Origin of the sequence: Photorhabdus khanii NC19, assembly GCF_000517265.1 — a bacterium.
GTDB lineage: Bacteria > Pseudomonadota > Gammaproteobacteria > Enterobacterales > Enterobacteriaceae > Photorhabdus > Photorhabdus khanii.
The window spans coordinates 34581-92251 of record NZ_AYSJ01000009.1 but is presented as its reverse complement, the minus strand read 5'-3'; the positions used below and the strand labels follow the sequence as shown (position 1 = coordinate 92251).

General features: G+C 42.8%; 50 protein-coding genes and 5 pseudogenes. 19 read left to right on the top strand and 36 right to left on the bottom strand.

Translation table 11 applies throughout. From position 1 onward, the window contains the following. The first annotated feature begins 106 nt into the window (after nt 1-106). On the top strand, nt 107-991 hold the full coding sequence (locus tag PTE_RS09275) for an IS982 family transposase (RefSeq protein ID WP_036845426.1): 885 nt from the start codon (nt 107-109) through the stop codon (nt 989-991). Between the two features lie 6 nt (nt 992-997). On the opposite strand, the gene PTE_RS25450 is transcribed toward PTE_RS09275, so the two are convergent. Further along, nucleotides 998-1336 carry a hypothetical protein gene (locus PTE_RS25450; RefSeq protein ID WP_131601471.1) on the bottom strand — a complete coding sequence of 113 codons (339 nt, stop codon included), beginning with the start codon at nt 1334-1336 and terminating at the stop codon, nt 998-1000. After that, the gene (locus PTE_RS09270; protein WP_036845423.1) at nt 1320-2486 is read right to left on the bottom strand and encodes an MFS transporter; all 1167 of its coding nucleotides are present in this window, start codon (nt 2484-2486) and stop codon (nt 1320-1322) included. The genes PTE_RS25450 and PTE_RS09270 overlap by 17 nt, the downstream gene beginning before the upstream one ends. A gap of 111 nt (nt 2487-2597) precedes the next feature. Here PTE_RS09270 and PTE_RS09265 point away from each other — a divergent pair, with 111 nt between their 5' ends. From PTE_RS09265 to PTE_RS09235, 6 genes and pseudogenes are all read left to right on the top strand, one after another. Further along, nucleotides 2598-3365: an AraC family transcriptional regulator gene (locus PTE_RS09265; RefSeq protein WP_036845420.1), complete on the top strand. Its 768-nt coding sequence runs from the start codon at nt 2598-2600 to the stop codon at nt 3363-3365. Nucleotides 3366-3585: 220 nt separating this feature from the next. Continuing rightward, a pseudogene (locus tag PTE_RS09260) lies at nt 3586-4018 on the top strand (hypothetical protein); the annotation flags it as partial. A 73-nt stretch (nt 4019-4091) separates the two neighbouring features. Next, nucleotides 4092-4488: pseudogene (locus PTE_RS23630) on the top strand (reverse transcriptase/maturase family protein); the annotation flags it as partial. 342 nt (nt 4489-4830) lie between these two features. Further along, a complete protein-coding gene (gene abiEi, locus PTE_RS09245) occupies nt 4831-5367 on the top strand; it encodes a type IV toxin-antitoxin system AbiEi family antitoxin (protein ID WP_036845408.1) in 537 nt (178 codons plus the stop codon). Continuing rightward, nucleotides 5357-6277, top strand: coding sequence for a nucleotidyl transferase AbiEii/AbiGii toxin family protein (locus PTE_RS09240; RefSeq protein ID WP_036845405.1), 921 nt, complete (start codon nt 5357-5359; stop codon nt 6275-6277). The genes abiEi and PTE_RS09240 overlap by 11 nt, the downstream gene beginning before the upstream one ends. A gap of 374 nt (nt 6278-6651) precedes the next feature. Further along, complete coding sequence (locus PTE_RS09235) at nt 6652-8121, top strand: DNA translocase FtsK (protein WP_051477319.1); 1470 nt, start codon at nt 6652-6654, stop codon at nt 8119-8121. A 220-nt stretch (nt 8122-8341) separates the two neighbouring features. Here PTE_RS09235 and PTE_RS09230 read toward each other — a convergent pair whose 3' ends face one another. Further along, nucleotides 8342-9757, bottom strand: coding sequence for an MFS transporter (locus tag PTE_RS09230; protein WP_036845655.1), 1416 nt, complete (start codon nt 9755-9757; stop codon nt 8342-8344). Between the two features lie 94 nt (nt 9758-9851). Here PTE_RS09230 and PTE_RS09225 point away from each other — a divergent pair, with 94 nt between their 5' ends. Beyond that, nucleotides 9852-10517 (top strand): helix-turn-helix transcriptional regulator, encoded by a 666-nt coding sequence (locus PTE_RS09225; protein WP_036845402.1) that lies wholly within the window; start codon nt 9852-9854, stop codon nt 10515-10517. Here PTE_RS09225 and PTE_RS26460 read toward each other — a convergent pair. The 8 genes from PTE_RS26460 to fdhE all read right to left on the bottom strand — a co-directional run bounded on the left by PTE_RS26460 (nt 10462) and on the right by fdhE (nt 19964). Continuing rightward, nucleotides 10462-10770: a virulence RhuM family protein gene (locus tag PTE_RS26460; protein ID WP_036845399.1), complete on the bottom strand. Its 309-nt coding sequence runs from the start codon at nt 10768-10770 to the stop codon at nt 10462-10464. The genes PTE_RS09225 and PTE_RS26460 overlap by 56 nt on opposite strands. 76 nt (nt 10771-10846) lie before the next feature. Next, entirely contained in the window at nt 10847-12064 is a 1218-nt protein-coding gene (locus tag PTE_RS09215) for an MFS transporter (protein WP_036845396.1), read from the bottom strand. Nucleotides 12065-12110: 46 nt separating this feature from the next. Continuing rightward, entirely contained in the window at nt 12111-13031 is a 921-nt protein-coding gene (locus PTE_RS09210; RefSeq protein ID WP_036845394.1) for a carbohydrate kinase family protein, read from the bottom strand. An 89-nt stretch (nt 13032-13120) separates the two neighbouring features. Beyond that, on the bottom strand, nt 13121-13378 hold the full coding sequence (locus PTE_RS09205) for an ADP-ribosylglycohydrolase family protein (protein ID WP_036845391.1): 258 nt from the start codon (nt 13376-13378) through the stop codon (nt 13121-13123). A gap of 570 nt (nt 13379-13948) precedes the next feature. After that, a complete protein-coding gene (locus PTE_RS09200; RefSeq protein WP_036845388.1) occupies nt 13949-15598 on the bottom strand; it encodes an LTA synthase family protein in 1650 nt (549 codons plus the stop codon). Nucleotides 15599-15727: 129 nt separating this feature from the next. Beyond that, complete coding sequence (selB, locus tag PTE_RS09195) at nt 15728-17587, bottom strand: selenocysteine-specific translation elongation factor (protein ID WP_036845385.1); 1860 nt, start codon at nt 17585-17587, stop codon at nt 15728-15730. Nucleotides 17588-17621: 34 nt separating this feature from the next. Beyond that, nucleotides 17622-19013 carry an L-seryl-tRNA(Sec) selenium transferase gene (gene selA, locus PTE_RS09190; protein WP_036845382.1) on the bottom strand — a complete coding sequence of 464 codons (1392 nt, stop codon included), beginning with the start codon at nt 19011-19013 and terminating at the stop codon, nt 17622-17624. A 21-nt stretch (nt 19014-19034) separates the two neighbouring features. Next, on the bottom strand, nt 19035-19964 hold the full coding sequence (gene fdhE / locus PTE_RS09185) for a formate dehydrogenase accessory protein FdhE (RefSeq protein WP_036845379.1): 930 nt from the start codon (nt 19962-19964) through the stop codon (nt 19035-19037). 683 nt (nt 19965-20647) lie between these two features. On the opposite strand from fdhE, the gene PTE_RS09180 reads away from it, so the two are divergent. From PTE_RS09180 to PTE_RS09170, 3 genes are all read left to right on the top strand, one after another. Next, complete coding sequence (locus PTE_RS09180) at nt 20648-21601, top strand: methyltransferase (protein ID WP_036845376.1); 954 nt, start codon at nt 20648-20650, stop codon at nt 21599-21601. Between the two features lie 416 nt (nt 21602-22017). Continuing rightward, nucleotides 22018-22971, top strand: coding sequence for a methyltransferase (locus tag PTE_RS09175; RefSeq protein ID WP_036845373.1), 954 nt, complete (start codon nt 22018-22020; stop codon nt 22969-22971). A gap of 47 nt (nt 22972-23018) precedes the next feature. Then, nucleotides 23019-23972, top strand: a complete 954-nt coding sequence (locus PTE_RS09170; protein WP_036845370.1) for a methyltransferase — start codon at nt 23019-23021, stop codon at nt 23970-23972. A 181-nt stretch (nt 23973-24153) separates the two neighbouring features. Here PTE_RS09170 and fdoI read toward each other — a convergent pair whose 3' ends face one another. From fdoI to fdnG, 3 genes are read right to left on the bottom strand one after another with little or no spacing between them, the layout of a single operon-like run. Next, nucleotides 24154-24795 carry a formate dehydrogenase cytochrome b556 subunit gene (fdoI, locus tag PTE_RS09165; RefSeq protein ID WP_036845367.1) on the bottom strand — a complete coding sequence of 214 codons (642 nt, stop codon included), beginning with the start codon at nt 24793-24795 and terminating at the stop codon, nt 24154-24156. Further along, on the bottom strand, nt 24792-25721 hold the full coding sequence (gene fdxH / locus PTE_RS09160; protein WP_036845364.1) for a formate dehydrogenase subunit beta: 930 nt from the start codon (nt 25719-25721) through the stop codon (nt 24792-24794). Before fdxH ends, fdoI begins: the two co-directional genes overlap by 4 nt. A gap of 11 nt (nt 25722-25732) precedes the next feature. Then, nucleotides 25733-28780, bottom strand: coding sequence for a formate dehydrogenase-N subunit alpha (fdnG, locus tag PTE_RS09155; protein ID WP_083335201.1), 3048 nt, complete (start codon nt 28778-28780; stop codon nt 25733-25735). A 184-nt stretch (nt 28781-28964) separates the two neighbouring features. Between fdnG and fdhD the strand changes: the two genes are divergently transcribed. Further along, nucleotides 28965-29795 (top strand): formate dehydrogenase accessory sulfurtransferase FdhD, encoded by an 831-nt coding sequence (gene fdhD, locus PTE_RS09145; RefSeq protein ID WP_036845652.1) that lies wholly within the window; start codon nt 28965-28967, stop codon nt 29793-29795. 254 nt (nt 29796-30049) lie between these two features. Beyond that, nucleotides 30050-30568 (top strand): hypothetical protein, encoded by a 519-nt coding sequence (locus PTE_RS22790; RefSeq protein WP_051477317.1) that lies wholly within the window; start codon nt 30050-30052, stop codon nt 30566-30568. A gap of 87 nt (nt 30569-30655) precedes the next feature. Here the strand turns inward: PTE_RS22790 and PTE_RS09135 are convergent, their stop codons facing one another. From PTE_RS09135 to rpmH, 7 genes are all read right to left on the bottom strand, one after another. After that, nucleotides 30656-31975 (bottom strand): type II toxin-antitoxin system HipA family toxin, encoded by a 1320-nt coding sequence (locus PTE_RS09135; protein ID WP_036845357.1) that lies wholly within the window; start codon nt 31973-31975, stop codon nt 30656-30658. Then, nucleotides 31975-32256 carry a helix-turn-helix domain-containing protein gene (locus PTE_RS09130; protein WP_036845356.1) on the bottom strand — a complete coding sequence of 94 codons (282 nt, stop codon included), beginning with the start codon at nt 32254-32256 and terminating at the stop codon, nt 31975-31977. The genes PTE_RS09135 and PTE_RS09130 overlap by 1 nt, the downstream gene beginning before the upstream one ends. Nucleotides 32257-32355: 99 nt before the next feature. Further along, entirely contained in the window at nt 32356-33720 is a 1365-nt protein-coding gene (gene mnmE / locus PTE_RS09125; RefSeq protein WP_036845354.1) for a tRNA uridine-5-carboxymethylaminomethyl(34) synthesis GTPase MnmE, read from the bottom strand. 99 nt (nt 33721-33819) lie between these two features. Then, nucleotides 33820-35460 carry a membrane protein insertase YidC gene (gene yidC / locus PTE_RS09120; RefSeq protein WP_036845353.1) on the bottom strand — a complete coding sequence of 547 codons (1641 nt, stop codon included), beginning with the start codon at nt 35458-35460 and terminating at the stop codon, nt 33820-33822. Nucleotides 35461-35462: 2 nt separating this feature from the next. Continuing rightward, nucleotides 35463-35723 (bottom strand): membrane protein insertion efficiency factor YidD, encoded by a 261-nt coding sequence (gene yidD / locus PTE_RS09115; protein WP_036845351.1) that lies wholly within the window; start codon nt 35721-35723, stop codon nt 35463-35465. After that, on the bottom strand, nt 35687-36046 hold the full coding sequence (gene rnpA / locus PTE_RS09110; protein ID WP_071992963.1) for a ribonuclease P protein component: 360 nt from the start codon (nt 36044-36046) through the stop codon (nt 35687-35689). The genes yidD and rnpA overlap by 37 nt, the downstream gene beginning before the upstream one ends. A gap of 16 nt (nt 36047-36062) precedes the next feature. After that, complete coding sequence (rpmH, locus tag PTE_RS09105) at nt 36063-36203, bottom strand: 50S ribosomal protein L34 (RefSeq protein WP_036845347.1); 141 nt, start codon at nt 36201-36203, stop codon at nt 36063-36065. Nucleotides 36204-36894: 691 nt separating this feature from the next. Between rpmH and dnaA the strand changes: the two genes are divergently transcribed. The 6 genes and pseudogenes from dnaA (at nt 36895) to PTE_RS23615 (ending at nt 45068) form a co-directional block, all read left to right on the top strand. After that, nucleotides 36895-38283 (top strand): chromosomal replication initiator protein DnaA, encoded by a 1389-nt coding sequence (gene dnaA, locus PTE_RS09100; RefSeq protein ID WP_036845344.1) that lies wholly within the window; start codon nt 36895-36897, stop codon nt 38281-38283. A gap of 4 nt (nt 38284-38287) precedes the next feature. Then, the gene (dnaN, locus tag PTE_RS09095) at nt 38288-39388 is read left to right on the top strand and encodes a DNA polymerase III subunit beta (protein ID WP_036845341.1); all 1101 of its coding nucleotides are present in this window, start codon (nt 38288-38290) and stop codon (nt 39386-39388) included. Nucleotides 39389-39409: 21 nt separating this feature from the next. After that, nucleotides 39410-40501 carry a DNA replication/repair protein RecF gene (gene recF / locus PTE_RS09090; protein WP_036845338.1) on the top strand — a complete coding sequence of 364 codons (1092 nt, stop codon included), beginning with the start codon at nt 39410-39412 and terminating at the stop codon, nt 40499-40501. 19 nt (nt 40502-40520) lie between these two features. Continuing rightward, a complete protein-coding gene (gene gyrB / locus PTE_RS09085) occupies nt 40521-42935 on the top strand; it encodes a DNA topoisomerase (ATP-hydrolyzing) subunit B (protein WP_036845337.1) in 2415 nt (804 codons plus the stop codon). A gap of 138 nt (nt 42936-43073) precedes the next feature. After that, a pseudogene (locus PTE_RS09080) lies at nt 43074-43553 on the top strand (Hcp family type VI secretion system effector). Between the two features lie 545 nt (nt 43554-44098). Beyond that, a pseudogene (locus tag PTE_RS23615) lies at nt 44099-45068 on the top strand (IS30 family transposase). A 147-nt stretch (nt 45069-45215) separates the two neighbouring features. Here the strand turns inward: PTE_RS23615 and PTE_RS09065 are convergent. The 15 genes and pseudogenes from PTE_RS09065 to PTE_RS08995 all read right to left on the bottom strand — a co-directional run bounded on the left by PTE_RS09065 (nt 45216) and on the right by PTE_RS08995 (nt 57635). After that, on the bottom strand, nt 45216-45527 hold the full coding sequence (locus PTE_RS09065) for a hypothetical protein (protein WP_036845329.1): 312 nt from the start codon (nt 45525-45527) through the stop codon (nt 45216-45218). Beyond that, complete coding sequence (locus PTE_RS09060) at nt 45527-46285, bottom strand: DUF4225 domain-containing protein (RefSeq protein ID WP_036845327.1); 759 nt, start codon at nt 46283-46285, stop codon at nt 45527-45529. Before PTE_RS09060 ends, PTE_RS09065 begins: the two co-directional genes overlap by 1 nt. Before the next feature lie 175 nt (nt 46286-46460). Continuing rightward, the gene (gene asd, locus PTE_RS09055; RefSeq protein WP_036845324.1) at nt 46461-47567 is read right to left on the bottom strand and encodes an aspartate-semialdehyde dehydrogenase; all 1107 of its coding nucleotides are present in this window, start codon (nt 47565-47567) and stop codon (nt 46461-46463) included. Between the two features lie 290 nt (nt 47568-47857). Next, complete coding sequence (locus PTE_RS09050) at nt 47858-48079, bottom strand: ogr/Delta-like zinc finger family protein (protein ID WP_036845321.1); 222 nt, start codon at nt 48077-48079, stop codon at nt 47858-47860. Nucleotides 48080-48153: 74 nt separating this feature from the next. Continuing rightward, on the bottom strand, nt 48154-49239 hold the full coding sequence (locus PTE_RS09045; protein ID WP_036845319.1) for a phage late control D family protein: 1086 nt from the start codon (nt 49237-49239) through the stop codon (nt 48154-48156). After that, nucleotides 49236-49700: a phage tail protein gene (locus tag PTE_RS09040; protein WP_036845316.1), complete on the bottom strand. Its 465-nt coding sequence runs from the start codon at nt 49698-49700 to the stop codon at nt 49236-49238. Before PTE_RS09040 ends, PTE_RS09045 begins: the two co-directional genes overlap by 4 nt. Nucleotides 49701-49702: 2 nt before the next feature. Then, a complete protein-coding gene (locus PTE_RS09035) occupies nt 49703-52123 on the bottom strand; it encodes a phage tail tape measure protein (protein WP_241826184.1) in 2421 nt (806 codons plus the stop codon). Beyond that, nucleotides 52116-52235, bottom strand: coding sequence for a GpE family phage tail protein (locus PTE_RS23610; RefSeq protein ID WP_021325003.1), 120 nt, complete (start codon nt 52233-52235; stop codon nt 52116-52118). The genes PTE_RS09035 and PTE_RS23610 overlap by 8 nt, the downstream gene beginning before the upstream one ends. Nucleotides 52236-52249: 14 nt before the next feature. Then, the gene (locus PTE_RS09030) at nt 52250-52567 is read right to left on the bottom strand and encodes a phage tail assembly protein (RefSeq protein WP_036845311.1); all 318 of its coding nucleotides are present in this window, start codon (nt 52565-52567) and stop codon (nt 52250-52252) included. Between the two features lie 26 nt (nt 52568-52593). Then, the gene (locus tag PTE_RS09025) at nt 52594-53109 is read right to left on the bottom strand and encodes a phage major tail tube protein (protein WP_036845309.1); all 516 of its coding nucleotides are present in this window, start codon (nt 53107-53109) and stop codon (nt 52594-52596) included. A 10-nt stretch (nt 53110-53119) separates the two neighbouring features. Continuing rightward, nucleotides 53120-54295, bottom strand: coding sequence for a phage tail sheath protein (locus PTE_RS09020; RefSeq protein WP_036845307.1), 1176 nt, complete (start codon nt 54293-54295; stop codon nt 53120-53122). A 547-nt stretch (nt 54296-54842) separates the two neighbouring features. Continuing rightward, nucleotides 54843-55442 (bottom strand): tail fiber assembly protein, encoded by a 600-nt coding sequence (locus PTE_RS09010; RefSeq protein ID WP_036845303.1) that lies wholly within the window; start codon nt 55440-55442, stop codon nt 54843-54845. Between the two features lie 208 nt (nt 55443-55650). Continuing rightward, nucleotides 55651-55861 (bottom strand): annotated as a pseudogene (locus PTE_RS27235) (phage tail protein); the annotation flags it as partial. Nucleotides 55862-55884: 23 nt separating this feature from the next. Further along, nucleotides 55885-57024, bottom strand: a complete 1140-nt coding sequence (locus PTE_RS09000; RefSeq protein WP_036845301.1) for a phage tail protein — start codon at nt 57022-57024, stop codon at nt 55885-55887. Further along, on the bottom strand, nt 57021-57635 hold the full coding sequence (locus tag PTE_RS08995) for a phage tail protein I (RefSeq protein ID WP_036845299.1): 615 nt from the start codon (nt 57633-57635) through the stop codon (nt 57021-57023). The genes PTE_RS09000 and PTE_RS08995 overlap by 4 nt, the downstream gene beginning before the upstream one ends. Nucleotides 57636-57671 lie beyond the last annotated feature (36 nt).

Genomic DNA, 57671 nt, shown 5'->3' with positions numbered 1-57671 from the left:
ATTTAACCTGAACTCTGCTTAAGAAAGGAAAGAAAAAAGGAACTAAGAGCCCGAGGCACGATCAAAGTTTTTGTATAGAAAACAAAATCGTGGAGATCCTCAGGCTATGATGACTTTAGAAGAACTTGACTGCTGCGTCGATGATTTTTGCCAAAAATTTATTCCGCTTTGGGAACAACAGCTCATCGAGAATAACCTGCTTAAACGCCATCGCGCCGCTTCCCTGTCACTGAGTGAAATCATGACGCTCCTCATTTTATTTCACATGAGCCACTATCGTCATTTCAAAGCGTTTTATATTGAGCATGTGCAACAGTATCTTAAGGCTGATTTCCCCCATCTGGTCAGTGACAACCGAATAATAACCTTGAAGAAAAGCGCGATTATCCCGTTGTGCGCTTTTCTTTCTTCACGCAAAGAAAAATCACAAGGCATGGCTTTTATCGACTCCACCAAAATCGCCGTTTGCCATAATCTTCGTATTCCCCGAAATAAGGTTTTTGAGGGGGTAGCACAACGGGGGAAAACCAGTATGGGGGGGTTTTATGGTTTTAAACTTCATTTAGTCATTAATGAGTGTGGGGAGCGTTTGTCTGTCAAATTAACGCGGGGAAATACAGATGCTCGCCATCCGGTTAAGGAATGGGTAAAAGGATTAACAGGACATCTGTATGGCGACAAAGGGTATTTATCACAAGCTTTAAGTGATGAACTGGAGGCAGAAGGGATAACACTTATCACAAGTGTTCGTTGCAATAGGAAAGCCAAGTTTTTATCGATTTGGGATAAGATTATGTTAAGAAAGCGTTTTTTGATAGAGACCGTGAATGACCAATTGAAAAATATTTCTCAGATAGAACATTCACGACATCGGAGTATAGTCGGCTTTTTGTTGGAGGTAGTATCGGGCTTAATTGCATATCCATTCCAACCGAAAAAACCGAGCTTAAATTTACGTGATTCTGAAATCGCTATCCTTAAGCAAAGCTGAGGTTAGTTAATGGAGGTATAAGCGACACGCTGCGTAACGAGAGTGTATTACTCGATTTTTACCTACCGATAATCCGCGCAGATTTGTTACTTTCAGCCCAATTGCTATTTCCACAAAGCACCAGCTATCAGGCACCGTTGGCTGTTTTTCAGGGGAACCGTGATAACTGGATTGATGAGCAAGATTTAGCTGATTAGCGCCAGATCGCAAGCGGAGAGTTTCAACAACATAGTTTTGACGTTGGACATATGTATCTGGCAGAGGAATATGACTCCGTAGTCGCAAGGCTCCATCGGTTGTTGGCCGGTCATTTAGCACCGACCAACGTTTAACGTTCGTTTTCACCTTCTGGCAAGACGAGTTTCCGTTCGCTACGTACGATACTCCCTGCCAGCATCAGTGCACAAATGCTGCTGATTGTCAGTACCATGCCAAGGTGTTGCGCCAACCCTGCCAGAACTAGGCCGCCCCCTAACATCAGGTAATACATCAAACCAAGGATCGCCCCCGCCGTTCCCATACAATCTTTATAATGCCGCAGGGCACGCGCTAGAATATTGGGAATGGCAATACCATATGCCATCACAACCAGCATCATTGGCAAGACAAACCATACCGTTTCTTCCAGCAAAAACACCAAGATACCGCCAGAAAGCAGCAAAACACACGCTAGTATCAGCAACGCAGTAAATAACCAGTGCTTGGCGATCAAAAGCTTGTTAATGGCTGCGCCAAGACCCACACCGGCTGCCAACACCAGTCCTGTATAGCCAAACCATTGCGCAGGAAGACCCAGTGTTTCAAAACGGAACGGTGCTAACTGGTAATAACTGAACATACAGATATTGAATAAAGCGACCAACAATGCACTGTGCCAAATGTCACCATCTTTAGTCATACGGCTCAAAGTACCGAAAAAGGAGCTTTTTACGACCTCTTGTGGGCGCGTTTCTGGCAGTTGCCATGCAGCATAAGCCAACAACACCGCCGCTAATATCGCCAGGCCGCTAAAGACGCCCTGATAGCCCCAATAATGGGTCAGTAACGTACCGCTCAGCACACCAATCGCCGGACTAACCGCTATAGCTATCCCCATCACCGAAAACACCCGCGCCAATTCGTAGTCACTGAACTGATCACGAATGGCGGTCTGAGTACCCACTGATCCCACCGCCGCACCAAAGGCTGCCAACACCCTCGCCACCAATAATATGGTAAAACTATCGCAGAAGACAGCTAAGATCGATGCCAACATATATAACGCTAGTCCGGCAAGGATAGTAGGACGCCGTCCAATAACATCACACATTCGTCCCCATACCACAACGCCGAGAGCAAAAGCAAAGAAATAACAGGACAACGTTTGCGCGGCCATTTCCGCGCTGACATGAAACCCTTCAGCAATATGAGTAAGCGCTGGGCTGTAGATCGTTTCCACCACTTGGGGAAACATCATCATAGATGTTGCCAGTGTAAGGGTAAGTTTGCGTTGCATAGCAAGTCCTGTGTCTAAAGATAAAATTAGGGATATCAAGGTATCATCTTCACTCTATCGTCTGTTACAATATAAAAGACAAATAATTTACATAATCGGACAGCACAGTATATGACATGGCTTAACGCTCAGGATACCTTTGATCCAGATTCGCTCGGCAACAGCGTATTGGGCATCGCAGCCGAATTGGCTCAGCATGACTCTGGTCCACACTGGCATAGGATGGGGCAACTACTGTTTAGTCAGCGAGGTTGCATGCGAATTACGCTCAATGAGAGCATCTGCATGCTCCCGCCGGGTCGTATCGCTTGGATTCCACCACAGCTAGAGCATCGGGTGCAAGTTAGCGGTGTGGCAGGTTATCGATCGGTGTATCTCGATCGCTCCCATTACCCTAGTCTGCCTGAATGCTTAGAAGTTCTGACAGCTTCACCTTTGCTACGCGAAGTGCTGGAACGCATTGCCATCGCCGAGTTCGATACCAACTGGCAGCACGGTGCGACCGCTAATATTCTAGCGGTATGCCTAGATGAGATACAACTGGCACCACGCGAATTAACCCTGTTGCCCCTGCCCAGTGACCGCCGCCTGAGAAATTTAGCCGATATGATCACAGTTCCGCCTCTGTACGAGCTGGCTAGTTATATCGGCGCATCAGAAAAAACCATTAGCCGCATTTTTCAGCGTGAAACTGGGCTGAACTATCAACAGTGGCGGCAACAATGGCGGCTAATCAAAGCAATTGAGCTATTAGCAGAGGGATACGCTCAATCTGACGTCGCCAGCCAACTGGCTTTTTCCAGCGATAGCGCTTTTGCCACCTTTTTTAAAAATATGGTAGGCTGCCCTCCAAGGACATATATGGCAATGCGCAGATAAGCTTGCCGTTTAGGTAACCAATCCGACAAGCTGGGTGCTCCGTAGTTAAAACGGAACGTGCATCGCTCACAGAATCGCTTTGAGTAATCATCAGTTACGCTCGTCTATCACTCTAATTGATAGTAAAAAAAGAACTTACCGGGCTAACCGATATTGAAACAGAGCTCAGTAATCAGTATGATCGATTGGTTGCCAACGTTATCACCGCTATAACTCGGCCATCTCCTCACATCACCTGAATTTTGAGAAAAAAGTCGTACCGCACTGGGATGATATTCTGCGACTGATAGCCTCACTCAAACTGGAACGTCTGAACATCCTGTCGATCATGAAAACCTTACAAACAGCTTAATCGTGGAGAAGGACGACACGCGGTAGCCAGAAATGTGTTTCATGGAAAACGAGGTGAACCGAGACAGGCATATCGCGAAGGCCAGGAAGATCAGTTGGGTTCATTAGGTTTAGTGTTAAATATGATCGTTCTGTGGAATACGATTTACATGGATGCCGCAGTGCAACAACTCAGGCGAGAAGGATATCCGGTGCATGACGAAGATGTAAAGAGGTTGTCTCCATTGCTATGCGGGCATATTAACATGCAGGGGCGCTACACCTTTACGGTTCCGGAAGCTGTCAGCAGAGGGGAATTGAGAGCATTCAATGAAGATAGTTAACATATTGATTTATATTTAAATGGCTATTTAAAATGACTGCTTAACAACGTTTACTGTTCCGTTGCTCCCTAAACCCCAGGATCGGGCCATGCAGGCTTTTTATCTGCTGGCGCTGGATCCTTCTCGGAAACCACTGCCGATCACAACAGTTACGGATTTCGCCCGGCAAGAAGCACTGCTGACACGATGGAGCAGGTATTTAACTGTCTCTGCCGAAAAACAGCACCAGTGTGGATACTGGAAGGGGATATCAAAGGATGTTTCGACAATATCAGTCATGACTGGCTGCTTGAAAATATTCCGATAGACAGGCAGATACTCAGAAAATGGCTGAAGGCCGGATATATAGAAAAGGGGCCTTCAACACCACCAGAGCCAGGACGCCCCAAGGCGGTATTATCTCTCCGGTACTTGCTAACATGTATCTTGACAGACTGGAGCGTAAACTTAACGAACAGGCTGCAATCAAGAAAACCACAGTTGAGGGCAGGAAAAACAGACCCTGTAAGTAATTCTGTGTAATTAACCGAAAAACAGATTAAATAAAAACCAATAAAATCAAGAGAAATAAGTCATTACTCAAAATTCAGCTTCATCAGCCGCTGAACAGCCCACCTCCACTTTCGCCTCACCAACAGTTAAATTCCTCTCTGTACAGTAGGTAAACAGGATTGCACACATACAAGTAGACATATAGAACACTTTAATGTATATTTCACGTCTACTTATTATGATGCTATTATATAGACACAAGAATCACTTATTAGTGACATTAGAGTCTACTTAATACGATGAACCAAACCACTGCTATTCAACGCTTGAGCCAGTTTGATCAACAAGGTCGTTACGTCTTTACCAACAAAGATTTGTCCAAGTTGTTTCCAGAAGACAGTAAGCGAGCCTTTCAGGCTGGATTGAATCGCCTCGTTAAACAATGTGTACTAACTCGAGCCAGTAAAGGGGTTTACGTGTTTGCTTTGTCACGACACAAAGGTTCCAATACCTTGGAACTGATTGCCAAAACAATGCGGCGCGGTGAATACAACTATGTAAGCCTGGAATCTGCCCTATCCGAGTATGGTGTTATCTCACAGATCCCTATTGACCGATTGACGGTCATGACCACTGGCCGCAAAGGTGAATACAAAACCCCCTTCGGCACCATTGAGTTTACCCACACCAAGCGATCAGTAGCAGACATTGTTAACCATATCCAAAACGTCGGTAGGCCACTTCGCTTAGTTAATAAGCAAACCGCTTATCGAGATCTAAAACGCGTGGGTAGAAACACACATTTAGTTGAAGAGGAAACCGTATATGAAGATTAATCCCGAGGATTTTGAGCTGCTAGTTGAGCGGGCCATGCAGAATAGCCAGGTTGGACATATGCGCCCAGTCATCGAAAAAGAACTGCTCCACTATGACATCCTGTTTTGTCTTGATCAGGCCGGACTACTCGATAATCTTGTTTTCCAAGGGGGTACCTCTCTACGATTATGCTATGGTGGTAACCGTTTTAGTGAAGACTTGGATTTTGCAGGTGGTAAAGACTTTTCTTCAAAGCAACTGGCTACAATGAAGCAATGTATTGAAGATTACATCGGTGCACGATATAGCTTGGAAGTGACAGTGAAAGAACCTGAATCGCTCAAACAAGAACCTAAATATGCAGAACTAAATATTGATAAATGGCAAATTTCCATCGTAACTACGTTAGATAGAAAGGACGTTCCCAAACAACGCATCAAAATTGAAATCGCTAATATCCCAGCCTATACCAGAAATGCCCTGCCCCTGCGCAACAATTACGATTTTCTGCCCGATGGTTATGACGACACTTTAATCTACACAGAAACCCTTGATGAAGTGATGGCGGATAAGATGGTTTCGTTACCTGCCACACAGAAGTACGTCCGCCACCGCGATATCTGGGATCTAGCTTGGTTACAACAGCAAGGCGCAAAACCAGATGTTGACTTAATTAGACAAAAAGTTGCTGATTACAAACTTGCTGACTTTGCAAACTTGCTAGAACAACGCATTCAATCCTTACCAAATGTGATTGCCAGTAATGCGTTCATGAACGAAATGAAACGCTTTTTACCAAGCAATGTATTTGAACGCACCTTAGCAAAAGAAAAGTTCAGTAGCTACCTAGTCGCTACATTAGAAAGCCAACTCAAAGAGCTCCGGCTTGCTCTCACCAAGAATGAAGTTCAGCCCAAATTCAAACTTTAAAAAATGGGTAAAATGCCCCTAACGCAGGAAAAACACACGCCACGAAAACGGCGCTAGACCGTGCCCGCACTGGAGTGAAGCCCAAGAACCTATTTTGCACTCAGTGCAACAAATTGTAATATCATATTATGGTAACAATACTATCAAGCTGGACACATCAAATTTATAGCACCCCATACTGCCCTGTTTTACATGTAATTAAAAAAATAGATCACGAAAAAATACATAAAATTAAAGGCAATAAACCATCACCCAATATTCAGATTCGATCATCTTGACGAAATAGCTATACTAAGGGGTTTTTAGATAACACAGAATTCTGAACACGCTCTGGATTACAGTAAAACTTTCTAGATATCAAAGCCGAGGAATTTATGTCTAACACTATGATAAATAGTCTTCCAGCATTTGATTTATTAATCTCTCCTCCTATAAATGCAGCTCAGGCAGGCAGTTTAGAACTGGCTAAAATGGCTGAATCAATAGAATCATGCTTGGCTGCTTATGGCATTGCGGCCAATGTGGAGCATATATCTCTAGGGCCAATGTATATTCATTTTGATCTGCTTCCAGCATCCGGCATTAAAGTTTCCCAGATTGCTAATTTATCTCACGATATAACACGCTCTCTTTCTGCATCTTCTATACAAGTTGTGCCAATCATACCGGGTACACCATATATCGGCCTGGATGTACTTAAAAATAGTCGTGATACCGTTTACCTACGTACAGTTCTGGATTGCGCTCAGTTTAGAGAAGTTGATTCTCATCTAGCAATAGCTTTGGGCAAAGATATTTCTGGAAAACCCATCATCACAACTTTGACTAATATGCAGCACTTGCTAATCGGGGGAATTACAGGATCTGGTAAGTCTACGTTTATTCACTCCATGATTCTTAGCATACTATATAAAGCCACACCGGTAGACGTTCGCTTTATCATGATTGATACGAACATGCTGGAACTTTCTGTTTACAAAAAACTACCTCATTTACTGACAAGAATCATTCACAATACAGAAGGGACTGTTCATACGCTACATTGGTGCATCAGTGAGATGGAACGGCGTTATAAACTACTGTCAGCACTTGGCGTTCGTAGTCTGGTTGAATATAACCGACGTGTACAGCAAGCAGTAGATCTGAGACACCCTATCCCTAATCCTTTCTGGGGCCCTGCTGATGGGGAAAATATGACCATGTTGATGCAATTACCCAATATTGTTGTTGTAATTGATGAGTTTTCCGATTTGATACTTAAAGCAGGTAAAGAGGTAGAAACATTACTAATATCTCTTGTTCAGCAAGCTCACATTACTGGTATTCATCTAATACTTGCTACTCGATATATCTCAGTTGATATCATTACCAATCTGATTAAAAGTAATATCCCTACAAGAATTGCTTTTTCAGTATTCGATAAAACTGATTCACGTATTATCTCAGGCCAAAATGGCGCTGAATTACTGCCCATAGGAGATATGCTTTACATGGCTCCTAACTTGGTTGAACCGCTTCGTTTACACGGTGCATTAGTCCATGAACAAGAAATGTACGCAGTAATACAATATTGGCAAGCATATGGTCAACCTCAATATATTGAAATTATTCCTGAAAATGATTATGAAACACTAACGTTTGAATATGAAGAGCTTGATCCATTGTTTGATCAGGCTGTCATTTTCGTCGTAGAAAAACAACGGGTATCAATATCTGGAGTCCAACGCCAATTTCGAATCGGCTATAATAGGGCTGCGCGTATTATTGAACAAATGGAAACCTCTGGTATCATCAGTATGCCTGATAATAATGGCAACCGGAGAGTATTAGCTCGACCATCATAAAAAATGAAGAGCAAGTTACTTCTGCAAATCACATACAACTTTTTTCTCGTTGTATGCCGTTAGCGATATGTCGATGATGTTGACATATAAAAATCATGGGTCGAAAAAACAAGAAAATATCGACGAGTCATCAACAAGCGCCTATATCATGCTCTACCCTCTGGATATTTCACCTGCTATTAAATCGTCAGGTACTTTACTGTTACCACTATAAATAGGATTACGACACCACCGCCCTAATCTTCGCCGATCTCCACGCAGTAAACAGTGCCAATAACGGTGCGATAGCAAATAGCAGGAACAACCAGTGTGCGGCTGAAGCGGCACCTGCCACACCTCCGGGTTCATTCAATCCGGAAAGGTTCACTACCATACCCGCCAATGCTGATCCAAAAGCAGTGGCAAATAACTGTACCGTTGTAATTGAGGCACCTACGATATCTTTATCGGCATCCGACGATACCTGTAAGATACGAGTTAGCAAATGTGGCCAGCCAAAACCAATACCAAATCCCACCAAAGTCAATGCAATCACAATGGGAATCATCACTTGCCAATGTCCAGCCGAGGGCTGTGATAATATCGATGACAGAATCAGCATACCTATCAGTGCCAATATCGGCCCACTGACAATTGCCCGGCGCATACCCGCCCCACGCCAACCCGCACTGATTATCTCCGCAACTGTCCAGCCTGCTGCCATTGCCGCAGCCATATAACCGGAAACCAGCGGTGACTGACCATGCAACATTTGCAGGAAATACGGGATAAACACTTCACTAGTCATGCCAATCACCAATAATGAAATAGTAGCAAACAACACAGCATGAGGTGAGCCCAAATGTAATGCACCATGAGGCAACAAACGTATCACTGCCCGACGTTCATAGCAAACTAGTAATATTATTAATACTAATGCCAGCATAATCCCTGCAAAATTCAGCTCCACGTTGTCAGATACACTGCCAGCAGAAACTATCAATACTGCTCCCGCTAATAAAACTAACTGCACCAATGGCAACGCTGCTTTATTCTTATCCTGAGGTTTACCTTTTGGCAAAATTAAGTAAGTGAAAACTGCATACAACAGCATTATTGGCAGCATGATACCAAAGGCATAACGCCATGCATTTATCTCAGCAAAAATCCCCCCCACAGCAGGGCCAACCAACGTCGCAATCCCCCACATACCGGATATCAGTGCCATTGCCCGTGGCCAAAGCGCCTGTTCAAATACCAAGTTGATCATGGCATAGGAAAGTGCAAACAGTAACCCACCACCGAAACCCTGAACTGTCCGTCCGATAAGCATCATTTCCATCGTTGGAGCAGACGCGCATAACAAACTGCCAAAGAAGAAGAATATTGCTGCAACCAGATAAGCATTACGTGCCCCCTGTGAGCTAAGCAGACGTGCAGACAGTACCGAACCAATAATAGAAGCGACCACAAACAGCGTTGTATTCCAGGCATAAAGGTTCAAGCCGCCAATGTCCTGCACAACCGAAGGTAAGATAGTGGTAGCAATTAAGATATTAATCGCATGTAACGCAACTCCCAGCGATAAAGCCAGAGCACTGGCCGCATTTTTACCGGAGAACAAATCGCTCCAGTGGCTTTCATCGGTTGTTATCACAGTCATTATCCTGAATTAGCATTGAGTTAATATGAGTCTTACGTTAAATTAAACAAGAATTAGCTTGGAATAAATTAAGGCGAGGTGAAGGAATATGTCAAGGAAAAGCGTTAAAAATAGCACAACTGCCACACAATCCGTGGGTGAGAAGTTACTGATGCTATTGAAAACCCGTGGCCCTCAGCAAGCTTCTGACGCCGGAAAAATACTGGGAACAACAGGAGAAGCCGCCCGGCAACAGTTTGTGAAGTTAGCTAAAGAAGGATTGGTAGAAGCTGTCGCGGAAGCACGAGGCGTTGGTCGTCCAATACAACTTTGGCATCTGACAGCCGCAGGTCATGCTCATTTCCCGGATGCTCATGCTGAACTGACAGCACAATTACTAAACACTATTCGTAAGCAATTAGGTGAGAAAGCGATAGATTTGTTGATTGATACCCGCGAACAGGAAACCCGTATCAATTACAAGCAGGCAATGAATGGAACAACCAATCTGCAAGAACGCGTCGAACGTCTGGTTGCCATAAGATGCCGTGAAGGTTACATGGCTCAATGGTCACATACAGAAGATGGCGCCATTTTGCTGATAGAAAACCATTGCCCAATTTGCGCTGCCGCTACTGTCTGCCAAGGTTTTTGCCGCGCTGAATTAAACGTATTTCAAGATATACTTCAAGCTCAGGTAGAACGGGTGGAGTATATGCTCACCGATTCACGGCGCTGTGCTTATCGCATAACAGACAATATTCACCCAGAATAAAAATAAAAAATGAATATTCACTCAATCCAAACTTCCGCAAATGACGAGTTATAGGGTTGCCCATTGGCGAAAACGTGTTGCAATATGGCTCTGTACCCGATAACCAACTGAGATGCTTACTGGTCTGAAACAACTCCGCCATCAATGCTTGTGTCAGCCAAACTGTTTCATCCTGAAAACGAACGTCCAATCGGGTTTCCCCATCTTCGGTTTGATAGATAATAAACTGCGAATGATTATCTGTGTTTTCCATTTTTTTCTCTTCAAACAAGCACTGGTATCGCACAAAGCAAACAATGAACGCGATGTCTTTGGCAATACCAGCTTTATTAAACTGCTCTGCTACTTTCTCTGTTCTCTTCTCCGTTAAACATAAAAAATATCCCGCCAGTCAGTAATATCAATACACCAGATATCATTAAAAGGAGTTGAATATTAATATAGTCAGCAACTGGACCAAATATCACCATGCCTAATGGCAGAGAGCAGGACATAGCAATTTGAACTAAACTAAATACTCTCCCCATCATTTCCGGTTCAACTTTTTCCTGTATAATAGAAATTATTGGTGCGTTAAAACAAGGCGTTATAGCGCCCAAAGAGACATTTAATGCCAGATACAGCGGAAACCAATATGCATTGCCAAGTGCAATCATAAATACACCAAACAGTGTGCAAGCTATTCCTGTTATACGCAGTTTATTTTTATATTCACTCCAAAAAGAAATCAGCAATCCACCTAACAATGCTCCGGCACTAAAGGTCATTTCGTTAACGGCTAAAAACCATGAATCTTCACCAAATGTCCTGTTAACCAATAGAGGTGTCAAAAAAGCAGCTGGACTGATCAGGAAGCAAACACAAATCAGAAAAATCAAAATATTTCTGATTAGCTTATTCTCTTGCAGATAGCGAAAACCCGCTAACATCGCCTGAAATTTATTATCCGGTATAGAATCAGAAGCGATTTTGGCAATAGGAATAAATGCAACAATACTGATACCAATAACAGCAGTAACAACATCCACTAAAAGAATATTCTCAATCGAAGTCTGAGAATACAAAAAACCACTAATGGCTGGAGAAGCCAGCATCGTCAGTGAATTCAGAGAAGTATTAAGACCATTAACCCGCAACAGTTTCTCTTTCGGGACCAGTTGTGGAATGATAGCACTAGCCGCCGGAGCCTGAATGCCAGTACCAAACGAGCGGATAATCAGTGCCACAAATAGCAGCTCAATACTCTTAAACCCAAACATAAAAGAGATCGCCAGACCAAGAGTCACTAATGCAATCAGCGCATCAGAAGCAATACAAAGTAACTTACGGTTGTAAGTATCAGCCCAAACACCGGCAAATAAAGAGATTAATACCTGTGGAAGAAATGCACAGAGCACCGCGATAGCTAGCATTTCTCCTGATGAAGTATTTAAGGTGATATACCAGACGATCGAGAACTGGACAATGGAAGAACCCAGCAGAGAAATTGTCTCAGCTAATAAAAAAAGAGTCGTTTTTCGTTTCCAACCTGTATGTAATGCATTCATTTTAATCACACCTTAGAAACCTGAATCCCTTGTGTTTGATTGATAATTATTCAAACACAAATTCCTTTAGTTCTTTTATGGTTGGCGCACCCGCAGCACCAGAACGACTGACAACAATGGCAGCAACGCGATTGCCAAGTTCAACCGCATCTTTCAGCGACATTCCCTGTGATAAACCAGCAAGCATGCCACTACTATGAGCATCACCAGCACCGATGGTATCCACCACTTTCACTTTATAGGCAGCAACATGTTCTGGGTCACGATCAGGCAAACATATCCATGTACCCTGTAAACCTAACCGACAGATAATAGTGATTTTTCTTTTGCTGGAATAATTACTGGCCTGAGCGACAGGATCACCTGTTCCACACAATATCGTCATTTCATCACGGTTCAGTGTCAAAATGGTTCGGCCAACAGGCAACGCATCAATGAAAGCGGGATCTATATTGGGTAAACGAGGTCCAAAATCCAGCAATAATGTCTGCCCAGGTGGTGACGCCAATAACCAGTCACACAAAATCGCCGTTGTTTTACTCGCCATGACATAACCACTAGAGTAGATATATCCCCTTTCCGGCAAAGTAATAGCTGAGAGCATTGCCGAACTCCAGTCAACTTCACAACCACTAATAGAGACAAAACTTCGCTCACCATCCGGTTCAACCATTGCCAGACACCAGCCATTATCAAGCGATGAGTTGGTTAATGTGACCTCAAGCCCAAGAGCCTGCATCTCTTTAGTTATCCGCTTACCCCAGTACCCGTTACCAACGGGTATACCATTAACTACAGGAATTTGCAGGCGAACCAAAGCCCGGGCAACATTAAAACCTGAACCACCGACCTGTTGATCAATCTCTTTGGCTTCCTGGTCTTCACCACTGCGAGGAAGCCTTGGTAAGCTAAGAACAATATCTCCTGCGGCAGCGCCCATTACGGTAATCGGCAGTAAATCCCCCATTAGTTCCTCCTTATTACTGTCCAAATATAAGCCATACTTCCATCAGACTGACAAAGAAAGAGGCAAATAATCCAGAACTGGGATCCACATCAACAGACCATCAATAAATCCACTGTTGTCATCCTATCTACGGTAGATAAAGATCGCTTCCCAGAAATGGCCCCGGCCATGGCACCGATGGCATCCGCATCTCCCCCGAGGTTGGCGCAAAAAATCACACACCGAACCGAATGACCATCAACTAAATCCACCATGACCAGAGCACAAGAAACAGACTCCATGATGTCCATTCCGGCACCAAGAAAGTCATAAAGTTCTTTCAGCTTATCCAGCCAAAATGCAGCCACTTATTACAAAATCCATCGTTCAGAAAACATACCTGTTGCATCACCAATTTTGCCTAACCATAACCATAGAAATAACCTGGAGTGGTATCTGATACGGGTTTAATCATCCTTAATACCCGAACAAAATGCATAAGAAATATTTATACTTTAACATCAATCAGCTTCAATAAAAGTCGGCCTGTATAATTATGTGATATCAATGTGACTGCTCCCTGCCAGATCGGACCAGACTGACTACTTCATCCGTTGTTGCTCGCCCTTGACACGTCTGACACAAGCCTTAATGAGCAGAAACGACGAGTCCCGCTGACTCTAAATTTATTAGTCAATACTGACGTACATTGAATCCATAAAATATACTTTATTATCAATAACATAAAATGATATTATTAACTAGGTATGCGAACAGTCCGATAAGAAAAATGATTCTCTTTGCTATATTTCTGTCGCAATAAATGATTGAAATTGAAAAACAGTTGCAGAAAGTTGAAATTGGAGAGTGTTTACCTGCATCTGAAGTGCAGCAAGCGCCATATTTATATGGCACCCACCCACTCATTATTTTACGGCTTATTTTTTACCTGCCACTTCCAATTGCTGATAAATATAGTGTTTGTAACTATCCACCAGCGCTTTATCCTGACAATCATCCAGCGCCCCCCGACAAAGGTGGCGCATCGTCATATTCGCCCGGTAAAAAGGTGAAGCATCCAGTTTAGCTCTCTCTACAATCATTCCACCAAGGAATGAAATATCCGTCAGCTCATCAGTCTGAACAGGGCTTCCCTGTTTTAGGTTATCCCGCATAGTGAACTGAGTGATATAACCCGGATTTGAAAATACGCTATTGTACTGACCTAGTTCGATGTTGGGTTGATGATCACCAAAGTAGAGAAAAATGGTAGGTTTTTCCTGTTTAGCAACAAACTCACTGAAATCTCTGATTGCCGGGTCAGAAGCTTTGATTTTCTCCATATAGTGACTGAACTTACCAACAGCTTGTGAATTTTTCACATGCCCGGAAAGTCCGTAATCATCTGAATGATCTTCATCATATGGGCCATGTTCATACATAGTCAGTGAGAAAATAAACAACGGCTTATCGGTTTCCTGTGCCAGAATTTCTTTCACATAGCTCAACATCTCTTGTGTAGAGATGGTCCACAGATTTTCATCAGGACTGGCGGGATACCCTAGCTCCTGCGGCTGGATAATACGGTCAACACCCAGTGTCTGATAAGCATGACCAGAATGATAGGAGGATTTATTAAATGGTGTCAAAACAACAGTGTAATAGCCATTCTGTTTCATCTCGCGGAACAGGCTGTATTTCAGGTGATCAACGATAAAATAAAAAACAGCATTCTTACGTGAGCCAAAATCATCGGTATTCAAACCCGTCAGAACAGAGAATTCAGATAACCAGGTACCCCCACCGAAAGTTTGTACCCGCATTGGGCTTTGTGCGCTGACCCCAGAATCCCGCTGGAACATATACAGATCCGGCAGGCGGGAATCATCAGGCAGCTGATAAATATGCGGAGTAACAGTAGATTCCTGCAATAGCAACACCACATCGGGTTTGATTTCTGACTGAGACACAGGCAGCGTGATATTCTTAGCCTGTTGCAGGAAATAATCGGATGATTGCCCAAACTGAGGCACACGATGTTTGGCATCTTTAGCTGACATCACCATATTGGTCACTGTACCACGCCCTTTTGGCAGTGAAGATTCCCATTGATCTCTAAACGCGTTGGCAGTAAAGCTCACTTCCCATGTACAGAACGCAACCAGCACCAGGCTGGCAGTACGCCATTTGAAGCCACGTAAAGGTGATGATTTTTTCCAGCTCAGAGTCATATTAAATATCAACCAGATAAACATAGCGACAACTCCCAGGCCAGCCAGCCAATAGTGTCGCAATGTTTCCTGATTAGAAGGATCAAACATCAGGTTAAGGTCAGAGAACATCAACTGTTCTTTGTAGTAATGAATCTTTATCTGATTAAGGAACTTAAAGATAATAAACAGTGTTCCGGTAAAGGCGGCAGAAAACAGTAACCGGGCTGACACAAAAAATACCAGACCAAATATCACACCAAACACACCGACAGCGATCAGCGCCGGATAAATATCTTCACTTTTTTCAAAAACCAGTATTAAAGTTGCAATAAACAATAATCCCAGATAAACACCCGATATTATCTTTCTTTTCATACCGTACCAAATCCCGTTAATAGAAAGCTCACGCCGATAACAGTTAGCAAAAATAACACAAGCTGGTTAAATCAACAGAAACAAAACTGTCATTCTGCTGAAATTGCCCATATTTTGGGCAAAAAATTATCAGAATAGTCCATTATCCCTAAGAATATGTGATTCAGCCTGACGGCGGGTAAAACCACTGTGATCAAAGAACTCCAGGATCTGAATAGCCAATTTACGACCAATACCTAATTCATCACGAAAATCGGCGGCAGTAATCGCACCATGATTTTGATTAAACTTGCGGATAAGTTCCGCAAACTGCTGAATTCGTTGGCTACAATAATAGCGATCCGGAACAATAGCGGTAATATGTCCCAATTGAGCTGATTTTTTCAACAAACTGCGAATTGTCGCCTCTTCTTCCTTTAAATCAGAAGCCAATTCACGTACCCACCAAGGATCATCGGTAAAATAGGGGGCTACTCGTTGCCACAGTTTTGCCTGTTCATCACTGAAAGCCAAACCATGCTCAGGAAGATATAACCAACCATGTGACTGTTTTAATTGCCCATCCCTGAGCAAGAGATTTATCAGAGTATAAACCAGCGCTTCATTCAGCGTTGGCAAAGCCATCCGTTTCAGGCGCGCCCTTCCCAAACCCAGTTGATCAGCATGTTGCTGATGGTATTCAGCCAAAACCTGTAACAATTTCTGTTCCGCCAATCTGGCATTGCTTTGTGATAACACCATACCATCGGCAATAATCACATCCATATCAGCCAGTAACTGATGGAGATCCGTTTCCATTAACTGGCGCGCCCAAGAAAAATGACTAAGAGAAAGTGCACCTCGTAGCAAATGGAGCGCTAAGTTAGTCGCATGGTCCGATGTTTTGGCAAGCTGGGTGAGCCAATGCAAAAATTCTGGCTGGCGCTTACCACGGCGGGGAGAATTGAGGTTTATCACCCGAGCCCCGGCAAGTGTTTTTCTGGCACTGATATCGCGCAATATCAGCCGGTCATTTTCAACCAACCATAATGGGCTATCAAGCACCAATTCAGCCAACCGAGGCGTATCAGAAAGCTGATTCAGTAACGAAATCCGACCCGTTATATGGCTGGCAGCATGATGAATATGAAGAGATTGCCAATTTCGCAAAGGTTCATCAGCTTCCACTTCCACCAATACCTTCTCCACATTCTCAAAAGGTTTTTGGGAAAGTAGCCAGTCACCGCGGGAAACCTGTTCTTTACTCACATCACCGATGATATTCAGTGCAATACGCTGCCCGGCCTGAGCCGTACTTGTCTGTTGATTCTGAGCGTGCAGGCCACGCACTCTGATTTGTTTATCACTGCCGGTCAGCCAGAAAATATCGCCTACACTAACCTGGCCGGCCAATGCCGTGCCCGTCACCACCAAACCCGCACCTTTTACACTGAAAGCGCGATCGATCGCCAAACGAAAACGCTGATGTAATTTTTCATGCTGCTTATTTCGCTGATGTAACTGCAACAGATGTTGCCTTAAAGGGACAACGCTCTCTTCCTCAGTAGCAGCCGTGACAAACAGAGGGGAATCAATCCAACCTTGAGTTATCAGCTCATATTCAACCTGTTGGCGGACGTCAATTATCCGTTGCGGTTCCACCCGGTCTGCTTTAGTGAGCGCAACTATCACCGCTGGGCAGCCAATCAAACGCAGAATAACTAAATGTTCTCTAGTCTGAGCCATTACCCCATCGTCACAGGCGACCACTAACAAAACATGATCGATACCACCGACCCCTGCCAGCATATTGGCGAGGAATTTCTCATGTCCGGGCACATCCACAAAACCAATCGAAGATCCATCCGACTGTGGCCAATAGGCATAACCGAGATCGATGGTCATACCCCGTTTTTTCTCTTCCGGCAAATGTGCCGTATTAACGCCGGTAATAGCTTGAATCAGTGTGGTTTTACCATGGTCAACATGACCTGCTGTGGCAAAAATCATAGTAGTTTCAGAAAATTATGGTAGTTCCAGAAAATTATAGTAATAGTGCCTGCAACAATGCCTTTCCATCTTCCAGACAACGTAAATCGAGCCACAAGCGCCCTCCAGAGATACGGCCAATAACGGGTTTCGCCAATCCACGCCAACAACGGGCCAGCTGTTCCAGTGTGCTCCCTTGACCATCAGCGGCAACGAAAGTTAAAGCCCAACTAGGCAGACGATCAACCGGCAGCGAACCACTGCCAATCTGTGAATAACATGGCTCACTACGAACAATAAATCGGTCACCATAATATGCCTGAATCTCAGGCAATAGCTGTTGTGCCACATCATGCATTTCTTGCTGTTGGCGGGTTAACAAACGCAACGTTGGCAACTGCTGGCAGAGTTGTTCAGGGCGCTGATACAACCGTAAAGTCGCTTCCAGAGCGGCTAAAGTCATTTTGTCTGCCCGCAAAGCACGTTTCAGTGGATGACGCTGGATAGCTTCTATCCATTGTTTTTTACCCAGAATAATTCCAGCTTGTGGTCCCCCCAGTAATTTATCACCAGAGAAAGTAACCAAATCAATGCCTTTATCCAGATAGTCCTGAGGCATCGGTTCAGCCGGCAGCCCATATTGCGCCACATTAACCATGGAACCACTACCCAAATCAATTGCTGTAGGAATTTGATATTTCACTCCCAAAGCGGCCAATTCACGACCAGACACTTCCGCGGTAAAACCTTCGATGCTGTAATTACTGGCATGCACCTTCATCAGAAGGGCGGTCTCTTCATTGATAGCCTGCTGATAATCTCTCAGGTGAGTACGGTTAGTCGTACCGACTTCAACCAATTGGCACCCTGCCTGAACCATCACATCAGGAATACGGAATGCGCCACCGATTTCCACCAACTCACCACGGGAAACGACAACTTGCTTACCTGACGCCACCGTTGCCAACAATAACAATACAGCCGCTGCATTGTTATTAACGATACAGGCATCTTCCGCACCCGTTAATTCACACAGTAAATTCGCCAAAGCGCGATCGCGATGCCCACGCCCGGTGCCATTGAGAGAATATTCTAACGTTACCGGTGAACGCATCACTTGTATTACCGCTTCAATAACCGGTTCGGCCAGTAATGCCCGGCCAAGATTGGTATGAAGCACAGTGCCACTAAGATTAAACACCGGCTTTAAAGCCAAAGCTTGCTTCCGCTCCAGTCGCTGACCAAGTGCCGCAGCCCAGTTATCACACCAATCAGGTAATTCCTGATACTGCTTGATATTTATTCTGACCTGCTCCTGCATTCTTCTTAATGTCACAGTGATTAACGTCTGTCCATATTGTTCCACAAACGGTGCTATCTGTGGTTCATGCAACAGGCGATCAATGGAGGGGATCTGGCTGTATAACGGGCACGGTTTTTGTGTCATGGCAATTCCGTCGATTAACACTTACTCATTTGGAAACAAGAACGGGTTGATGCTACTGCGGGCAAAACCTTCCTCTTCCATTTTAGCATCAAGGATCAGTGAAGCCAGATCATCAGCAATCGCCTCAACTTTTGGATCTTTTTCCTGATAGAGGATTTTCAGATAACTGCCACAATCACCGCAACTTTCCGCTTTCACTGCGGCTTGCTCACTCTTTAATGACCAATAATTCAGATCACGGGTCTGTTCACAGTTACTGCATTTCACCCGTACCATATGCCATTCACTTTCACACAAGCTGCAATGCAGGTAACGCAGCCCGTTGGTTGTGCCAATCTGAACAACACTGGCGACGGGAATACTGCTGCAAACCGGGCAAAACTGACGATGCTCACCATATTCTGCTCTCGCCTTTCCTGGAATTTGATTTGCCATTTGTGCCCAATACAGGGAAAGTGCAGCCCAGATAAAGAGTGCTTTTTCAGAACTAACTTTATTAAATTCATTTTTCAGCAAAGCATCAGCCATCTGTTCCAGTTCCTGCTCCGACGCTTTTTCCAGATTATCCAGAGCGGCACTGACGTGTTCCGGTGCATCCGGCGCTAATTCTGCTATCAGAGAGTGAAACAGTTTTTGCCAATGCTGAGTGCGTGGAAATGTTTTGCAATCCAGAGGTGGTTTACCTTCAGCGGCAGATTTTTCCAGAATATCCACTATCTCTATTTTCAATGGATTGTCATGCAGCACTTTTTGTTGGGCCTGAGCAACTTCCGCTGCAAAGTTAAGATAGTCAGCAAATGGGTTATCTTCTGCCAGTTGTTGCAGACGTTCAGCCCGGCGCTGATAGAGATTTTTCAGATTAGCAAAAAGCAGTGGCGGGATATAATCTGTTGCTTTTTCATTGGTACGATCTTTGCTCAATTGTTCTTTAGGAACGATGCGAATACTCATTAAGTTCTATCTTCCTGTTATCTGCTTTGCGGCTTTTAGGCTAATAATAATCTTAAGCCTGTTTTTAGTCTCAGCATAGATCAAAAGCGGGCTCTGGGCCACAGAGAGAATTAGGAAATTACAGTAAAAATCTAGGTAATGATATAGAAAGTTGTGTACTCAACAGCAACCAATATATTCAAAAAACACCTATAATTTTTCAGGTTTTATAATTATTAATTTTTTCCATCAATTAATCTATAAAAAAATATCCCACTATGTTATTTCCTGCCATTTGATTGTAAAAACAAAAATAGTTAATTGTGATCTTCGTCATTTATTTTTATTCGATTTAATATAATCTTTAGTTAATCATTCATTCCTAAAAATGAGTAATTAAGGTGACAGATGCAATACTTTAATAATACATTGTTGATTTACTGCTCTGTTCATGTAATTCTGACGTCCCAAATGTTATGCTATCTTGATATTGGATAAATTAACCATGATCAATCAAATTGAGTTAACCAATTGGGAAGCAAGCCGAATTAAAACATCATCACCTAATAAGGAAAAAATAGCAAAGTTAATAATTACAATTTGGTTAAAGTATGTTCCAAAGATATCTAATTAGTCATAATGATATTTCCTGGACTTTAGATGAAATACCTTATTTATAAAATAATCACATAAAGGATAACTCAATGCTAATCGACCTGATTACATCGCATAGAAAAACAGCCACAATTTACGCTTTTGTTGATACAGGATTATCTGATCACTTTAAAAATGGGGCCTGCGTAGATATAGACGAGCTTTCCCATAAATCTGGCGTTGACAAATCTCGCCTTAATCAATTATGTGATTATTTAATTGAAATAGGAGTATTAGTTAGCAACAATCACGGAATAACACTTTCTGACGAATGCAGTGCACTTACCGACCCTGAAAGTCTAGAGTCATTAATGATAAAATATGAAACCAACCAAGAACATTGGAACTCTTGGGTAATGTATTCAAAATCTCTACGTGAAAACAATGGTAAATCAGCATTTGAAATGGTATATGGAAAGACAATTTTTGAACATCTAGCGGATAATAAATCACTCAGAGCAGATTTCGATGCTCTAATGACAAAAAACTCTAATACATTAATTAAAAATTTGCTTGATGTTTATGATTTTAATCAATATAACAGAATGTTAGATGTTGGAGGCGCAAGAGGACATCTTCTGAAAAGCATTAATGAAAAAGTAAAAGGAAAACATTATGCTGTATTAGATAGATATAATGAACTTCCTGTTTCAGAAGATATAGATTTCATAAATGGAGATTTTATGAAATCTATTCCATCAGGTTATGATTTATATATCTTAATGAATATCATCCATAATTGGAGTGATAATGACGTAATATCAATTTTAAATAATTGCCGAAAAGCAATGGATGATGGTGCAACTATCTTATTGATAAGCATGATGAAAAAGCCACAATCCCCAATAGCTAACTCTATGAGCATATTAATGGATATGCTATTTTTATCGAAAGAGCGCTATTTGGATGAAGTCGAATATCTGGCTAATCAAGCAGGGCTCACCATTAAAGATAGTAAAGATATAGATGAAACATTTTCAACTATTGAACTAAAGGTAAAATAAATTATAGGTAGTTATGGATTACTTCCAAAGATAATTATATGGATATTGCATTATTAAGAAATTTATATATAAAATTGGCATCATAATCTTAGATGCCAATTTTCATTTTATATCAACGTGACATATACGTATTAAAATAATATTCAGCGAACGAGTTATGTTCTGCCAATTGTGATCTTCATCATTTCTTTTTATCAGATTTAATATAGTCTGATAGTCTCACTCAAATACGTATTAAAATTAAGTTAAACAATTATCAAGTAAGAAGAATTAGATCTTCACTATATCACTAGGAAAAATAACAAAGCTAATAATCACATTTTAGTAAAAATATCCAATCAGTCGTAATGGCACTTCCAGGACTTTAGATAAAACACTTCATTTATTTATAATATAAAGACATAAAGGATAACTCAATGCTAGTCGAACTTATTACCTCATATAGAAAATCAGCTGCAATTTATGCTTTTGTTGATACAGGATTATCGGTCCACTTTAAAGATGGGGCCTATATCGATATCAGCGAGCTTTCTGATAAATTTGGTATTGATCATTCTCGCCTTAGCCGATTATGTGATTTCTTAATCGAAATAGGGGTATTAGTGAACAACAACGATAAAGTCGCACTTTCTGATGAATGCCGTGCACTTGCTGATCCTGAAAGTATGGAATCATTATTTATAAAGTGGGAACTCAGCCCAGATTGCTGGAACGTTTGGTCAATGTACCCAAAATCCTTACTTGAAAATGATGGCAAATCGGCATTTGAAATAACACATGGAAAACCATTCTTTGAATATTTTTATAACAATAAATTAGTCAGATCAATTTTTGACTCCGCAATGTCAAAAACCTCAGACAGAATAATTGAAAAGTTACTTGATATTTATGATTTTAGTCAATACAACAGAATATTAGACGTTGGAGGTGGAGAGGGAAATCTTTTGATAAAAATCAGAGAAAAAGTAAAAGTAAAACACTACGCTGTATTGGACAGATATAATGAAATTCCTGTTTCAGAAAATATAGAGTTTATAAATGGAGATTTTCTAAAATCAGTTCCATCAGGTTATGATTTATATATTTTAAAGAATATTCTTCATGATTGGTCTGATAATGACGCAATATTAATTTTGGAAAATTGCCGAAAGGCAATAGATAACGGTGCAACTGTCTTATTGATAAACTACACGAAAAAATCACAATCCAGCATGGTTATATTTTTAGACATATTAATGGATGTACTATTCTCAGGAAAAGAACGTTTCTTGAATGAATTCGAATACTTAGCTAACCAAGCCGGGCTGGTCATTCAGGATACTAAAGATATAGATGAATCATCTTCAATTATCCAACTAGGAATAGAATAAATTATAACTTCATTTCTCTATAAATATGAAGACATAAGGGTAACGCTATGCTAATCAATCTGATTACATCATATAGAAAATCAGCCGCAATTTATGCTTTTGTTGATACAGGATTATCGGTCTACTTTAAAGATGGGGCCTATATCGATATCAGCGAGCTTTCTCATAAATCTGATATTGATCATTCTCGCCTTAGCCGATTATGTGATTTCTTAATCGAAATAGGGATATTAGTTAGCAACAACGATAAAATCGCACTTTCTGACGAATGCAGTGCACTTGCCAATCCTGAAAGTATGGAATCACTCATGACAAAATGTGAGATTAGCCCAGAGTTTTGGCTCGCTTGGTTAATGTATTCAAAATCCTTACTTGAAAATAATGGCAAACCCGCATTTGAAATAGTACATGGAAAGCCATTCTTTGATTACTTAGAAAATAATCAATCGCTTAAATCAAATTTTGATCATTTTATGTCAAAAAACTCAGACAAAATAGTTGGAGAATTGCTCGATATTTACGATTTTAGTCAATACAACAGAATATTAGATCTTGGCGGAGGAGAAGGAAATCTTTTAGTAAGAATTAGCGAAAAGGCAAAAGGAAAACATTACGCCGTATTGGATATGTACAATGAGGTTCCTGTTTCAGGAGATATGGAGTTTATAAATGGAAATTTTTTAAAGTCAATTCCGTCAGGTTATGATTTATATATTTTGAAGAATGTTATCCATAACTGGTCTGATAATGATTCAATATTAATATTGAAAAATTGCCGAAAAGCAATGGATGATAGCGCAACTATTTTATTGATAGGATTAATAAAAAAATCGCCATCAGAAAGAATTAAATCTACGGATATCGCAATGGATGTACTACTTTCAGGAAAAGAGCGTTACTTGACTGAATTCGAATATCTGGCTGATCAGGCAGGACTTATTATTAAAAACACTAAAAATATAAATGAGTTATATTCAATTATCGAACTGGGTGTAAAATAAATCACAAGCCAGTCAGGACACCTTTAAAGATAATCATATGGATATTGTTTTTTTAAGAACTGGGCATATAATAAATGGTATCGAAATATTTGATACCATTTTTATTTTAATAATTTCCTGTATTGCTCAAACTTGATGAGTAATAGGCAGAATATAACTACTCTGCCTTGATTATTATATATCAGAGCTTATCTTCCTGTCTCTCCTGTTTCATCACTTCACGATACCAACGTGGATGATGCTTCTTCGCCCACCCGCGAGTCACCCAACCTTCAACCATAGCCCGGACAGAACCTTTCACCCAGAATGCCGCATAAGCATGAATAATAATGGTCAAGATCAAACCAATGGCTGACATTGAATGAACCAATAGAGCAACACGGATAACCGGGATAGAGAAGAAATCAGCAAAATATGGACGCCAGATAATAATACCACTGACGGCCAGCAATATCAGACAGACACTGATAGACCAATAGACACCTTTCTGACCCAAGTTGTATTGACCGATATCACCGGCTTCCTCATTTCTCAAAATCTTACGAATATTTTTCAGCCATACAATGTCGTCTTTGTCGATAAAGTTATGTTTGAAGTATCTGAAAAACATAAAGATAAACAAAACAAACATCACAGAGCCAGCAAACGGATGCAAAATCCGTGACAACTGAGGTGTACCGAAAATATTCATCAGCCAGTTAAAAGAGGGGAAAAAGAATCCCAATCCGCTGATGGCGGTAAACAGAAAACAGAGTACTACCGCCCAGTGGTTTACCCGCTCAACCGGTGAGTGACGGATAATAATATCCTTTCTCTTTTTCATCTCTGCTCCTCCCCATTGGCTGATTTCTGTGAAGATTCTGCATCACGACGCGCATCTTCCTCGTCTTCCTCAGTCACACGATTCGGACCAATACCCACATAATGGAAAAGACTGGCAGCAAATGTCGCCGCAAACCCCACCGCAGCCAGAGGCTTCCAAATACCTTTCCAGAAGGTGACTGTCGGGCTGATAGACGGATTATCCGGTAGGCCATGATATAACTGAGGTTTATCACTATGGTGCAACACATACATCACATGAGTACCCCCAACCCCTGCCGGATCGTACAGGCCAGCATTCTCATAACTACGGCCTTTCAACTCAGTGACCCGTTCAACAGCCAAATCTTTCATCGCTTTTTTACTGCCAAAATGGATTGCACCGGTCGGACAGGTTTTCACACAAGCAGGCTCCTGACCGACACCAACGCGGTCAACACATAAGGTACATTTGTATACCCGGTTGTCCTCTTTGTTAATACGCGGCACATTGAACGGGCAACCCGCGATACAGTAACCACAACCAATACAGTGTTCTGACTGGAAATCAACAATCCCATTAGCATACTGGATGATCGCACCTTCCGCCGGACAAGCTTTCAAGCAGCCCGGATCAGCACAGTGCATACAACCATCCTTGCGGATAAGCCACTCCAGCTTGCCATTCTCTTCAACTTCCGAAAAGCGCATCACGGTCCATGATTTAGCGGTTAAATCAGCCGGGTTATCATAAACACCCACGTTATAACCGATTTCATCACGGATATCGTTCCATTCGGAACAGGCCACCTGACAAGCTTTACAACCAATACACGTTGTGACATCAATCAGCTTCGCAACTTCTTCCTGGTCATCCCGCACCCGGGGCGCAGGAGTGAAAGAGTGGGTGGCAGAGCGACGAATAATGTCTTGAGTTTGCAATGACATAATTTTTCCCCTTATACCTTTTCCACATTAACCAGAAACGCTTTGAATTCAGGCGTTTGTGTGTTCGCATCACCAACAAAGGGTGTCAGCGTATTAGCAATAAAGCCTTTTTTAGCCGCGCCTTCAAAACCCCAATGAATGGGAATACCGATAGTATCCACTTCACGTCCGTGCACATGCAGAGTCCGAATACGTTTGGTGACGACCGCTTTCGCCTTAATGTAGCCACGGTTCGAACTGACTTTGACAGTATCTCCGTGTTTGATGCCTTTCTTCTCTGCCAGTTTTTCACCGATTTCCACAAACTGCTCAGGCTGGATAATCGAGTTCAGTAATGCATGTTTTGTCCAGTAGTGAAAATGTTCTGTCAGACGGTAAGTGGTTCCCACATAGGGGAATTTATCCGCCTTCCCCATAGCCTCAAAGTCTCTTTTGAACACACGGGCAGCCGGGTTAGATATCACATTCGGATGCAACGGATTGGTACCCAACGGCGTTTCAAAGGGTTCATAGTGTTCAGGAAACGGGCCTTCAGCCATCTTATCAATAGCGAACAGACGCCCCATACCTTCCGGTTGCATGATAAACGGACCCACATCGGTTTCCGGTGCAGCCACACTGTAATCAGGAATATCAGCCCCATCCCACTTAGCACCACGCCACGTCAATAACTGACGTTTCGGGTCCCACGGTTTACCCTGCGGATCAGCCGATGCACGGTTATACAAAATACGACGATTTAGCGGCCACGCCCAGGCCCAACCCAGTGTATTACCCAAACCTGACGGGTCAGAATTATCACGACGGGCCATCTGGTTACCTTCTGGTGTCCAGCTTCCGGCAAAGATCCAACAACCACTGGCAGTCGTGCCGTCATCACGTAGTTGGGCAAAAGAGGTCAATTGCTGACCTTGCTTCACCATGACGTTGCCATCAGCATCAAGTAGATCCACCAGTGCCCGGCCATTACTCTCCTGAGCTACCTCTTCCGATGTAGGACTGTCCGGGTTGAAGTAATCCCAAGTCATATTCAGCACCTGCTCTGGTAATACTCCTCCTTCTGCACGATACATATCCCGCATACGTTTGAAGATACCAGAGAGAATTTCGCCATCACCGATAGCTTCTCCCGGCGCATCAGCCCCTTTCCAGTGCCATTGCAACCAGCGGCCAGAGTTAACAATCGAGCCGTTTTCTTCTGCGAAACAACAACACGGCAGACGGAAAACTTCTGTCTGAATTTTAGCTGAATCAACGTCGTTAAATTCACCGTGGTTCTGCCAGAAAGTGGATGTTTCAGTATTAAGTGGGTCAATAGTGATTAGGAATTTCAGCTTCGACAGTGCATCAACCACTTTGTTTTTATCCGGGAATGAGGCAACCGGGTTAAAGCCTTGACAAATATAGCCGTTCACTTCACCTTTCGACATCATTTCGAAAAATTGCAGAACGTCATAACTTTTATCCCATTTAGGCAACCAGTCAAAACCCCAATCATTCTCTTGACGGGCATTGTTACCGTAGAAACTCTTCATCAGGCTGACAAAAAATTTCGGGTAATTACCCCAGTAGTTAACCTGACCTGGCAACAAGGGTTTCGGTGTATTTGCCTGTAGATAAGTTTGCAGATCGGTCTGTTTCTCTGACGGCAATGTCAGATATCCCGGCAAGCTCTGCGACAATAGCCCCAAATCAGTCAATCCCTGAATATTCGAGTGACCACGCAATGCGTTAACACCGCCACCAGCCATACCCATGTTGCCCAGCAGCAGTTGGATCATTGCCATAGTACGGATGTTTTGTGCACCAACTGAGTGTTGAGTCCAACCCAGTGCGTACAAGAAGGAAGCGGTCTTGTCCTTAACGCAAGTCTCTGCAATATATTCACAGACTTTCAGAAAATCATCTTTTGGCGTGCCACAAATATCACTGACAACATCAGGCGTATAGCGGCTAACGTGCTCTTTTAACAGGTTCCATACACAACGCGGATGGCTTAGTGTGATATCACGTTTGGCAAAACCATTTTCATCCAGTGCATAGTTCCAACTGGTTTTGTCGTATTGACGGTTTTCTGCATCATAACCGCTGAATAAACCATCATCGAACGAGTAATCTTCACGCACGATAAGGCTGGCGTTAGTGTACGCCTCAACATATTCACGGTTAATCTTATGGTTGGTTAGCAGGTATAAAATCACACCTGACAAGAAGGCAATATCAGTACCGGAACGGATTGGCGTATAGAAATCCGCTACAGATGCTGTACGGGTAAAACGTGGATCGATCACGATTAACTTAGCGTTATTATGGATTTTCGCTTCCATCGCCCAGCGAAATCCCACCGGATGCGCTTCGGCTGCATTACCCCCCATCACGACAATCAGATTCGCGTTCTTAATATCAACCCAGTGGTTGGTCATCGCACCGCGACCAAATGTTGGAGCAAGACTTGCTACCGTTGGTCCGTGTCAGACACGCGCCTGATTATCTACGGCGAGCATGCCGAGAGCGCGACTAAATTTTTGCGTCAGATAGCCTGTTTCATTACTGGAAGCGGACGCACATAGCATCCCCGTCGTCAGCCACCGGTTGACTGTGACACCCTCTTTGTTGGTTTTAACAAAATTAGCATCACGATCGGCTTTCATTAACTTAGCGATGCGATCAAATGCCTCATCCCAAGAGATACGTTGCCATTTGTCAGAACCGGCAGCACGGTATTCTGGATATTTCAGGCGGCTTTCACTGTGGATAAAGTCAATCAGACCCGCCCCTTTAGGACACAGCGCGCCACGGTTCACCGGGTGATCTGGATCGCCTTCAATATGAAAAATACTTTCTTTCGCATTTTTTGCGCCATCGCCAAGGCTATACATCAACAGTCCACAACCGACAGAGCAGTACGTACAGGTATTTCGGGTTTCACGTGCACGCAATAGTTTATAGTTACGTGTTTGTGCAAGAGCCGCAGTTGGCACAAAACCCAACGCTGCTACCGTCGTACCTGCCATACCGCCAGCGCAGATCTTAAAGAACTGCCTTCTGCTGACTTGCATGGGGATCTCCTCACTCACATTGTTTTAAACAACCATCCATTCCTTCACGGGAAAAATCTTGAATGTGTTCTTTATTAATCACTTTCCATAGCGGGATCAGATTCATTGCCTGATAAATAGTATAGACTCTTTTTTCCACATAATTATTATGTAGTAACACTATTAGGTATTTCGTCTAATGCATATGCATAACACAAGATCAGGGAAGTTGTTACAATTTGATGTGATTGAGGGTGTAAAACAAACAAATGTGCAACAAAAGTATCATCTCAACACACTAAAAGCTGATTGGGTTGCAGAAGAAATTCCAGTTGCTTTAGTCTACAACGGTATCTCACATGTTGTAATGATGGCCAGCCCTAAAGATCTCGAACACTTCGCTGTTGGGTTCTCGCTTTCTGAAGGCATTATTGAATCTCAACAAGAAATTCGTGGCATTGAGACTATCGTCGATTGTAACGGCGGGATTGAGTTACAAATAGAACTTTCCAGTCGCCGTTTTGCTGGTTTGAAAGAACGCAGACGCAATATGGCGGGAAGGACCGGCTGCGGGATCTGCGGTACAGAACAACTTTCTGACATTTTCCGCCCGATTGCCCCATTACCTTTCACTCAAACCTTTTCATTAAGCCATCTTGACTATGCTCTCTCCCAATTGACCAATGTTCAGGATATTGGCGCACTGACCGGTTGTACTCATGCGGCAAGCTGGATCAGTCCAGAAGGTGAGTTATTGGGAGGTTGTGAGGATGTAGGCCGTCACGTTGCGTTGGACAAAATGCTGGGAATGAAAGCCAAAGCAGACTGGCAACAAGGCGCTGCTCTGGTATCCAGCCGTGCCAGCTATGAAATGATACAAAAATCTGCTACCTGTGGCGTTGAGATTTTATTTGCTGTTTCAGCAGCGACTTCACTGGCTGTAGAAGTCGCTGATCAATGTAATCTGACACTGGTTGGTTTTTGTAAACCCGGCAGGGCAACGGTTTATACTCATCCTGAGCGGTTAATAGATTAATCATTCAGGCTGTAAAACATCCATAAGTTGGGTTCAATGTATGTAGTTAAATAAGATTTCAAAATGGTGCTACATCTTATGTCACTTATAATTCTATGTATAACAATGAATTGAAGAGAGTTATGTGTAGCAGAATTATGAAACGTTATTTAACTACAACAACTTATTATTCAACAAATCATACAACATCAATTTAGTTATATAATTAACTCATACACCTTAATTTTAAACCATATTAACTTAATGATAATTAAATGAAATTTATATTTTTAACGGATATCCATGGAATTTCAGAACACGCAAAATTAATTGCGGAACGTTTAAGTGGTGATGTATCATTCATTTCCCCTTACGAAAAAGAAAATGAAACTCCAAATAATCAAGAGGCGATGTACGAATATTTCCATAACGTTTCATCAATAGATAAATACACATGCAAAGTAAGGGATACCCTTACATATATCAACACTCCAGTGATACTGGTTGGATTCAGTATCGGCGCGACAGTAGCCTGGCGACTTTCTAATGATAGAAATTTACCCGTTCAGCATTTTATTTGCATCTTTGGTTCACGTATCCGCGATTACCTGGATGTGAAATCAGTAAAACCTACGTCGTTGTTTTTCTCCAACGATGAAAAATACTTTATCGACCAGCTAAAATGCTCCAACAGAATAACCGTAGAGTTGGTAGATTGCGCACACTCAGAAATATCAAAACCCAATGGTTGTAACATTGCCACTGGGTTAATAAACAAAGCATTGGGACGTTAATGTTCTCTTATCCCCCAGAATGATATTCTTTGGGGGATAATTATTTCTGTGCTTCATCTACAGTAGACAATATTGATGACGAGAATGTTAATCCCATCCAATTACCAGACGTTTAGCTCTGACTTGCAGTCCTCCCAATATCGAGTCACTGATATGGGCAGGGAAATCTGCTGGCAACTGGTTTTTGACATCCATGATAACTGTATCAACAGTCTCAGCATACTCAATAAGAATTCTTGCCATAGCATCCTTATCAAACCCAACAGCCTTGGCTGTTTGAAAGAAATGTCTTGGAAATATCTGCTCTATTTTGTACTTCTTACCTTTTGTCCCCGTTAGCCCCATTGCCAATTTGGCATCTCGGGGATGAAGCCCTCTGCCTCCGAATACAGGATACATGGAAAGGATGTCATAAAAAGGCGTTAGCCGATAACTCCCCTCAGCCTCGATAAACAGTGAAAAGTTTTTTGCATGGCCGTCTGTCGCAGCCAATAACCAAAACAACACCTGAGCCTTCATAAACACATAACGGTCAAATTGAGCATTAACCGAGCCCAAGAGGTAGGACATGATCTCGGTAATCCCTGGACCACCATGGCTCTCATATTTTTTCACTGAAGGCACGTTCAAGGTTTGACAAAAGTCTTCCTGAGGCAGTCGCATAATCCAACTGTTGTCAGATGAATACCTGCGATCAAATCGTTCTACTGCCAGTGCTTTTATCCCTCCCACTTTCATCATTAAACAGTGAGGAGCAGACAGCCCAAACTCCCTCGCAATCAACATGCATAGATATTCATTTTCCACACTGTCAGACATATCAATGGAGTATGAATGACTCTCAATTTTGCCGATGGGAAGTTTGATGATGTGTGTTGTCGGCGTGGCATTTAACGGTAAATACCAATGTCCATCAATATCTAAAAGCGCTGTTTTTTCCTGTGCGCCAGCAATGGATATGCGAAAATCTTCCTCGCCTTCGATCATCCCCAATGGCGCATCATCCTGATAGCCGGTCAGCACTTTCTCCAGTTCCGCCTCAGACAAGGGCTTGTATTCAATCTTCTTGATATCATTGGCGGGAGTGCCTTGTTGTACCAGTTGCAAAGCCCCAACACTGTCTTGGCCCACTTTAGCCAGCAGATCAAAAGGTTGTGTTGATTCTGCATTGTACCTGGCAACGATTCGTCTTCTGACTTCCGGGTTATCCGGCAGCAAATTATCGAAAAAGTTATATACCTCGTCACCTTGGTAGGCCTGGTGGCGCAGCGGCATAGACAGTGAAATGGGACGGCTGCCTGGTAATTTAAGCCAAGCCACATCATATTTGAAGTGATGGGCACCGGTATTGGTTTTAGTGAATACTCCAACTCGGTAGCCGTTCATGTAGACATCCAACGCTGCCATTACCACTCCTCTTTCCACACTCGGTCTGACACTGTGCGGTCATCTTCCACTGACGAATTTATCTCAGTAGAGTTTCTTGGCCGGATATCGAGTTCTAAATTCAACGCCGACAGAATCTTAAAGAAGGTCTCCAACTTGGTAGAATCTGGGTGCTGCTCAAAGCTTGATACTGTGTCCTGACGAATACCCACTTTGCTTGCCACTTTACCTTGGGAAAGCTTTTGAGTGCGCCTGACATCTTTTAAATATGCACTGAGCTGTTTCGAGTTAGTTACTTTCATATCAGGATCAACCAATTTGAGCAGTTAACCTCATTGTCACACGCTATAGCAGGTAAATCAAATTTTACACGCTAAAACCGTTAAACTAATTTTACCCATTCACTTCCCAATACAAAAACTCGAAAAAATCCTGCCCAACAGATCATCAGAAGTAAACTCACCGGTGATCTCGCTCAATGCCTGTTGTGCCAAACGTAGCTCTTCCGCCAGCAATTCACCTGAGCGAACAACCACAAGCTGTTCATGGCCTTGTTGCAGATGCTCTGCCGCCGTATTTAATGCCTGTAAATGGCGACGGCGAGCCAAAAAGCCACCTTCCGTATTGCTGTTGAAACCCATCGTTTCTTTCAGATGATCGCGCAGTAAATCTATTCCTTCACCACTACGGGCAGAAAGACGGATTAGTGAGTAACCACTTACTTTAGTAATATCCACCTTTTCATCGGTCATATCCGTTTTATTACGAACGACGGTGATAGGAAGTGATTCAGGCAGACGAGCCATAAATTCAGGCCAGATTTCCACCGGTTCAACCGCATCGGTTGTCGTACTGTCCACCATAAACAGTACGCGATCAGCCTGTTCAATTTCCTGCCATGCCCGCTCAATACCAATACGTTCCACTTCGTCACTGGCTTCACGCAGCCCCGCAGTATCAATGATATGTAACGGCATACCGTCAATATGGATATGTTCACGCAGCACATCGCGGGTTGTACCTGCAATATCTGTCACAATTGCCGCTTCACGGCCTGCCAGAGCATTAAGTAGACTGGATTTCCCCGCATTAGGACGACCAGCGATAACCACTTTCATCCCTTCACGCAAAAGGCTACCCTGACGAGCCTGAGAACGTACACGCTCAAGTTCAACCATCACTTTATCCAGATTGGCTTCGATTTTTCCATCAGAAAGAAAGTCGATCTCTTCATCTGGAAAATCAATAGCGGCTTCCACATAGATTCGCAAGTGAGTAAGTGCTTCCACCATCTGATGAATCTGAGCAGAAAAGGCACCCTGTAAGGAATTCATCGCTGAACGGGCAGCCTGCTCCGAACTGGCATCAATCAGGTCAGCAATGGCCTCCGCCTGAGCCAAATCCAGTTTGTCATTAAGAAAAGCACGTTCAGAAAATTCACCAGGATTAGCGATTCTCACACCAGGCAAAGTCAGAATACGTTTCAGCAGTAAATCGAGAATAACCGGTCCACCATGCCCTTGAAGCTCCAGTACATCTTCCCCAGTAAAGGAATTGGGACCAGGAAAATAAAGAGCAATCCCCTGATCAAGCACACTGCCATCTGCATCACGAAATGGCAGATAATCTGCATAACGGGGTTTGGGTATTTTCCCTAATACCACCTCAGCCACTTGTACTGCCTTCTGGCCGGAAACGCGTAAAATGCCAACACCGCCCCGTCCTGGTGGGGTAGCCTGAGCGACAATCGTATCAGTGGTATTCATGGTTATCTCTCTTTTACTTTTTAGCTCAAATAGTTAAGGCGGCCAATGACCGCCTTTTCTGTTATAACTACCAGAACGCGTTCTGACTGAAGCTATATTTTATTTCGCCGGCTTTTTCTCACGGCTATGCAGACCACGTTTTTCCAGCCCACGATAAATCAACTGCTGCTGAATAATGGTCACCAGGTTGCTGACGATGTAGTACAGAACCAGACCTGACGGGAACCACAGGAAGAATATGGTAAACATGACAGGCATGTAAGTCATAATCTTCTGCTGCATCGGATCAGTGATGGTCGTCGGAGACATTTTCTGAATGACGAACATCGTCACACCCATCAGCAATGGCAGGATGTAATAAGGATCTTGTGCAGACAAATCATTGATCCAGCCAGCAAATGGCGCATGACGCAATTCAACAGAGCCCATCAGCATGTAATACAGAGCAAGGAAGATTGGCATCTGGATCAGCAGAGGCAAACAACCCCCCAATGGGTTCACTTTCTCTGCTTTATACAACGCCATCATTTCCTGGCTCATGCGCTGTTTATCATCACCAATACGCTCACGCATAGCCGCTAATTTAGGCTGCAACAGGCGCATTTTCGCCATTGAAGTGTATTGCGCTTTGGTCAGCGGGTACATGATACCACGCACGATAAAGGTAATAACGATAATGGAGAAGCCCCAGTTACCGATGAAACCATGCAGGAATTTCAACAGCTTAAATAACGGCTGAGAAATAAACCACAACCAGCCATAGTCCACGGACAGATCCAGATGAGGAGCTACTGCGGCCATTTCATCTTGAATTTCCGGGCCAATCCACAGCGTAGAAGAGATCGTTTTTTCACTGTTAGCCGCAACAGAGATTGGCGCACTTTTATAACCAATCGCAGCCATCTCTTTACCTAACGCGGCAGTATAGAAGGTGCTGGTTTCATTCGCAGCGGGAACCCAAGCCGTAGCAAAATATTGCTGCAACATGGCAATCCAACCACCTTTGGTAGCGACGGATAACGGTTCACTTTCAATATCGCTAAAGCTGTATTTTTTATATTTAGTTTCGTCTGAAGAGTAAGCCGCACCACGGTAAGTATGCAATGCAAAGTTATTGCTGCCGGTATCACGATGTTTCGGCAATTCAACACTCTGTTTCAGTTGACCAAAAAAGGTCATCTGCAACGGGTTTTCTGTCGTGTTATGAATGCGGTAATCCACACTAATCGCGTATGCACCACGTTTCAAAACAAACGTTTTGACATAAGCAACACCATCTTTAGCGACGAAATTCATTGGGATTCGTAATTCATCCTGCCCATCAGCCAATACATAGCTATCCTGTGCTGCGGTATACAGCGGGCGCTCACTATTTGTCGGGTTATCCGGGCCATCTTTACCAGTCAACCCACTTTGCGCCTGATAAGTGAAAGCAGATGTTGTTTCCAGTAATTTGAATGGGTTGCTTGAACCCAGGGTATCAGGATGGGCTAACAGGTCAGCCTCTTCAATATCACCGCCACGAGTATTGATGGTCAAAGAGAGCACATCAGTTTTAACCGTGATCAGTTTACCTTTTCCACTGCCTGGCACTGCCTGATTCTCACTGCTAGGCATATCCGTTTGTTGCGTGGCCTGTACTGTAGTTGGTTGCGGATTTTTATCTGCTTCCCATGCTTGCCAGACCAAGAAAGAAACGAACAGCAAAGCGATGAGAAGAAGATTACGTTGCGAATCCATCGTTAGTGTTCTCTGTTATCGTTGTTTTTTTCAGGTGGGACAGGATCATCACCACCTTCGTGTAAAGGGTGGCATTTTAATATGCGTTTCACCGTTAACCAACCGCCTTTTATCATCCCAAACCTGCGTAGCGCCTCAATTCCATAGTGAGAGCACGTAGGATTGAAACGACAACGAGGCCCCAGCAGTGGACTTATCACTAACTGGTATCCCCGGATTAATGCAATCAGGAAGCGCGAGCCAAGCGACAGTGACGACGCCATAATTTACCCAAAGCTTCCGTTAACGCACGGTTATCAAGCTCAGCAACCCCTTTCTTAACCAATACCACAAAATCCATAGGAGGCAAATTATGTTGGTTCAAACGAAAACTTTCACGGGCCAACCGCTTAATCCGGTTACGCTCATGAGCACGTTTAACATTTTTTTTGGCTATAGTAAGACCGATGCGGGGATGCCCCAGCTCATTAAGGCGACCAAGGATAGTAATCTCTGGCGAACTTGCCCGTTGGGGTTGCTGGAAAACATACGTGAAATGCTTGGGAGTTAACAAGCGTAACTCCCTCGGAAAAGCGAGCGTAACCACTAGATGGTTAGCTTTATTACTTAGAAACGGTCAGACGAGCACGGCCTTTTGCACGACGGCGAGCCAGAACCTGACGACCATTTTTGGTGGCCATACGAGTGCGGAAGCCGTGAGAACGGTTACGCTTCAGTACGGACGGTTGGAAAGTGCGTTTCATAGCGATTTCTACCTAACTTAAAATTATTACTGATTCAGTAAACGCGTTGGCAACCAGTGAGAAGTAGACACCGATGCCTCAATCGCAACATCAATATAAAGAAGCGGGATTGTAATAAAATGTACAGCTATGAGTCAATTGACATGACACAAGCCGGCCGGCTTTTCTACTGAGTTGAATGTTTACCAACAACCTGCCCGTGCTTACCCGAAACCTCTCACCGGCGACTACCGGCAAAAAACTCTGGCATTGCACGCAGGGTGCAATATTATACGGACTGCTGAGCAAAGCGCAATGATCACCCGTTGATCTTCGTTTTCTATTATGATCATAGGCCCGGTTTTGTCTTAAATATCGGCTTATCCTCGATCTTTGTTTGATATATGCCATAACCACATTAAAGCACCTTTTACAGCCTTTTATTTCACAGGCAATTTTAACCTGTGGATAAAAAGCGCTTAAACTGTGTAAAAGAATGAAGATCTATATCGTCTTTTGCGCTATGATCGCAGGCCATGATCCGGATCTTATCTGTGGATCATGGGTGAGCGATGACATTAAAAATCGCCATAAGCATGGCAATTGATCCTTCCTTAGCCCTGAAGGAATTGTTGTCTTGTACCCAATATTAATGAGCTAACCACTCCGATTTCTTTAATTATTAATTGGCCTTGTTTTAGGGGAGTCCGCCGTGTCACTTTCGCTTTGGCAGCAATGTCTTGCCCGATTGCAGGATGAATTACCTGCCACAGAATTCAGTATGTGGATACGCCCCCTTCAGGCAGAGCTAAGTGGTAACACTCTGGCACTTTATGCCCCAAATCGGTTTGTTCTGGATTGGGTAAGAGAAAAGTATATCAACAATATCAATGGGTTGTTGAATGACTTTTGTGGGGCAGAAGTACCGTTATTACGTTTCGAAGTTGGCAATAAACCTGTTTCCCAAAACGACAGCCCACCACAGAGGGTTGTTGCTCATACACCGGTTACACCTGCACCACAGAACGCATCAGTACGTCCCAGTTGGGATAACACTGCGGTACAACCAGAGCTGTCTTATCGCTCTAATGTTAATCCCAAACATACTTTTGATAACTTTGTTGAAGGTAAATCCAACCAGCTTGCCCGCGCTGCCGCAAGACAGGTAGCCGATAACCCGGGTGGTGCCTACAATCCACTATTCCTTTATGGCGGTACAGGTTTGGGTAAAACCCACTTATTACATGCCGTAGGTAACAGTATTATGGCACGTAAGGCAAACGCCAAGGTGGTTTATATGCATTCTGAACGTTTTGTTCAGGATATGGTCAAAGCATTACAAAACAATGCAATAGAAGAGTTCAAACGCTATTACCGCTCTGTCGATGCATTACTGATCGATGATATTCAGTTTTTTGCCAATAAAGAGCGTTCTCAGGAAGAGTTCTTTCATACGTTCAACGCATTACTGGAAGGTAATCAACAGATTATTCTGACATCAGATCGCTATCCAAAAGAGATCAATGGGGTAGAAGATCGGTTAAAATCCCGTTTTGGCTGGGGGCTAACCGTTGCTATTGAACCACCGGAACTGGAGACTCGTGTCGCTATTTTGATGAAAAAAGCGGACGAAAACGAAATCCAGCTGCCGGGAGAAGTCGCTTTCTTTATAGCCAAACGCCTGCGTTCTAATGTCCGCGAGCTTGAAGGCGCATTGAACAGGGTAATAGCGAATGCCAATTTTACCGGCCGGGCGATTACTATTGATTTTGTACGTGAAGCATTACGTGACTTGTTAGCACTGCAAGAAAAACTGGTTACCATTGATAATATTCAGAAAACAGTCGCTGAGTATTATAAAATCAAGGTGGCCGATTTACTTTCCAAACGGCGCTCCCGTTCCGTTGCCCGACCAAGGCAAATGGCAATGGCGCTGGCAAAAGAGTTAACCAATCACAGCTTGCCTGAAATCGGGGATGCCTTTGGTGGACGTGACCATACAACCGTGCTGCACGCTTGTCGTAAAATCGAGCAACTGCGCGAAGAAAGTCATGACATCAAAGAGGATTTTTCTAACTTAATCAGAACATTGTCTTCCTAGCGCTATGAAATTTATCATCGAACGTGAGCAATTGTTAAAACCACTGCAACAAGTCAGTAACCCACTGGGTGGGCGCCCTACTCTACCGATTCTGGGTAATTTATTACTACAGGTCACGGAAGGTTCTCTATTGCTGACCGGCACAGATTTAGAAATGGAAATGATGGCGCGTGTCGCGCTTTCATTGCCACATGAAGAAGGTGCAACCACTGTACCAGCACGTAAATTCTTTGATATCTGGCGCGGTTTGCCGGATGGAGCTGAAATCAGTGTGGAACTGGATGGAGACCGCCTGCTGGTACGCTCCGGCCGTAGCCGTTTTTCGCTTTCTACATTGCCCGCTGCTGATTTTCCAAATCTTGATGACTGGCAAAGTGAAGTGGAATTTTCGCTGCCACAAGCCACACTAAAACGTCTTATTGAATCGACGCAATTCTCAATGGCTCATCAGGATGTCCGCTATTACCTCAACGGTATGTTGTTTGAAACCGAAAGCGAAGAATTGCGGACAGTGGCAACGGATGGTCACCGTCTGGCAGTCTGCTCTATGGGAATTGGTCAAAATCTGCCTTCCCATTCGGTGATCGTGCCACGTAAAGGCGTTATCGAACTGATGAGATTGCTGGATGGTGGCGATACGCCGTTACAGTTACAAATCGGCAGTAACAATATTCGTGCCCACGTTGGCGACTTTATTTTCACCTCTAAACTGGTAGATGGGCGCTTCCCTGATTATCGCCGCGTATTACCGAAGAACCCAGATAAAACCCTGGAAGCCAGTTGCGATATGTTGAAACAGGCTTTTTCACGCGCGGCAATTCTCTCTAATGAGAAATTCCGCGGAGTTCGCCTCTATTTTAGTGAGAACCAGCTAAAAATCACAGCAAATAACCCCGAACAGGAAGAAGCCGAAGAGATTGTCGATGTCAGCTATCAAGGTACTGAAATGGAAATAGGCTTTAATGTCAGTTATGTTTTGGACGTACTCAACACATTAAGATGTGAAGAGGTTCGTTTACTGCTGACCGACGCTATTTCCAGTGTTCAGATAGAAGACTGTGCCAGCCACAATGCGGCTTATGTCGTGATGCCAATGCGCCTGTAACAGGATTTACATTTCAGGTATATGACTCTTACGCGTTTACTTATCCGCGATTTTCGTAATATCGCCGCCGCAGATTTGCCTCTGGCTACCGGATTTAATTTTCTGGTTGGCTCTAATGGCAGCGGCAAAACCAGTATACTGGAAGCGATTTATACTCTGGGTCACGGGCGCTCTTTTCGCAGCATTCAGGCTGGGCGAGTCATCCGTCATGACTGTGATGAATTTGTTTTACATGGACGACTAGGACAACGGAAGAATGAGCGGGAACTGTCTATCGGTTTGAGCAAAAACCGTCATGGCGATAGCAGAGTCAGAATTGATGGCAATGATGGCGGTAAAATTTCAGAACTAGCCAAGATGTTGCCTATACAGCTTATTACCCCGGAAGGATTCACCCTGTTAAATGGCGGGCCAAAGTATCGCCGGGCCTTTATTGATTGGGGTTGTTTCCACAATGAGCCACGTTTTTTTTCTGCATGGGTAAACTTGAAACGGCTGCTTAAACAACGCAATGCAGCACTGCGACAAGTTACCCGCTACAGCCAGATACGGCCCTGGGATCAAGAATTGGCACCCCTGGCCAACCAGATAAACCAGTGGCGAGCTGAATACGTTACAAACATCACTCAAGATATTGCTGATACCTGTAAACAGTTCTTACCCGAATTTATATTGAGTTTCTCTTTCCAACAGGGATGGGACAAAGAGAGTGATTACGCTGAATTGCTGGAACGCCAGTTTGAGCGTGACAGAGCATTAACCTACACGGCTTCCGGCCCGCATAAGGCAGATCTGCGCATCCGTGCAGAAGGAACGCCAGTAGAAGATATGCTATCCCGCGGTCAATTAAAATTGCTGATGTGTGCACTGCGGCTAGCACAGGGTGAATATTTCACCCGACAGAGCGGACAACAATGTCTGTATCTGCTTGATGATTTTGCCTCCGAACTGGATGCCGGCCGCCGTCAGTTATTGGCCGAACGTCTAAAATCCACGCAAGCTCAGGTCTTTGTCAGTGCAATAAGTCCTGGTCAGGTCACAGATATGCTTGATGGAAATAGCAGGATGTTTCGCGTGGAAAATGGCAAAATAGAGGTTCAACCACAGGATTAAAAATGAGCGAGAAACGTTGATGTCGAATACATATGACTCCTCAAGTATCAAGGTATTAAAAGGGCTGGATGCGGTTCGTAAACGTCCGGGCATGTATATCGGTGATACAGACGATGGTACCGGCTTACACCACATGGTCTTCGAGGTTGTCGACAACGCTATCGACGAAGCCCTCGCAGGCCACTGTAGTGAAGTTATCGTCACTATCCATGCCGATAACTCTGTCTCTGTACAGGATGATGGTCGCGGTATTCCTACCGGTATACACGAAGAAGAAGGTGTTTCAGCAGCTGAAGTTATTATGACTGTGCTGCATGCGGGGGGTAAATTCGACGATAACTCTTATAAAGTTTCCGGCGGTTTGCACGGCGTAGGGGTTTCTGTTGTTAACGCCTTGTCTGAAAAGCTGGAACTGGTTATCCGCCGTGACGGCAAAGTTCATGAACAGACTTATCACCTTGGTGTGCCACAAAGCCCACTAAAAGTCGTTGGTGAAACCGAACAGACCGGTACCCGTGTCCGCTTTTGGCCGAGCATGGATACTTTCAGTAACAACACTGAATTCCAGCACGACATTCTGGCTAAACGTCTGCGTGAGCTGTCCTTTCTGAACTCAGGTGTATCTATCCGCCTGCTTGATAAACGCACCAATATTGAAGACCATTTCCATTATAAAGGTGGTATTAAGGCGTTTGTTGAATTCTTAAATAAAAACAAAACACCAATCCATCCCAATGTTTTCTATTTCTCTACAGAAAAAGATAGCATCGGTGTTGAAGTCGCATTGCAATGGAACGATGGTTTCCAGGAAAATATTTACTGCTTTACCAACAACATCCCGCAACGTGATGGTGGTACTCACTTAGTTGGTTTCCGTACTGCGATGACCCGTACTCTCAATAGCTATATGGACAAAGAAGGGTACAACAAGAAATCTAAAGTCAGCGCCACCGGTGATGATGCCCGTGAAGGCTTGGTCGCAGTTATTTCCGTTAAAGTACCTGATCCAAAATTCTCTTCTCAGACCAAAGACAAACTGGTTTCTTCCGAGGTGAAAACGGCGGTTGAAACACTGATGAACGAGAAGCTGGTGGAATACCTGCTGGAAAACCCGAATGACGCTAAAACCGTCGTCGGTAAAATTATCGACGCAGCCCGCGCCCGTGAAGCAGCCCGTAAAGCACGCGAAATGACACGCCGCAAAGGGGCTCTTGATCTAGCTGGTCTGCCCGGCAAACTAGCAGATTGTCAGGAGCGTGATCCGGCACTGTCCGAACTCTACTTAGTGGAAGGGGACTCTGCGGGAGGTTCCGCAAAACAGGGGCGTAATCGTAAAAATCAGGCAATTTTGCCATTGAAAGGTAAAATCCTGAACGTTGAAAAAGCGCGTTTCGACAAAATGCTCTCTTCTCAGGAAGTCGCAACCCTGATCACTGCGCTGGGCTGCGGTATTGGCCGTGACGAATACAACCCGGACAAGCTGCGTTATCACAGTATTATCATCATGACAGATGCGGACGTCGATGGTTCTCATATCCGTACTCTGTTGCTGACTTTCTTCTATCGTCAAATGCCAGAAATCATTGAACGTGGTCATGTATTTATTGCGCAACCACCACTGTATAAAGTGAAAAAAGGCAAACAAGAACAATACATTAAAGATGATGAAGCAATGGATGAGTACCAACTGTCCATTGCATTGGATGGCGCATCACTTTACACCAACAAACACGCACCCGCCCTGAAAGGGGAACCACTGGAAAAACTGGTGACAGAATTCAATAGCGTGCAGAAAATCATTAAACGTATGGAGCGCCTGTATCCACTAAGTCTGTTGAACAATCTGATTTATCATCCAAAGCTAACTGAAGAAGAGCTGTTTGATAAAACCAAAGTTGAAGAATGGATTAAAACGCTGGTTACTCGTCTGAATGACCGTGAACAACACAGCAGCAGCTACAGCCATCGCCTCCATGAAAACCGTGAGCGCCAAATGTATGAACCCGTTCTGTGTGTTCGTACACATGGTGTTGATACTGACTATCTACTAGACTTCGATTTTGTCCACGGTGGTGAATATCACCGTATTACCCAATTGAGCGACAAACTTACCAATTTGATCGAAGAAGACGCTTATATTGAGCGTGGTGAACGCCGCCAACCTGTCTCTGATTTTGAGCAGGCTCTGAACTGGCTAACCAAAGAATCACGTCGTGGCCTGTCCATACAGCGTTACAAAGGCCTGGGAGAAATGAACCCTGAGCAGTTATGGGAAACAACCATGAACCCAGAAACCCGCCGTATGATGCGTGTGACAGTAAAAGATGCTATTGCAACTGATCAACTGTTCACAACCTTGATGGGTGATGCTGTTGAACCTCGCCGTGCATTTATTGAAGAGAACGCCCTGAAAGCGGCCAATATTGATATCTAATTGCTATTCTTAACAATCTCCAAAGCGCTCATATTTATTCTCTATGAGCGCTTTTTTATCTGTTATTTATAACCAATAAAGTGTAATTTATCTAATGTTTCTGTAAAACATCACTTAAATATAATCTAAGGATATAATATGGCTGACATGATTTACATGACGATAAAGGGAAAGAAACAAGGATTAATATCAGCGGGATGTTCTTCTGTTGATTCTATTGGTAATAAATATCAAGCAAACCACTTTGATCAAATATTAGTTTATAGCTTAAGCCACGCGATAACATGAGCTCAAAACGTCGAACATCAACCCATTGTTATTCAAAAACCTATCGACAAATCATCACCATTACTTGGTGTTGCTATTTCTGATAATGAGTCTCTTGAATGCTCTATTGATTTTTACCGAACTAACTCAAATGGTGCTCAAGAACGTTATTACAATATAAAAATCACTGGTGCCACAATCACTGAAATAAGTGTGTTACATCCACACTCATTGAATCATAATGAGCTTCCACCACAGGAAAGTATTTCGTTAAAATATACAAACATTACCTGGAATCACCTTATCGCAGGTACTGGTGGTTATAGTATTTGGGATGACAGGATTTATTAAAAGAGCAAAACAAGGCGTTTTAACTTCACGCCTTGTTTCATTAACGAACTTTTCTCGGTAGAACCAAAGCATATAAAATAGAGAATATCATACTTCCTATTTTAATCTCTTCACTATTTAAATTAATGAATTTCGATATAAAATCATGGTGCTCATTAAGGCCAACAACAAATAGTTGTATATAACCAAATATAATTACGCTTTTTATCCACAATCTTTTTTATAAAATAAAATGAGATAAAAACAACTAAAGACATAATATAATAAAGAGAAATATCCCACCCAGTGGGCTTAGTGGAAATTGTAACATCGATATAATTCATTGATATAATTCATTATTATTACCATTAGTAAGTTAGTATAACTACTTCAATTTTATTGAAAAAATAATTCTAATTAAAATAGAAATTACAGGATCATTACAGCCTCTAACAACCCATGATTCATATTATTTATATCTGGCGGATTCGACTAATAAGTGCAATTTTTCAGAAAGGCGGTCAGTTGCTATAGTAGGCACCTTTCCCGCCACAGGAAAATGCACTATGGCCTATACACAACTGACCGAGACAGAAAGATATCAGATTTCCAGTTTAAAAAAAGCGGGTTTTTCACAGCGTTTCATTGCTGAGTCACTTAAGCGAAGCCCGTCGACCATCAGCAGAGAATTGAAGAGAAATCAAGAAGTCCAGACATACTGCCCTGAACAGGCTCATTTGAAGGTATTGGCTCGTCGTCATTTTGCTAAGAAAGCCGTGAAAATAACGCCGGAAGTAAAAAAATGGATAAAACGGTTAATTTGGAAAGACTTAAGTCCTGAACAGGTGGCTGATTATTTAAAGCAACATAAAGGGATATCTTTGCATCATGAGACAATTTATAGACTGATTTATAAAGATAAAATAGAGGGGGGTGATTTATGGCAACATCTGCGAATTGGCAGAAAACCCTATCGTAAACGTTATGGTAGCTATGACAGAAGAGGCAAAATTAAAAATCGGGTCAGTATTGATGAACGCCCGGAAATTGTTGATAAAAAAGAACGTATTGGCGACAGGGAAGGAGATACGATGATANGGAAAGGAAAAAAAAAGTGTCTTATTAACATTGGTTGACCGCAAGACGCTGTATACAATTATCGTTAAACTTGATAGCAAGCGAGCTTCAGAAGTCGCGAAAGCGGCAGTGAAAGTATTATTTCCGTTAAAACAAAAGGTTAAGACCATCACGTTCGATAACGGTCTGGAGTTCGCAGATCATGAAATCATCAGTGAAAAATTAGAAACCCAAATTTACTTTGCTCACCCTTATTCGCCTTGGGAAAGAGGGATCAATGAGAATATCAATGGGTTAATCAGACAATACTTTCCAAAGGGAACCGATTTTAATGAAATCTCTGATCAGGAAATAAATTTTGTGGTAAACCGATTAAATAATCGCCCCCGGAAAACACGGGGTGGGAAAACACCGAATGAATTATTTAAGGGAATACGAACATGTTTACTTCCAGATTAACGATGTTGCACTTATTATGTGAATCTACCTCTTCTATCATTATATTATAATACAAAGAGTAACATCATCAGCCACCATTTCTGTGCTTAATATTAAAAAGACCTTTTCTTTACATATAGGCTAAAATAGCTATTTATAAAACAAAAGTTATTTAGAGTATTTCCTTGGTATCAAAAAAGCATATAATATTGAAAATATAACACCACCAAACTTTATACTTTCACTTTTAAAGTTAATAAAATAAGGTATATCGTATTCATATCCTGTTAAAATTAGCTGAATGCTAGATAATATAAGAACAAAAATAACATCAAAAACAATAAAAAAATTATTACTACTTTCTTCTACAATTCTTTTTATAATAAACAAAATAAATAACATAATAATAGAAAAAAAATAGTAACACAATATATCTAACCATGATGATTTAGTTGAAATAATAATATCAGTATAATCCATTATTCTTTTTCCTTTTGTATTTTATAAATACCCCAAGCAGTATAAGAATCGGCAGCAACTTCTGTTGATAAGCTAATTACATCCATTTCTTTCCACCCTCTGGTAAAATCACTATTGATATTTCTAAATAAACTCCAAGATTTTTCCCTTGGCTTCAAGACTCTTCTAAAAATTCCATAACCTGAAAGAGCCAAATCAACAGTTGCATAAGCAATATCTGCATCTTTATCACTTAGGCCAATTTTGTTAGCAATATACCTGTATCCTTCTCTGACACCACCATTAATATTTTCTCTGTACAATAGATAATATCCATTTTCAACAATATTATTGTATCCATGAGACATTACTGGAACACCAAACGAAGCACATGCTAACCCTAGGGAAGCTTTACAAACTGTATACCCAGTAAGAAGTTGAGTACCACCAGCAACAAATCCAACTTGCTTTAACATAAGAGTAAAAAAACTTGATTTTTCTCTTTCCTTTTCAATTATTACATATTGCTTTACTCTATTTGCTGTTAAATAGAAAGCTTGCTCTTTCAGGTGATCTATTTCAAATTGGATTAATTCAATTGCACCACTTGAAGATAAACAATGAACACGAACCCGTCCCAATATATCCTCTATAAAAATATTTACATCTGAATTAAAATCCATTTCAATTTTACTATGACTGATATAGCGAAAAGATAACGTTCTTGCCAGCTCTCTTAATTCTCTTACTTTTAAACTCAGTAGCTTATCTTGTTCCATCCCCGTCATCTCCATAAAAATGATTTACTAGGTAGATACAAATCATAAATATAATTTATGGAATATAACAAAAATAAACCAATAAAGAAACAATCAACAGAACCATCAAATGCCATATAGAGAAATCCACCCGAATAACGAGTGGATTTTTACATAAATAAATAGATTAAAATGATTAAGCCAGAATACGTAACATACGACGCAGAGGCTCTGCTGCTCCCCACAATAATTGGTCACCTACTGTAAAAGCAGATAAATATTCTGGGCCCATATTCAGCTTACGTAAACGCCCCACAGGAGTATTCAACGTGCCTGTTACCGCTGCCGGAGTTAATTCCCGCATACTCAGCTCACGATCATTTGGGATCACTCTTACCCAGTCATTGTGCGCAGCCAGTAATTGCTCAATTTCAGGAATCGGAATATCTTTTTTCAATTTCAGAGTAAATGCCTGGCTGTGGCAACGTAAAGCTCCGATACGTACACACAAGCCATCAACGGTAATAATCCTATTACCGGTATTGAGGATCTTGTTGGTTTCTGCCTGCCCTTTCCACTCTTCACGGCTCTGACCGTTATCAAGCTGTTTATCAATCCATGGGATCAAACTACCTGCCAGTGGTACGCCAAATTGGTCTGTTGGTAAAGAACCGCTACGGGTGAAATCTGTTACCTTTCTTTCAATATCCAGGATAGCAGATGCCGGATCTTGCAGCTCTTTTGCTACCTGAATGTGCAAAGAGCCCATTTGAAGCAGTAATTCGCGCATATGACGGGCACCGGCACCAGAAGCTGCCTGATAAGTCGCAACAGAAGCCCATTCAACCAAATCATTAGCAAATAAACCGCCCAAAGACATCAGCATTAAGCTAACGGTACAATTACCACCAACAAAAGTTTTTATACCTTTATTAAGACCTTCCTGAATATGAGCATGATTGACCGGATCAAGAATAATGATGGAATCATCATTCATACGCAGCGCTGATGACGCATCAATCCAATATCCCTGCCAACCCGTTGCTCTTAACTTCGGATAAACCTCATTGGTGTAATCCCCACCTTGGCAACTAATAATAATATCCAGAGCGCTAAGAGCCTCAATATCGAAAGCATTCTGTAAGGTACCTTGTTGACCTGTAAAATCAGGTGCAATCTGCCCATGTTGTGATGTCGTGAAGAATACAGGATGAATAATATCAAAATCCCGTTCCTCAATCATACGCTGCATTAATACTGAGCCGACCATACCACGCCAGCCGATAAAGCCCACATTTTTCATCGTTATTGTCCTGTCTTAGGGAGTGTCAATCAGAGATTATAACTACACTAAAGCTGACAAAATATAACCAGAGGCGCAAGTGAATTTATTAACTATTCGCAAAATATTTAGTGGCGCAGTTAATACAAAAGGGATAACAAATCCAAAACCATAAAATTTATATTCACCCCATATCTCACAGTGGAAGTGACCATTTCACTAGCCACCTATCGGTGGCAAACATCGTCAAGCGACTGTTCCCCATCCGCACTGGACGGGGTTTACAGCATTTTTTACTAATCTTCTAATCTTTAAGCTAAATCTAACTGAACCTTAGATTTTTCTTTGGGGTGTGGTTTAACACTTACCACTTCACCAGGTTTGGAAATAAAACGGACAAATGTTTCATGGCTGACGAAAGTTGCACCACAGTTTATGTTTTGACACTGGTTGTAACGTTCTTTTGTCTGACTGGAATGTTCAAAACTACTGCGTGCATGAGCAGCTTTACCACAAAGAGGACACTTGATCATATATTTTACCTTAAATGAAAAACAAACTCTCATTATGTGAACAATATAACAATCAGATCTCATTTAAAGAACAATTATTTCATATCGAGATCATCAATTTTTAATTCCAGAGCCAGCGCTGTTGTAAAACCTCCACCAGATCCATTCATAGTGTGAGTGACAGTCGTTAGTGTCCATTCCGTATTATCTATTTCTGGCTTAAAACCAGTGACTTTTATGGGTACTTCGGGGTAAAGATCTGCACGCCCCCGAGCCAGTTGAATTGAAAATGTCGCTGTACCACGTTGCATTTTTTCCCAGACAACTTTAGCAGCGCGTTTAGCGCTGGCTTCATCAGCATAAATACGGGAAAGTTCCAGTGCATTATCCTTACTGCCAACCAAATATGATTTTGATTTGTCAGTATTTTCCTGATTTTTTCGCTTAACGGTTAAAATGTGCTTTTTTTCCGGCTTACGGGTATCCAACCAATTTGCTACCACGCCAGTATAAGCATCACGGTCAGACAGAGTAAAATTATGGCTGTCTCCTAACTGACGAGTGATAACTAATGCAGGAATAATTTGACCACTGGCTGTTTTGTTCTGTCCTTGCCGGATAAATATCAATTTGCCATTTTTTACTGAAGCAATTGCCCCTTCCTGATTTGCCAACCGGGTAAGAAAGCTACTATCAGACTCATTTGTCTGATCGATATGATTAATAAATACTTGCTCTATATCCTTATGCAAATCAGCGGTAAGTTTATTTCTGGCAGCAATAGTACGAACAATATCGCCAATCGTTTTCTCATGATAAGACTCTTCGCGTCTCATATTGAGAGATTCGCGGAAATCAGCACTGCGGGCACGGATAGTCAGTTTATCCGGCGCTCCACTGTGCTCAATTTCATCTACAGTAAAACGCCCCTTACTAATTAGTGGTTGATCGCGCCACCCCAATGCCAGAGAAATCACATTCCCTCTGGAAGGTAGCATCAAGGTTCCATCTGCATCATCCAGTTCAATATCAAGCTGATCAGCCTCAAAACCACGATTATCTGTCATCGTCAGTGACATCAAGCGCGACTGAATGCGCTCGCTGATATCTTTATTATCAATTTCCAGAAGAAATGCCGGGGTGTTGCCTTTTTCGGTAACCCGATCAAACTCAGATGTCATGGTAACACCTCACCAACTCTACCGGATAGATTGTCTGTGAGCATAGAGAACTGTCCCTGCAAATCACCAAACATTTCCCCCAGAGAGCTATCAACTCGCCGCAATGTCAAAGTAAAATCAATTTTGCGGGCAGCACCATTCGACATAAACTCCGTTTTTGTCTGGTCGATACTCTCAATCACAAACATGCCATAAATCGTGCCATTGCCATCTAAAAAAGACCATGCTTTTCCGCTATCAGCCATAACTTGTAAAACCATCAACGATAAGCGACCACCGGTAATTTCTGGATGTAATGTGCCGGAAAGTGTCATAGTGTCGTTATCCGGCCCCAGAAATTGCCAGGCAGGCCGCATTCCGATACGGCTGTTAAAAGCATGTCTCCATGACTGCTGATGTTGCAAATTCTGGTATGGCGTAGTTTTCAGCATAAAAACAAATAAACCCAGTGCAGCCATCATAATTAGAATTCCCCTCTGTCAGAGTATGAACTACGTAAACGAGCTTGCTGTTTACGTTCCCGATCATCCAGTTCGCGCCTGACCGCTGCAGCAATATCCTGCGCAGACTGCCCCGGAGCACCATAAATATTTATGTGATAGACAGGCGATTCATTACGATACTGTATCTGTTTTTTATCTACCTTTTCCTGAACCTGTGGATAAGCATGAATCGGCAAACTCTGAATATGCAACGGTGCAGTTCTGGCCGCAGTAGAAGGTGCCATCACACTTAAAGAAAATGCAGCAGCAGCGGCAAATTTAGCTGTCTGGCGTCGACTAATGATATTAACAGGGCCTGAAACAATCTCCGGTCCATATTCGCCAACAATACCGAATTTTCCAGCTGGAATAATTCTCCCCTTACTATGTTTGGGCAATACCGAACTGACATCAGAACTAATGTTATTACTGACGCCTTTTGAAGCATCATCCCACGGCCGCATCCACTCAGGGATATAATCAGACAATGAGGTCAATTTCTTTTTCAGCGCCTCCCATTTTTCATTAATCCCATCTAGCAAACTGTTAACTATCGCGGTTCCGAACTCTTTAAATTTATCGGGCAGACTCATTATGCCGGTAATAATTTCATTCCATTTATCTGAAATCGATATTTTAATACTTTCCCAGATATTCAATGTATTTTGTTTAACAACTTCCCAGGCATTACTTATATTAGTTTTTATATTCTCCCAAGTTTCCACAACTCTCAGTTTAATTGATTCCCATTTCTCACTTAGACTAGTTTTAATATTTTCCCAAAGCTGGGAAAATTTCGGCCCCAGGGCTTCCCAGTTTTGCCAAATATAAACAGCAGCCATAGAAATCAAACCAATAATGGCAAGGATTGGGTTAGCCATCATCAGACGACCCACGATCATCATGGTGCTACCCAACATTTTCAGAGCGTTCCCCACAAATCCGAGGGCTCTCACGCCAGCACCGCCAAAGAGAGTCAGACTATATTTCGCCACTGCTAACGGAAGTAATATTGAAGCGATCGCTTGGGCCAAGGCGCCGAAAACAGTTAGCATCCCTCCGATTACCATCGTGATCGTCGCAAGTGTTGCAGCCAAGCGTGGATTAGCCTCCATCCACTCACCGACTTTATTAACCACATTTGTCACTTGCTGAGTGGCTCCCCTTAAAGGACCTTCTGCGCCGGAAAACATCTGAACCCCCAGATCACTCCAGGCAGCATTAAGTTTTTGGATATCACCAGTGAGGCTGTTTGTCATTGTAGATGCAACTTTTTGGGATTCGCCTTGGACACTCTTTAATTTAGTGATAAATGCCTGTAATCCCCCTTGCCCAGCTTGATCCACTAACACATTCAAAGCAGGAACGGCATTTTCACCACCAATTGCGGTGAAATAACCAATACGTTGTTCTCTGCTCATTGACCGAGTTTTATCATCCAATTCAGCGAGGATGTCAGGTAATTGCCGTAAATTACCTTTAGCATCACGGGTCTTGATACTTAGTTGTGCCAATGCAGCGGCAGCGGCTTTAGGCGGTTCAGCCAACCGTCCCAGCACACTGCTCAGAACCTCTCCAGCCTCACTTCCTTTGATATTGGCATCACTCAGCTTTCTGGTAGCAGCAGCAACAGTTTCAATATCAATCCCCAAAGAAGAAGCGGTCGGCGCAACAAATTTCATGGTGTCACCCAATGCCGCCAACGTCGTTTTTGAACCAGTAAACGTTGCCGTTAAAACATCACTCACACGGCTCATCTCTTCGGATTGTAATTTGAACCCTTCCAGCACATTAGTGCCAATATCAATGGTAGTGGCGAAATCTGCACCACTAGCCTGTGACATTGATACCGTACCGGGCATCATATTCTTTATCTGATCAGAGGAATAACCCGCAGAGGCATGAAGACTCTGCCCTTGCGCGATTTTGCTGGCATCAATTCCGGTACTTTTGCTCAACTCACGACTTTGATTGAGCAACATGGCATATTCAGGAGAATTTTTTTCAATATTAGTTTGTGCCTGAACTTTGGCCATTTGAGCCTTAAGATCATAACCCGGCATTAAAAAGTTTTTGCTGGTTGTCAGTATCTTAACGCCTGCCGATTTTGCATTAGCGCCATGCTGGCTAATGCGATCACGAAGATCTTTAATTTTGCTATAACGACTTCTACCGCGATTTTCTTCCTTTTTGCTACTGTCATGCGCAGTTCCCTGCGCATATTCAGGGGCAGAATAAGATTTAATCGCTTCACCAGTCTGATTTAATCGCTTGAGTTCATCACTGTTTTGCCGAATAGAATCCGCCAACTTTTTATTATTCCGTTGCACGGATTTCAAGGCGTTGGTCAGCTTATTAACAGACTGTATTACAAATTTAAGCTGTGACTGTGTATTACTCATTTTCTGCACCACTTCTTAAGATGGCCCGATGTCGCCAGTCCAGTAATTCCAGCAGTGACATTTCATTTGTTACTGCTGGAGACCAGTGGAAAACGGTGGCAATATCTGCCACCAATTCATCTACGGTTAGTCGGTTTGGAAACCGGACTTCGCCGACTTCGGTAACAAAAAATTGACCACCTCAACACTGAGATTAATCAGATCGCCAGGTGTCATTGCCAACAGGTCGCTTTTGGTTAAAGCGGGTGTGGTCACACGTGGCAAAACTAAAATCATTGAGTCCACATCCATCTCCAGCAGAGCCTGTAGCCGTGCACCACGCAGCGCACCACTGTTAGGTTTACGCACCACCACTTCAGTGATGTTGCTATTACCACGTGCAAGCGGTTCTTCTAATACGATTGTGCGCTGCTCGTCGTTTTGAGTAATGAGTGTTTCTGTCATGGTTCAACCTTGTTTATCCGATTAGATTAAAGACCCATAGCGCGACGATGATCTGCCAGGCGATCTTCACCATTAACCACTTCAACCATATTGACGGTATCCACTTCGATCAGGACTTCTCCATCCCATGTCAGTTTGAAGTAGGTATTTTTAGCGCTAATTTTGGTCTGAGTGTTATCGCCCTGCTTATAGGTGCCGTGGTCAAATTCATGGAAGCGGCCACGCATCACGACTTCAACAGCAATCACATCGTTGGTATCATCGCGCTGGAAGGAGCCTGCAAAGCGCAACATTACACCATCAGCTTTAGTTAGCCCCCACTGCCGATAATGCCGAGCCTCCATACCTCCCAGAGTAAATTCAACATCCAATGCGCCTTCATCCAGACCTAAGTCCACGGTCGCGCTACCGTTCATACCACCGCCACGATAGGTTTCCAATTTACGGCTCAGTTTAGGCAGAGTAAGTTCTTCTACTATTCCCTGATAGCTATTGCCGTCATTAAACAAATTCAGGTATTTAAGTTTGCGTGGTAATGCCATCTGTGCCCCCTTAGCCGTTTATGCTTTTTGCGAAATCCATCAAATAACGATCTGTAATACGCTGGCGTAACATCATGTTTTCCAGTGGTGGTACAGGTGTATAGTCATAATCGAGAGTCAATTTGCCCGCTTTCAGAGTATCTTTATCATTGGCTCTTTCGTCGTACCAGCACTTACCATCAATGATGTAACCCCCAGATTTCAATTCGCGGAATTTGGCGTTAATACCTTCGATAATGTCTCGTACCAGCGATGGAGTCAGTGGTTTATCGATCGCCCACATATGTGCTTCAGCCATGGTATCAGCCAGTACCTGTGCAGTACGGGTATAGCTTTCGAACTGGAACAATAGATCATCAGCACAAGTGCGGGAACCCCAGAAACGGAAACCGTTTTTACGGATAAGCGTAGTGATACCATTTTGGTTTAGCAGGCCAGAATCAGTCGCTGGGTCTTGCAGATCCCAGAATACGTCAGCAGAAAGACCGGTCACACCATTGACGCCGATGTTGGACAATGTCTTGTGCCAACCGGTTTCTTCATCAATTTTGGCACGCAGACCCAAGGCACGGGCAGTAGCGTAGGCGGTAACCTCTTTATTGGAAACAGTATCCCAACTCAAGAAATCAGGCCAAATCAGCATCAGCTCGCGCTGACCGAAGTTTTTGCGATATTCGAGAACTTCCGGGATAGTCTTACAACCATAAGCACTGACATAAGCCATTGCTCTTAGTTTTTGTGCAACACTTACCAATTCAACAGCAACAGCTTTTGTATCCAGACCAGGAACACCCAAAATTCGTGGTTTCACACCTAATTGGCTTTGTGCTGCCAACAGTGCCTGTATACCTGTTTTCTTTCCTTCATTAGTAGTGGTACCAATGATATTGCTGGTGGTTTTCTCTTCCGTGTCACCTTCTTCCACACGGACAACAACAGTGACAGGTTTAGACTGATCTGCGATAGCTTTAAGTGCCTGAGGCAATGTACCGGTTGTACCGGCTTTGCCAATGGCAGTTGAAACATCAGTAATCAAGACTGGCGTATCTAATGGAAAAGTTTTGTCTACTTCAGGACCACCACCAGTACACACCATACCGACAATAGCGGTGCTAACAGTGGTGATGGTGCGTGTGCCTTCGTTAATTTCCTCTACACGGACGCCGTGATGATATTCTTGTGCCATATTAGCGGTTCTCCTATTAAGGTGTCCCGCTATGTTGAGGTATCCAAACCATTAAATCATTCGATAGGAAATGTGTGGGGGATGATACAAACCAAATCGATTAATTTATTGTTTTTTAGTAAGTTAACCGTAAATTTTTGTAGATAGTGGGAAATGAAATACTGTAAATCAATACCAGTATTTTCCTGTAAATAACTATTCTGGTCATTTATTAACACCCGGATATAGCTAATCTTCGTCATATGTGATCCTACTTAATATCAATAAGAGGTTATTTTTATGGGAATTATCACGGATTGAGTTATTTTGAAAAATCTTGAAAGGTTGAGAGTTACCGGTTTTGATGCAGATTTTTAATCCTTATACAAAACACAAGAGGTAACTCTCGTGCTTCTCAAGGAAAAATGAGTTGTGGACAAACATGATATTAATAGATAGAAAACGGATCTGGGCGGGGAGGAATCTAGACCAGATTTAATCTGACAGACACCTGTATAACTAACCGGTAACTGTCAGATTAGGTTTTAAACTAATACACCTGATTATATTACTCTGCGGGTTTTTCAGGCCAGTTAATGTCAGGCGCGAATGAAACATCAACCCGGCTCAGTAATACCACATATTTTTTCCAAGCAAGCAATGACGCTTTTTCTGATTCAGAGGCCATTTCAGTCTCAGCGGCATATTGCAGTAAAGTCATAGCCTCATCTGCTTGTTGGCGAAGAGTGGCACGTTGTTGCTCTGCTTGTTCAATCTGACTGGCTTTTTGAGCTTTAATATCCGTTACCCATTTTTCACCATCCCATTTATCAAAATCGGTAGCGGGTTGTTTAAATGTCAGTATTTCTGGTAATTCACCTGGTTCAATAATTTCCTGCTGTTTCCCAGTTTGTGTATTGTAAGCTATTTGTCTGCGGTAATCTGGCACAATTAACCAGTTAGTTAAATCAGATGAACGGCAGGCGATATATCCCTCTTTAGTATCAGGTGGTGCATCTATGCAAGAATTGGCAGGAAGACCGACACCGACAGAAATATATTCATCAGTACTGCTTAAATATTCTCGCGTGCTTGCGTTGTAATTAAACACAATAATATTTCCGCTATCAATGGCAATATTATTTTTATCCAGTATAGCCTTATTCATCAGACAATCCTCACAATGTAATTAAATGCCACGTTTCTCGGGCGTGTTTCATTTTCACCATTCATCCCAATAGATTTGTTTTCCCCTAAACTGCCCCGGTAGTTAGGACCGCCTGTCATACCGCCACGCATGGGATCTGTATCCTCAAGACTAGTTTTATCACTGTTAGTGGTATAAATGCTGTGATTATGTCTTTTGAACGCATCAACTTGAATGCTCAGTAGTTGGCGACCTCTGTCAATGCCGCGCGCATCATCCCACCCTCGGATAAACTCACCTCTTAAATCGGGTAGTTTGCCGTCAGGATAGGCTTCAGCTAATTTCGGATACAGAGATTTATCAAATATTGCCCCATTACATTTCACCCATCCATTTGGGGGGATGTCAATCGGCCAGGGAAGAGGTATCCCTACAGGGATCACTTCGTGTACTGGCATGCTCATTATGCTGCCCTTACAATATAGTTAAATGCCACGTTGCGTGGTCTTGATGCCCCTATATAACCTGTATTGGCAGTCCAAGTTGTTGCTGAACCTACAGTCCTGGCTCTTAGTGAAATAGCTTTATTTTTGGGGTCGGGGGCATCCCATTGTAATGCCACACGATCATTAAGCGAGAAGTTAACAACATTATCAACTTGACCAACTTCCTGTACCAAATAAGACCCCTCTTGCCACACTAGTAATGAACGCGATGGATCGACGCCACGCCCGCTATCCCAACCCCGGATAAATTCACCGCGTAAATCGGGTAAATTACCGCCAGGATAAATCTTCGCTAATTCCGGAAATAGTGACTTATCAAAGGCTGCACCGTTACATTGCACCCACCCGTCTGGCGGTGTGGCAGTCGGCCAGGGAAGTGGCACTCCTACCGGAATTAACTTTTCCAACAAACCAAGGTTTTTCACAAAAGCATTCTTATCTGGGATATCTGCACCGTTCTGATTTTTTGCTAAAGCATTAGTATTTATTTTAGCTGCTAAATCATAAGCTGCTTTCACTGCTTTCGGCGTTGCTGCTGTGGTTTCATCATTACTATTGGTGGCACTGTTGAGTTTTGTAAAACCTTTTTCTGTCAACGTGGCATCTGGGTGATTACGGCTTTTTTCATGTTTTTGAATAGAACTATCTACATATTCACGAGTTGCTAAAACTATAGAGGGATCGATTTTCAGTGTTACTGAATCAGTGTTGCTGACAATCAATATCATCCTGACAGTTTGTGTTCTGCCCGAACCTTCTTGTAATTGTGGTTTGTAGGTTTCTGGGCAGTTTGCTACCGCAATCATATTACCTTCACTGTCAAACAAACCAATTTCACGCATCCACCAACCACCCTCACCTTCTGGGATAATTTGTTCAGCAATAATTTGGTTCGTGTTTACCGGATCGACACTTAATGTATTAATCGCGGCACGGCGTTTTTCATTAATCAGTTGTGTCTGATTAACGTCAGGGGATGGTAATTGACCTCCTCCATCACCAACAGCCATATGGGTAATATCGACTTTTGTTCCCAAGGCAGCAGCGTTTGCTAACTTTGCCGCTCCCATCTTGGTTAAAATTGCAAAGTATTTCATGGTGAAACCCTCAATGTATCTGTATCAATCAAATGAATTGCAGCCCCTAAAGATGCATCGCTGCCAGTAGAGATGATTTCAGGTAAATATTGATAAACAGTGAGATCATCTCCGCTATAACTTGCCGCAGCACAATAAAATTCGCCTTTAACATCCAGATTGACTGATAGACCTATCAGATGGCGACTCACAGGCTTGGCATCAGAAATCAGCCGCTCTAGCTCTAAAAAAGTTTCTTCGGTAATCCCATTTTCCTGTACCGCTATTCCCAACCGAAACGTGCCTGGTGTTTCGTTGTTCTGCCACCATTCCTGTATTTTTATGAGATAGCCTAATGGTTCCACCACACGGCGAATGGCTCCAATGGTCCCCTTATGTTTGTGCAGAAACAGCGAGTTTTTTATAACTTCCCGCTTAGTATTTACCGGCCAGTTTTCATCCCAGCGGTCAACAGACCACGCCCACGCCAGATAAGGTAATAACTCCTCAGGACAGGTATCGGGGTTCCAAAGTTGGCGAAGTGGCACCGGAATGTTTTGTAATTGCGAACACGCCTTAGCGGCAGCTATTTCCAGAACAGTGGAACCTGTTGGCAACAGGCGGTCACTCATCATAACCTCCCACGATTAGAGCTGGATTTGGTTTGG

Excerpts from the sequence above, each read along its gene's own strand:
- PTE_RS09275 (WP_036845426.1), top strand. The coding sequence starts at position 107 with ATGATGACTTTAGAAGAACTTGACTGCTGCGTCGATGATTTTTGCCAA.
- PTE_RS09270 (WP_036845423.1), bottom strand. The coding sequence starts at position 2,486 with ATGCAACGCAAACTTACCCTTACACTGGCAACATCTATGATGATGTTT.
- PTE_RS09265 (WP_036845420.1), top strand. The coding sequence starts at position 2,598 with ATGACATGGCTTAACGCTCAGGATACCTTTGATCCAGATTCGCTCGGC.
- abiEi (WP_036845408.1), top strand. The coding sequence starts at position 4,831 with ATGAACCAAACCACTGCTATTCAACGCTTGAGCCAGTTTGATCAACAA.
- PTE_RS09240 (WP_036845405.1), top strand. The coding sequence starts at position 5,357 with ATGAAGATTAATCCCGAGGATTTTGAGCTGCTAGTTGAGCGGGCCATG.
- PTE_RS09235 (WP_051477319.1), top strand. The coding sequence starts at position 6,652 with ATGTCTAACACTATGATAAATAGTCTTCCAGCATTTGATTTATTAATC.
- PTE_RS09225 (WP_036845402.1), top strand. The coding sequence starts at position 9,852 with ATGTCAAGGAAAAGCGTTAAAAATAGCACAACTGCCACACAATCCGTG.
- PTE_RS26460 (WP_036845399.1), bottom strand. The coding sequence starts at position 10,770 with ATGGAAAACACAGATAATCATTCGCAGTTTATTATCTATCAAACCGAA.
- PTE_RS09215 (WP_036845396.1), bottom strand. The coding sequence starts at position 12,064 with ATGAATGCATTACATACAGGTTGGAAACGAAAAACGACTCTTTTTTTA.
- PTE_RS09210 (WP_036845394.1), bottom strand. The coding sequence starts at position 13,031 with ATGGGGGATTTACTGCCGATTACCGTAATGGGCGCTGCCGCAGGAGAT.
- PTE_RS09200 (WP_036845388.1), bottom strand. The coding sequence starts at position 15,598 with ATGAAAAGAAAGATAATATCGGGTGTTTATCTGGGATTATTGTTTATT.
- selB (WP_036845385.1), bottom strand. The coding sequence starts at position 17,587 with ATGATTTTTGCCACAGCAGGTCATGTTGACCATGGTAAAACCACACTG.
- selA (WP_036845382.1), bottom strand. The coding sequence starts at position 19,013 with ATGACACAAAAACCGTGCCCGTTATACAGCCAGATCCCCTCCATTGAT.
- fdhE (WP_036845379.1), bottom strand. The coding sequence starts at position 19,964 with ATGAGTATTCGCATCGTTCCTAAAGAACAATTGAGCAAAGATCGTACC.
- PTE_RS09180 (WP_036845376.1), top strand. The coding sequence starts at position 20,648 with ATGCTAATCGACCTGATTACATCGCATAGAAAAACAGCCACAATTTAC.
- PTE_RS09175 (WP_036845373.1), top strand. The coding sequence starts at position 22,018 with ATGCTAGTCGAACTTATTACCTCATATAGAAAATCAGCTGCAATTTAT.
- PTE_RS09170 (WP_036845370.1), top strand. The coding sequence starts at position 23,019 with ATGCTAATCAATCTGATTACATCATATAGAAAATCAGCCGCAATTTAT.
- fdoI (WP_036845367.1), bottom strand. The coding sequence starts at position 24,795 with ATGAAAAAGAGAAAGGATATTATTATCCGTCACTCACCGGTTGAGCGG.
- fdxH (WP_036845364.1), bottom strand. The coding sequence starts at position 25,721 with ATGTCATTGCAAACTCAAGACATTATTCGTCGCTCTGCCACCCACTCT.
- fdhD (WP_036845652.1), top strand. The coding sequence starts at position 28,965 with ATGCATAACACAAGATCAGGGAAGTTGTTACAATTTGATGTGATTGAG.
- PTE_RS22790 (WP_051477317.1), top strand. The coding sequence starts at position 30,050 with ATGAAATTTATATTTTTAACGGATATCCATGGAATTTCAGAACACGCA.
- PTE_RS09135 (WP_036845357.1), bottom strand. The coding sequence starts at position 31,975 with ATGGCAGCGTTGGATGTCTACATGAACGGCTACCGAGTTGGAGTATTC.
- PTE_RS09130 (WP_036845356.1), bottom strand. The coding sequence starts at position 32,256 with ATGAAAGTAACTAACTCGAAACAGCTCAGTGCATATTTAAAAGATGTC.
- mnmE (WP_036845354.1), bottom strand. The coding sequence starts at position 33,720 with ATGAATACCACTGATACGATTGTCGCTCAGGCTACCCCACCAGGACGG.
- yidC (WP_036845353.1), bottom strand. The coding sequence starts at position 35,460 with ATGGATTCGCAACGTAATCTTCTTCTCATCGCTTTGCTGTTCGTTTCT.
- yidD (WP_036845351.1), bottom strand. The coding sequence starts at position 35,723 with ATGGCGTCGTCACTGTCGCTTGGCTCGCGCTTCCTGATTGCATTAATC.
- rpmH (WP_036845347.1), bottom strand. The coding sequence starts at position 36,203 with ATGAAACGCACTTTCCAACCGTCCGTACTGAAGCGTAACCGTTCTCAC.
- dnaN (WP_036845341.1), top strand. The coding sequence starts at position 38,288 with ATGAAATTTATCATCGAACGTGAGCAATTGTTAAAACCACTGCAACAA.
- recF (WP_036845338.1), top strand. The coding sequence starts at position 39,410 with ATGACTCTTACGCGTTTACTTATCCGCGATTTTCGTAATATCGCCGCC.
- gyrB (WP_036845337.1), top strand. The coding sequence starts at position 40,521 with ATGTCGAATACATATGACTCCTCAAGTATCAAGGTATTAAAAGGGCTG.
- PTE_RS09065 (WP_036845329.1), bottom strand. The coding sequence starts at position 45,527 with ATGGATTATACTGATATTATTATTTCAACTAAATCATCATGGTTAGAT.
- PTE_RS09060 (WP_036845327.1), bottom strand. The coding sequence starts at position 46,285 with ATGGAACAAGATAAGCTACTGAGTTTAAAAGTAAGAGAATTAAGAGAG.
- asd (WP_036845324.1), bottom strand. The coding sequence starts at position 47,567 with ATGAAAAATGTGGGCTTTATCGGCTGGCGTGGTATGGTCGGCTCAGTA.
- PTE_RS09050 (WP_036845321.1), bottom strand. The coding sequence starts at position 48,079 with ATGATCAAGTGTCCTCTTTGTGGTAAAGCTGCTCATGCACGCAGTAGT.
- PTE_RS09045 (WP_036845319.1), bottom strand. The coding sequence starts at position 49,239 with ATGACATCTGAGTTTGATCGGGTTACCGAAAAAGGCAACACCCCGGCA.
- PTE_RS09040 (WP_036845316.1), bottom strand. The coding sequence starts at position 49,700 with ATGATGGCTGCACTGGGTTTATTTGTTTTTATGCTGAAAACTACGCCA.
- PTE_RS09035 (WP_241826184.1), bottom strand. The coding sequence starts at position 52,123 with ATGAGTAATACACAGTCACAGCTTAAATTTGTAATACAGTCTGTTAAT.
- PTE_RS09030 (WP_036845311.1), bottom strand. The coding sequence starts at position 52,567 with ATGACAGAAACACTCATTACTCAAAACGACGAGCAGCGCACAATCGTA.
- PTE_RS09025 (WP_036845309.1), bottom strand. The coding sequence starts at position 53,109 with ATGGCATTACCACGCAAACTTAAATACCTGAATTTGTTTAATGACGGC.
- PTE_RS09020 (WP_036845307.1), bottom strand. The coding sequence starts at position 54,295 with ATGGCACAAGAATATCATCACGGCGTCCGTGTAGAGGAAATTAACGAA.
- PTE_RS09010 (WP_036845303.1), bottom strand. The coding sequence starts at position 55,442 with ATGAATAAGGCTATACTGGATAAAAATAATATTGCCATTGATAGCGGA.
- PTE_RS09000 (WP_036845301.1), bottom strand. The coding sequence starts at position 57,024 with ATGAAATACTTTGCAATTTTAACCAAGATGGGAGCGGCAAAGTTAGCA.
- PTE_RS08995 (WP_036845299.1), bottom strand. The coding sequence starts at position 57,635 with ATGAGTGACCGCCTGTTGCCAACAGGTTCCACTGTTCTGGAAATAGCT.